At 61.2% G+C, this 55,699-nt stretch carries 55 protein-coding genes and 1 pseudogene (2 of these 56 only partly in view); 33 read left to right on the top strand and 23 right to left on the bottom strand.

The window, feature by feature from the left end:
* Positions 1–1,672, top strand: the 3' portion of a protein-coding gene (locus ACZ5YV_RS05105) for a TonB-dependent receptor (protein ID WP_464788854.1). It extends 758 nt beyond the left edge of the window; only the last 1,672 of its 2,430 coding nucleotides appear in the window; its start codon lies beyond the left edge, outside the window; the stop codon is at positions 1,670–1,672.
* 160 nt (positions 1,673–1,832) lie between these two features.
* Here ACZ5YV_RS05105 and ACZ5YV_RS05110 read toward each other — a convergent pair whose 3' ends face one another.
* From ACZ5YV_RS05110 to gatC, 4 genes are all read right to left on the bottom strand, one after another.
* Positions 1,833–2,705, bottom strand: coding sequence for a hypothetical protein (locus tag ACZ5YV_RS05110; protein WP_464788855.1), 873 nt, complete (start codon positions 2,703–2,705; stop codon positions 1,833–1,835).
* A gap of 72 nt (positions 2,706–2,777) precedes the next feature.
* The gene (gatB, locus tag ACZ5YV_RS05115; protein WP_464788856.1) at positions 2,778–4,280 is read right to left on the bottom strand and encodes an Asp-tRNA(Asn)/Glu-tRNA(Gln) amidotransferase subunit GatB; all 1,503 of its coding nucleotides are present in this window, start codon (positions 4,278–4,280) and stop codon (positions 2,778–2,780) included.
* 95 nt (positions 4,281–4,375) lie between these two features.
* On the bottom strand, positions 4,376–5,860 hold the full coding sequence (gene gatA / locus ACZ5YV_RS05120; RefSeq protein ID WP_464788857.1) for an Asp-tRNA(Asn)/Glu-tRNA(Gln) amidotransferase subunit GatA: 1,485 nt from the start codon (positions 5,858–5,860) through the stop codon (positions 4,376–4,378).
* A 98-nt stretch (positions 5,861–5,958) separates the two neighbouring features.
* Positions 5,959–6,246, bottom strand: a complete 288-nt coding sequence (gatC, locus tag ACZ5YV_RS05125) for an Asp-tRNA(Asn)/Glu-tRNA(Gln) amidotransferase subunit GatC (protein ID WP_196226230.1) — start codon at positions 6,244–6,246, stop codon at positions 5,959–5,961.
* Between the two features lie 126 nt (positions 6,247–6,372).
* Between gatC and ACZ5YV_RS05130 the strand changes: the two genes are divergently transcribed.
* Together ACZ5YV_RS05130 and ruvX are read left to right on the top strand one after the other, a co-directional pair.
* Positions 6,373–7,491, top strand: a complete 1,119-nt coding sequence (locus tag ACZ5YV_RS05130) for a DUF3089 domain-containing protein (protein ID WP_464788858.1) — start codon at positions 6,373–6,375, stop codon at positions 7,489–7,491.
* Complete coding sequence (ruvX, locus tag ACZ5YV_RS05135) at positions 7,488–7,961, top strand: Holliday junction resolvase RuvX (RefSeq protein WP_464788859.1); 474 nt, start codon at positions 7,488–7,490, stop codon at positions 7,959–7,961. Before ACZ5YV_RS05130 ends, ruvX begins: the two co-directional genes overlap by 4 nt.
* A gap of 19 nt (positions 7,962–7,980) precedes the next feature.
* Here the strand turns inward: ruvX and ACZ5YV_RS05140 are convergent, their stop codons facing one another.
* Entirely contained in the window at positions 7,981–8,379 is a 399-nt protein-coding gene (locus tag ACZ5YV_RS05140; protein ID WP_464788860.1) for a MerR family transcriptional regulator, read from the bottom strand.
* Positions 8,380–8,450: 71 nt separating this feature from the next.
* Here ACZ5YV_RS05140 and ACZ5YV_RS05145 point away from each other — a divergent pair, with 71 nt between their 5' ends.
* The gene (locus ACZ5YV_RS05145; protein ID WP_464788861.1) at positions 8,451–9,212 is read left to right on the top strand and encodes a MauE/DoxX family redox-associated membrane protein; all 762 of its coding nucleotides are present in this window, start codon (positions 8,451–8,453) and stop codon (positions 9,210–9,212) included.
* A 35-nt stretch (positions 9,213–9,247) separates the two neighbouring features.
* On the opposite strand, the gene serB is transcribed toward ACZ5YV_RS05145, so the two are convergent.
* The gene (serB, locus tag ACZ5YV_RS05150; protein WP_464788862.1) at positions 9,248–10,126 is read right to left on the bottom strand and encodes a phosphoserine phosphatase SerB; all 879 of its coding nucleotides are present in this window, start codon (positions 10,124–10,126) and stop codon (positions 9,248–9,250) included.
* Here serB and miaA point away from each other — a divergent pair.
* The 7 genes from miaA to ACZ5YV_RS05185 all read left to right on the top strand — a co-directional run bounded on the left by miaA (position 10,125) and on the right by ACZ5YV_RS05185 (position 16,766).
* The gene (gene miaA, locus ACZ5YV_RS05155) at positions 10,125–11,069 is read left to right on the top strand and encodes a tRNA (adenosine(37)-N6)-dimethylallyltransferase MiaA (protein WP_464788863.1); all 945 of its coding nucleotides are present in this window, start codon (positions 10,125–10,127) and stop codon (positions 11,067–11,069) included. The two genes, serB and miaA, sit on opposite strands and share 2 nt — an antisense overlap.
* A gap of 101 nt (positions 11,070–11,170) precedes the next feature.
* Positions 11,171–12,919, top strand: a complete 1,749-nt coding sequence (locus ACZ5YV_RS05160; RefSeq protein WP_464788864.1) for an acetolactate synthase 3 large subunit — start codon at positions 11,171–11,173, stop codon at positions 12,917–12,919.
* 10 nt (positions 12,920–12,929) lie between these two features.
* Positions 12,930–13,280, top strand: a complete 351-nt coding sequence (locus ACZ5YV_RS05165; RefSeq protein WP_464779638.1) for a hypothetical protein — start codon at positions 12,930–12,932, stop codon at positions 13,278–13,280.
* Positions 13,280–13,795 carry an acetolactate synthase small subunit gene (gene ilvN, locus ACZ5YV_RS05170; protein WP_464779639.1) on the top strand — a complete coding sequence of 172 codons (516 nt, stop codon included), beginning with the start codon at positions 13,280–13,282 and terminating at the stop codon, positions 13,793–13,795. Before ACZ5YV_RS05165 ends, ilvN begins: the two co-directional genes overlap by 1 nt.
* A 209-nt stretch (positions 13,796–14,004) precedes the next feature.
* Positions 14,005–15,024 carry a ketol-acid reductoisomerase gene (ilvC, locus tag ACZ5YV_RS05175; RefSeq protein ID WP_066523990.1) on the top strand — a complete coding sequence of 340 codons (1,020 nt, stop codon included), beginning with the start codon at positions 14,005–14,007 and terminating at the stop codon, positions 15,022–15,024.
* A gap of 10 nt (positions 15,025–15,034) precedes the next feature.
* A complete protein-coding gene (locus tag ACZ5YV_RS05180; RefSeq protein WP_464789153.1) occupies positions 15,035–16,039 on the top strand; it encodes a glycosyltransferase in 1,005 nt (334 codons plus the stop codon).
* Between the two features lie 103 nt (positions 16,040–16,142).
* Positions 16,143–16,766: a YceI family protein gene (locus tag ACZ5YV_RS05185; protein WP_464788865.1), complete on the top strand. Its 624-nt coding sequence runs from the start codon at positions 16,143–16,145 to the stop codon at positions 16,764–16,766.
* Positions 16,767–16,866: 100 nt separating this feature from the next.
* Here ACZ5YV_RS05185 and ACZ5YV_RS05190 read toward each other — a convergent pair whose 3' ends face one another.
* Positions 16,867–17,433 carry a DUF1993 domain-containing protein gene (locus ACZ5YV_RS05190; RefSeq protein ID WP_464788866.1) on the bottom strand — a complete coding sequence of 189 codons (567 nt, stop codon included), beginning with the start codon at positions 17,431–17,433 and terminating at the stop codon, positions 16,867–16,869.
* Positions 17,434–17,734: 301 nt separating this feature from the next.
* Here ACZ5YV_RS05190 and leuA point away from each other — a divergent pair, with 301 nt between their 5' ends.
* Positions 17,735–19,405 (top strand): 2-isopropylmalate synthase, encoded by a 1,671-nt coding sequence (gene leuA, locus ACZ5YV_RS05195; RefSeq protein WP_464788867.1) that lies wholly within the window; start codon positions 17,735–17,737, stop codon positions 19,403–19,405.
* A 53-nt stretch (positions 19,406–19,458) separates the two neighbouring features.
* Here leuA and ACZ5YV_RS05200 read toward each other — a convergent pair whose 3' ends face one another.
* On the bottom strand, positions 19,459–19,875 hold the full coding sequence (locus tag ACZ5YV_RS05200; protein WP_464788868.1) for a VOC family protein: 417 nt from the start codon (positions 19,873–19,875) through the stop codon (positions 19,459–19,461).
* Positions 19,876–19,937: 62 nt separating this feature from the next.
* Here ACZ5YV_RS05200 and trmFO point away from each other — a divergent pair, with 62 nt between their 5' ends.
* Positions 19,938–21,290 (top strand): methylenetetrahydrofolate--tRNA-(uracil(54)-C(5))-methyltransferase (FADH(2)-oxidizing) TrmFO, encoded by a 1,353-nt coding sequence (gene trmFO / locus ACZ5YV_RS05205; RefSeq protein ID WP_464788869.1) that lies wholly within the window; start codon positions 19,938–19,940, stop codon positions 21,288–21,290.
* A gap of 12 nt (positions 21,291–21,302) precedes the next feature.
* On the opposite strand, the gene ACZ5YV_RS05210 is transcribed toward trmFO, so the two are convergent.
* Positions 21,303–21,767 (bottom strand): EF-hand domain-containing protein, encoded by a 465-nt coding sequence (locus tag ACZ5YV_RS05210; protein WP_464788870.1) that lies wholly within the window; start codon positions 21,765–21,767, stop codon positions 21,303–21,305.
* 11 nt (positions 21,768–21,778) lie between these two features.
* Positions 21,779–22,423: a hypothetical protein gene (locus tag ACZ5YV_RS05215; RefSeq protein WP_464788871.1), complete on the bottom strand. Its 645-nt coding sequence runs from the start codon at positions 22,421–22,423 to the stop codon at positions 21,779–21,781.
* Positions 22,424–22,545: 122 nt separating this feature from the next.
* On the opposite strand from ACZ5YV_RS05215, the gene ACZ5YV_RS05220 reads away from it, so the two are divergent.
* Positions 22,546–22,692, top strand: a complete 147-nt coding sequence (locus tag ACZ5YV_RS05220; protein ID WP_460987977.1) for a hypothetical protein — start codon at positions 22,546–22,548, stop codon at positions 22,690–22,692.
* A gap of 99 nt (positions 22,693–22,791) precedes the next feature.
* On the opposite strand, the gene ACZ5YV_RS05225 is transcribed toward ACZ5YV_RS05220, so the two are convergent.
* The 4 genes from ACZ5YV_RS05225 to eno all read right to left on the bottom strand — a co-directional run bounded on the left by ACZ5YV_RS05225 (position 22,792) and on the right by eno (position 27,016).
* Positions 22,792–24,171, bottom strand: a complete 1,380-nt coding sequence (locus ACZ5YV_RS05225) for a pyruvate dehydrogenase complex E1 component subunit beta (protein WP_464788872.1) — start codon at positions 24,169–24,171, stop codon at positions 22,792–22,794.
* Positions 24,171–25,244 (bottom strand): pyruvate dehydrogenase (acetyl-transferring) E1 component subunit alpha, encoded by a 1,074-nt coding sequence (pdhA, locus tag ACZ5YV_RS05230; protein WP_464788873.1) that lies wholly within the window; start codon positions 25,242–25,244, stop codon positions 24,171–24,173. The genes ACZ5YV_RS05225 and pdhA overlap by 1 nt, the downstream gene beginning before the upstream one ends.
* Before the next feature lie 110 nt (positions 25,245–25,354).
* Positions 25,355–25,666: an FtsB family cell division protein gene (locus ACZ5YV_RS05235; protein ID WP_464788874.1), complete on the bottom strand. Its 312-nt coding sequence runs from the start codon at positions 25,664–25,666 to the stop codon at positions 25,355–25,357.
* A gap of 75 nt (positions 25,667–25,741) precedes the next feature.
* Entirely contained in the window at positions 25,742–27,016 is a 1,275-nt protein-coding gene (gene eno / locus ACZ5YV_RS05240) for a phosphopyruvate hydratase (protein WP_464788875.1), read from the bottom strand.
* A 210-nt stretch (positions 27,017–27,226) separates the two neighbouring features.
* Here eno and ACZ5YV_RS05245 point away from each other — a divergent pair, with 210 nt between their 5' ends.
* The 5 genes from ACZ5YV_RS05245 to ACZ5YV_RS05265 all read left to right on the top strand — a co-directional run bounded on the left by ACZ5YV_RS05245 (position 27,227) and on the right by ACZ5YV_RS05265 (position 29,496).
* Positions 27,227–27,841 (top strand): hypothetical protein, encoded by a 615-nt coding sequence (locus tag ACZ5YV_RS05245; RefSeq protein ID WP_464788876.1) that lies wholly within the window; start codon positions 27,227–27,229, stop codon positions 27,839–27,841.
* 53 nt (positions 27,842–27,894) lie between these two features.
* Positions 27,895–28,272, top strand: coding sequence for a phage holin family protein (locus ACZ5YV_RS05250; RefSeq protein ID WP_464788877.1), 378 nt, complete (start codon positions 27,895–27,897; stop codon positions 28,270–28,272).
* Positions 28,269–28,592 carry a hypothetical protein gene (locus tag ACZ5YV_RS05255; RefSeq protein WP_464788878.1) on the top strand — a complete coding sequence of 108 codons (324 nt, stop codon included), beginning with the start codon at positions 28,269–28,271 and terminating at the stop codon, positions 28,590–28,592. The genes ACZ5YV_RS05250 and ACZ5YV_RS05255 overlap by 4 nt, the downstream gene beginning before the upstream one ends.
* Entirely contained in the window at positions 28,585–29,172 is a 588-nt protein-coding gene (locus tag ACZ5YV_RS05260) for a hypothetical protein (RefSeq protein ID WP_464788879.1), read from the top strand. Before ACZ5YV_RS05255 ends, ACZ5YV_RS05260 begins: the two co-directional genes overlap by 8 nt.
* A gap of 102 nt (positions 29,173–29,274) precedes the next feature.
* Positions 29,275–29,496 carry a DUF4170 domain-containing protein gene (locus tag ACZ5YV_RS05265; RefSeq protein ID WP_449472159.1) on the top strand — a complete coding sequence of 74 codons (222 nt, stop codon included), beginning with the start codon at positions 29,275–29,277 and terminating at the stop codon, positions 29,494–29,496.
* Positions 29,497–29,500: 4 nt separating this feature from the next.
* Here ACZ5YV_RS05265 and ACZ5YV_RS05270 read toward each other — a convergent pair whose 3' ends face one another.
* From ACZ5YV_RS05270 to carA, 6 genes are all read right to left on the bottom strand, one after another.
* A complete protein-coding gene (locus ACZ5YV_RS05270) occupies positions 29,501–30,142 on the bottom strand; it encodes a rhomboid family intramembrane serine protease (RefSeq protein ID WP_464788880.1) in 642 nt (213 codons plus the stop codon).
* A 25-nt stretch (positions 30,143–30,167) separates the two neighbouring features.
* Entirely contained in the window at positions 30,168–30,644 is a 477-nt protein-coding gene (gene greA, locus ACZ5YV_RS05275) for a transcription elongation factor GreA (RefSeq protein ID WP_449472156.1), read from the bottom strand.
* 80 nt (positions 30,645–30,724) lie between these two features.
* On the bottom strand, positions 30,725–34,060 hold the full coding sequence (carB, locus tag ACZ5YV_RS05280) for a carbamoyl-phosphate synthase large subunit (protein ID WP_464788881.1): 3,336 nt from the start codon (positions 34,058–34,060) through the stop codon (positions 30,725–30,727).
* A 30-nt stretch (positions 34,061–34,090) separates the two neighbouring features.
* On the bottom strand, positions 34,091–34,318 hold the full coding sequence (locus ACZ5YV_RS05285; RefSeq protein ID WP_464788882.1) for a hypothetical protein: 228 nt from the start codon (positions 34,316–34,318) through the stop codon (positions 34,091–34,093).
* A gap of 12 nt (positions 34,319–34,330) precedes the next feature.
* A complete protein-coding gene (locus tag ACZ5YV_RS05290; protein WP_464788883.1) occupies positions 34,331–34,699 on the bottom strand; it encodes a ribonuclease E inhibitor RraB in 369 nt (122 codons plus the stop codon).
* Complete coding sequence (gene carA, locus ACZ5YV_RS05295; RefSeq protein WP_464788884.1) at positions 34,696–35,922, bottom strand: glutamine-hydrolyzing carbamoyl-phosphate synthase small subunit; 1,227 nt, start codon at positions 35,920–35,922, stop codon at positions 34,696–34,698. Before carA ends, ACZ5YV_RS05290 begins: the two co-directional genes overlap by 4 nt.
* 155 nt (positions 35,923–36,077) lie before the next feature.
* Here carA and ACZ5YV_RS05300 point away from each other — a divergent pair, with 155 nt between their 5' ends.
* The 9 genes from ACZ5YV_RS05300 to ACZ5YV_RS05340 all read left to right on the top strand — a co-directional run bounded on the left by ACZ5YV_RS05300 (position 36,078) and on the right by ACZ5YV_RS05340 (position 44,277).
* Positions 36,078–36,530 (top strand): GatB/YqeY domain-containing protein, encoded by a 453-nt coding sequence (locus tag ACZ5YV_RS05300; protein WP_464788885.1) that lies wholly within the window; start codon positions 36,078–36,080, stop codon positions 36,528–36,530.
* A gap of 44 nt (positions 36,531–36,574) precedes the next feature.
* Positions 36,575–36,985 carry an endonuclease domain-containing protein gene (locus tag ACZ5YV_RS05305; RefSeq protein ID WP_464788886.1) on the top strand — a complete coding sequence of 137 codons (411 nt, stop codon included), beginning with the start codon at positions 36,575–36,577 and terminating at the stop codon, positions 36,983–36,985.
* Positions 36,982–38,886 (top strand): DNA primase, encoded by a 1,905-nt coding sequence (gene dnaG, locus ACZ5YV_RS05310; protein WP_464788887.1) that lies wholly within the window; start codon positions 36,982–36,984, stop codon positions 38,884–38,886. Before ACZ5YV_RS05305 ends, dnaG begins: the two co-directional genes overlap by 4 nt.
* A 41-nt stretch (positions 38,887–38,927) precedes the next feature.
* Positions 38,928–40,976, top strand: coding sequence for an RNA polymerase sigma factor RpoD (gene rpoD / locus ACZ5YV_RS05315; RefSeq protein WP_449472144.1), 2,049 nt, complete (start codon positions 38,928–38,930; stop codon positions 40,974–40,976).
* 137 nt (positions 40,977–41,113) lie between these two features.
* A complete protein-coding gene (locus ACZ5YV_RS05320; protein ID WP_464788888.1) occupies positions 41,114–41,794 on the top strand; it encodes a DUF6975 family protein in 681 nt (226 codons plus the stop codon).
* 66 nt (positions 41,795–41,860) lie between these two features.
* Positions 41,861–42,706, top strand: coding sequence for an AAA family ATPase (locus ACZ5YV_RS05325; protein WP_449472141.1), 846 nt, complete (start codon positions 41,861–41,863; stop codon positions 42,704–42,706).
* A gap of 41 nt (positions 42,707–42,747) precedes the next feature.
* Positions 42,748–42,942 carry a GFA family protein gene (locus ACZ5YV_RS05330; protein ID WP_464788889.1) on the top strand — a complete coding sequence of 65 codons (195 nt, stop codon included), beginning with the start codon at positions 42,748–42,750 and terminating at the stop codon, positions 42,940–42,942.
* Positions 42,872–43,162 carry a GFA family protein gene (locus tag ACZ5YV_RS05335; RefSeq protein ID WP_464788890.1) on the top strand — a complete coding sequence of 97 codons (291 nt, stop codon included), beginning with the start codon at positions 42,872–42,874 and terminating at the stop codon, positions 43,160–43,162. The genes ACZ5YV_RS05330 and ACZ5YV_RS05335 overlap by 71 nt, the downstream gene beginning before the upstream one ends.
* 92 nt (positions 43,163–43,254) lie before the next feature.
* Positions 43,255–44,277 (top strand): hypothetical protein, encoded by a 1,023-nt coding sequence (locus ACZ5YV_RS05340; protein ID WP_464788891.1) that lies wholly within the window; start codon positions 43,255–43,257, stop codon positions 44,275–44,277.
* 5 nt (positions 44,278–44,282) lie between these two features.
* Here the strand turns inward: ACZ5YV_RS05340 and ACZ5YV_RS05345 are convergent, their stop codons facing one another.
* Positions 44,283–45,662 (bottom strand): methyl-accepting chemotaxis protein, encoded by a 1,380-nt coding sequence (locus ACZ5YV_RS05345; RefSeq protein ID WP_464788892.1) that lies wholly within the window; start codon positions 45,660–45,662, stop codon positions 44,283–44,285.
* Between the two features lie 128 nt (positions 45,663–45,790).
* Here ACZ5YV_RS05345 and ACZ5YV_RS05350 point away from each other — a divergent pair.
* A pseudogene (locus ACZ5YV_RS05350) lies at positions 45,791–46,964 on the top strand (vWA domain-containing protein).
* Between the two features lie 6 nt (positions 46,965–46,970).
* Here the strand turns inward: ACZ5YV_RS05350 and ACZ5YV_RS05355 are convergent.
* Complete coding sequence (locus tag ACZ5YV_RS05355) at positions 46,971–48,059, bottom strand: anhydro-N-acetylmuramic acid kinase (protein ID WP_464789154.1); 1,089 nt, start codon at positions 48,057–48,059, stop codon at positions 46,971–46,973.
* 130 nt (positions 48,060–48,189) lie between these two features.
* Between ACZ5YV_RS05355 and tyrS the strand changes: the two genes are divergently transcribed.
* Complete coding sequence (gene tyrS / locus ACZ5YV_RS05360) at positions 48,190–49,407, top strand: tyrosine--tRNA ligase (protein ID WP_464788893.1); 1,218 nt, start codon at positions 48,190–48,192, stop codon at positions 49,405–49,407.
* 75 nt (positions 49,408–49,482) lie between these two features.
* Entirely contained in the window at positions 49,483–49,836 is a 354-nt protein-coding gene (locus tag ACZ5YV_RS05365; RefSeq protein ID WP_464788894.1) for a PilZ domain-containing protein, read from the top strand.
* A gap of 156 nt (positions 49,837–49,992) precedes the next feature.
* On the opposite strand, the gene recG is transcribed toward ACZ5YV_RS05365, so the two are convergent.
* Positions 49,993–52,056 carry an ATP-dependent DNA helicase RecG gene (gene recG / locus ACZ5YV_RS05370; RefSeq protein WP_464788895.1) on the bottom strand — a complete coding sequence of 688 codons (2,064 nt, stop codon included), beginning with the start codon at positions 52,054–52,056 and terminating at the stop codon, positions 49,993–49,995.
* 85 nt (positions 52,057–52,141) lie between these two features.
* On the opposite strand from recG, the gene ACZ5YV_RS05375 reads away from it, so the two are divergent.
* Positions 52,142–52,411, top strand: a complete 270-nt coding sequence (locus tag ACZ5YV_RS05375; protein WP_464779671.1) for an FAD assembly factor SdhE — start codon at positions 52,142–52,144, stop codon at positions 52,409–52,411.
* A 111-nt stretch (positions 52,412–52,522) separates the two neighbouring features.
* A protein-coding gene (gene mfd / locus ACZ5YV_RS05380; RefSeq protein WP_464788896.1) for a transcription-repair coupling factor crosses the window boundary here: on the top strand, positions 52,523–55,699 show its 5' portion. Its footprint extends 381 nt past the window's final position; the window shows 3,177 of its 3,558 coding nt (coding positions 1–3,177); it begins with the start codon at positions 52,523–52,525; its stop codon lies beyond the right edge, outside the window.

Below are 55,699 nucleotides of genomic sequence, written 5' to 3' on the forward strand. Positions count from 1 at the left end.
CAATCTGGCGCAGATCGGCGGGCAGATGTCCACCGGACTAAGCTTCACCCATCATGGCGATCCCGGTGGAGATGTTTCCGCGACGTTGAACGTCCCGATCGTCCCTGAACGGCTGGCGCTGCGCCTTGTCGGCTACGGCGTTCGGGAGGGCGGCTATATCGATGACCTCCAGCGCCAACGCAATGACGTCAACCGAACGGGTATATATGGTGGCCGCACCGCCCTGCGTTATGCGCCCAATGAGGATTGGGTGATCGACCTCACGGGACTGTACCAGCGGATCAACGGGGATGATGCGCAATATGCGGATCGGACGGCGGGTCCCCTCGACCGGAGGTCCAGTTTGGCGCAACCCTCGTCCTCCGACTATGCGCTCGGCAATGTGCGTATCGAGAGGCAATGGGATGACCTGCGCTTCGTGTCATCGACCGGCTATGTCCGTAACAGTCTGACCGAAAGCTATGACGCGACGCAGCCCTACACGCCGCCTGCGCTCTTCACCCAGCATAATCGGGTTTCCATCTTTTCGACAGAGAACCGCCTGACGCGGGACAGGGAAAATGGTCTCGGCTGGATTGTCGGCCTCTCCTATCTGGAAAGCATATCGCGGCTGAGCCGGTCGTTGGCTTCCTTCGGCCCCGGCTTCGTGGAGGATGAAATCATTCCCGGCGTCCCGCTATACGGCAGCGGCACTCCGGCAGTCGCGACGGGCGTGCGCAATCGCATCCGGGAAGCGACGATATTTGGCGAAACGTCCTTTGAACCCGTGGCCGGACTGGTCGCCACTCTGGGCGGTCGGTTGACGAACAGCAGCCTGTCAGGCGAGGCGGTCGATCCGGTCGCCCTGCTGGCGAGGGCCGAGATCGCGCGAGCAGAAGCGGAGGCCAAGCGCCATGAGACGATCGTCCTTCCGTCCATTTCCCTGCTGAGCGACGCAATTTCGGGCCTGACGCTCTATGCCCGCTATCAGCAAGGGTTTCGGCCGGGCGGTCTGGCGGTGGATGACCAGCATGTGAGGCGGTTCAGCAATGATCGGGCATCGACGCTGGAGTTCGGCTTTCGTAAGGGCGTTTCCGGCGGCGATCTGGTCGCGATCAGCGGGAATTTCGCCTATACGGACTGGCGCGATATTCAGGCGGATGTGATCGACAGGATCGGTCTGCCAGCTACGGCCAATATCGGTGACGGGCGTATCTTCACCGTCGAGGGCCGCATCGTTGTGCGGCCGCTCCCGACGCTGAGCATTGATGGCAGTTTCATTTATAATGACAGTCGGCTCAAAAGGGCCGCGCCTTATGTGCAAGCGCTGGTGGCCGCAGACAAGTCAATGACTTTGCCCAATGTCGCCAGCCTCGGCGCCCGGATCGCGATCGATTATCGCGCCCGGTTGAGCGGCGACATGACCCTGCACCTGAACGGATCCGCCAGATATGTCGGCAAATCGCGGCTGGGCGTTGGCCCTGTCCTTGGGCGCGACCAGGGCGATTATGTCGATACGGCGATGAGCGCGAGCGTTTCGCGGGGGCCGCTGCAACTCTCACTGTCGCTCAACAATCTGTTGGACAGCCGAGGCAATCGCTTTTCGCTGGGCACGCCATTCAATCTGCGCGGCGATTATGTGACGCCGATGCGTCCACGCACGCTGAGGATTGAAATGGACTTCGCTTTTTGACGCCAGCGGTTACGGCAAAGATCCTATGGTGACGTTATGCCAATGAACGCTGGCGGGCGCGCCCCTCCTTGCCCGCCAGACCTGCCATGAGGCCGTCCTGCCCCCCGGGACAGCCTTGTGGACGGGACGCCGCTTGCTCCTCAGGCGGCGTCCCATTTGTTCACGGGTGGACGGCGAAATCGAAAATCCGTGCCGAGCCGGTGCCGTTGCCCCACATGCCGGGGCCAGCGCCCGCGCTGACCGAATAGAGGAAGCCATATTCGCCCGTCGGCAGGTCCGATGACGGCGTCACCTTGAACACTCCGGGCGTTACCTGTTCATAGTCGAAGGGGATGCGGTCCTTGTCCATCACCCCTGCCTTCGCGCCTGCCAGATTCATGCTGCCCACGCGTGTTTCGCGACGATCTTTCTTCACCTCGAACCGGATGAGGCTGAATTCATTGGGAGAGGTGATGGCGCTTGCCGGACCCGACAGCCACAATGAACCGCCGCCGGATTGGGAAAGGCCGCGCGTTGCCTCATCGAAGTAGAAATAGAATGTCGGGCGCGATCGGCCGGTGCGCACCCGCGCGGTGATGTTCGGGATGACCGCCTTGATGCTGAGCGAAGCGATGCCGCCGGTAAAGGCATAGCCCAATATGCCTCCAGTCTTGCTCTGGTTCGACGTCGTGGGATCGATCCGCGCCATGCGCGCGTCGGTGGCCAAGTAGACGCCGGATGGATGCGGGACCAGTGGGTCAGGCGAGTCAGCGGAGAAAACGGCCTTGGACGAAACCGCGCCTTCAGCGCCGGATTGGATCATGGCGGCAATGACCGGGCCGGGCACGCCGCGCTTTTTCAGGGCGATCAGATCGTCGGTCGACAGAGCGTAATGACCGGCGGACGCCCTGATCTTGGCGATCACGGCGTCATCGCCCAACCCCGCCTGAACAAGTGAAACGACCATGTCGTTGGTCAGCGTTTCGGCCTGCACACTCAGCGGCGCGCAGGCCGCCAACAGCGCAAGTCCCGCGATCAGCCCGCGTAGCTTCATGTCGTACCCCCTGTGGACGGAAGCGCCCCCGCTTCCGCTTTCCATTCAGGGGTTTAGACAGCGGACTTCGATTTACGCAAGCGCCTTGCGGACGAGGTCATTGACGACCTGGGGATTGGCCTTGCCCTGCATGGCCTTCATCGTCTGGCCGACGAAGAAGCCGAACAAGGCTTCCTTGCCCGCCCTATATTGTTCAACCTTGTCGCCATTGTCGGCAAGGACCTTGGCCACCGCAGCTTCGATCGCGCCCGTGTCGCTGGTCTGCTTCAGCCCCTTTTCCTCAACGATCTTCGGCGCGCGATCGCCGGTTTCGAGCATGATCTCGAACACCTGCTTGGCGATGGTGCCGCTGATCGTGCCATCGGCGACCAGTGCGAGCAGTTCCGCACCCTCTTCGGGGCCGACCGGACTGTCCTCAAGGCTCTTCCCGAGGCGGTTGAGAGCGCCGTACAGTTCGGACAGCAGCCAGTTGGCCGAAGCCTTGGCGACCTCGCCCTCGCTCTTCTTCTGGATGCGCGCAGCTTCGGCCAGCAGCGCTTCGAACCAGCGCGCCGTGTCGGCGTCGGCGGTCAGCGTGGCGGCATTGTAAGCCGAAAGGCCCAGTTGCTCCTCATACCGACGGCGCTTGGCGTCCGGCAGTTCGGGCAAGGACTGGCGGCATTCCTCCAGGAAGGAATCTTCCAGTTCCAGCGGCAGAAGGTCCGGATCGGGGAAGTAGCGATAGTCGTGCGCATCTTCCTTGGACCGCATGGACCGCGTTTCATTCTTGTCCGGATCGTAGAGGCGCGTTTCCTGAACGACCTTGCCGCCTGCTTCCAGCACATCGACCTGACGGCTGGCCTCATATTCCACCACTGCCATGACGAAGCGGACGGAGTTGACGTTCTTCGTTTCGGTTCGCGTGCCGAACTCATGGCCCGGCTTACGCACCGACACGTTCACGTCGGCACGCATCGAACCCTGATCCATATTGCCGTCGCATGAGCCGACATAGCGCAGGATCGTGCGGAGCTTAGACAAATAGGCGCCAGCTTCGGCGGGTGATCGCATGTCGGGCTTCGACACGATCTCCATCAGCGCGACGCCCGAGCGGTTGAGGTCGACATAGGAACGCGTCGGGTGCTGGTCGTGCATCAGCTTACCCGCATCCTGCTCGACATGGATGCGTTCGATCCCGATCCGCTTGGTCGCGGCGTCGGGGTTCTTCTCATCGAGATTGATCTCAATTTCGCCTTCGCCGACCAGCGGGTGGTAGAGCTGGCTGATCTGATAGCCCTGCGGCAAGTCGGCGTAGAAATAATTCTTGCGATCGAAGCGCGACCATTTGTTGATCTTTGCATTGATCGCCATGCCGGTGCGCACCGCCTGACGGATGCACTCGCGGTTGGGCACGGGCAGCATGCCGGGCATGGCTGCGTCAACCAGCGACACCTGCGTGTTCGGTTCGGCACCAAATGCCGTCGCCGCGCCGGAAAAGAGCTTCGCCTGGCTAGTCACCTGCGCATGGACTTCGAGGCCGATCACGACCTCCCACTCGCCGGTTGCGCCCTGAATGCGGTATGCTGTCTCGGTCATCTTCTACACCGTCATCCCAGCGGAAGCTGGGATCTTTCTCGTATGTTGTTCAACGTCGCCTGAGATGCCAGCCTGCGCTGGCATGACGGGACTGTTTACCACCACTTCTCCGGCTGCGCAGTGAACCCAGCCCGCTCTTCGATCGCCAAGCCTGCGTTCAGCACGGTTTGCTCGTCCAGCGCCTTGCCGATGATCTGGAGCCCCAGTGGCAAACCCTGCGAGTCCAGACCACCCGGCACAGCCATCGCGGGCAAGCCAGCGAGCGAGGCAGGCACGGTGAAGACGTCGTTCAGATACATGGCCAGCGGATCGGCCTGCTTCTCCCCCAGCGCGAAGGAGGCGCTCGGCGCGGTCGGCGTCAGCAGCAGGTCGCACTTCTCGAAAGCCTGTTCGAAGTCGCGCGCGATCAGCGCCCGCACCTTCTGCGCTTGCGTATAATATGCGTCGTAGAAGCCCGCCGAGAGCACATAGGTGCCGATCATGATGCGGCGCTTGACCTCCGGCCCGAACCCCAAGGCGCGGGTGGCGGCATACATGTCCTGGAGGCCCGCTCCATCGGGAAGGTCGCGTTGGCCGTAGCGCACGCCGTCATAGCGGGCGAGGTTCGAGGAAGCCTCGGCAGGCGCGATGATATAATAGGTTGGCAGCGCATATTTGGTGTGGGGAAGCGATACCTCCACGACCTCTGCGCCCGCGTCCTTCAGCCATTCGATGCCGCGATCCCACATGGCGGAGATTTCCGCGTTCAGGCCATCGGGTCGATATTCCTTAGGGATACCGACCTTCTTGCCCTTGAGGCTGCTCGTCAGGTTGGCTTCCCACTGCGGCACTTCCAGATCAAGCGAGGTCGAATCCTTGGGATCGAAGCCCGCCATCGTTTCCAGCAGGATCGCATTGTCGCGCACCGTCCGCGCCATCGGCCCGGCCTGGTCGAGCGAGCTTGCGAAGGCCACGATGCCCCAGCGCGAACAACGGCCATAGGTCGGCTTGATACCGCTGATGCCGGTAAAGGCGGCAGGCTGACGGATGGAACCGCCGGTATCGGTGCCGGTCGCTGCCGGGCAGAGCCGCGCGGAGATCGCCGCCGAGGAACCGCCTGAGGAACCACCCGGCGCCAGCGCAGCATTATCGCCACCGCCCCGCCGCCAAGGCGAAATCACGTTGCCGAAATAGCTGGTCTCGTTGGATGAACCCATGGCAAACTGGTCGAGGTTGAGCTTGCCCAGCATCCCCGCCCCCGCGTCCCACAGTTTTTTGGAGACAGTTGATTCATAGGTCGGCGTGAAGCCTTCCAGCATGTGGCTGGCGGCGGTCGTCTGCACGCCTTCGGTGCAGAACAGGTCCTTCATGCCGATCGGCACGCCCGACAGCGGCTTGAGCGCTTCGCCCGCAGCCTTTGCCTTGTCGGCGGCATCGGCGGATGCCAGCGCCTTTTCCGGCGTTTCCACGATGAAGGCGTTCAGTGCCTTGGCCGCAGCGACATTAGCGTTGAACGCTTCGGCCACTTCGCGCGCGGAAAAGTCGCCCGCGCGGAAACCGTCGCGGATTTCGGCTACTGTAAGATCGGTAAGATCAGTCAAACTCTTTCCCCGGTCGGACTGAGCCGTTCGAAGCCCAGCCCTTTCTTGAAGAGAAGTAGAGCCCTTCGACAAGCTCAGGGCGAACGGAATAACAGATGTTATTCAATGACTTTAGGGACCGCGAAAAAGCCATGTTCGGCCTGCGGGGCATTCGCCAGCACCTTGTCCCGAACATTGCCGTCGGTCACGGCGTCCTCGCGCAGGCGCAGCTTGTTGGGGATGACGGCCGTCATCGGCTCTACGCCGGTCACATCCACCTCGCCCAACTGCTCCACCCAGCCGAGGATGTTGTTGAGTTCAGGCACCATCGCCTCGGCTTCGGCTTCGGTCACCGAAATGCGCGAAAGGCTGGCGATCTTCTTTACGGTCTGAAGGTCTATCGACATGGGCCGCCGCTACCACCCGCTCACGTCCGCTTCAAGTCCGCACTTGCGCATGAGGGGTGCCTGCGCCAGACAGGCGCCGTTCGACGCAGGCCATGGGGGTCCTGGCGATCGGCGGAGAGCAAAGCATTGGCCCGCAAGTTCCTCTATGTCGTCGCCAGCCTTATCGTGCTGGTCCTTGCGGCATTGCTGGTTTACCGCACCTGGGGGATGCAGCTGATCCGCGCGGTCATGGTGCCCCGAGAAGCCTTCACCCCGATCGCACCACTTCCGGCCAACGCCTATGATGATCCCAGGATGTGGATCGCCCGGCCAGACATCGCGCAAGGCAATCCGGCTCTGTGGAAACCCGCCGGACAGAAGGATGAAGCGGTCACCCAGAAGGCGGCTGTCTTCTTCATCCATCCGACTTCCTACATCACCGCTTTCGGCGGCGCGCATTGGAACATGCGGCTGGACGACAAGGATGCGCTGACGACTGCGCGACGCTTCGTTCAGGGGCAGGCGAGCGCTTTCAACGCGGTCGGCGATGTCTGGGTGCCCCGCTATCGGCAGGCCAATTATGGCGCATTCCTCACCGACAAGCCTGCTGGCGAACAGGCTCTGGCGGCGGCCTATCGCGATGTGGGCCAGGCCTTTGCGGCGTTTCTGAAGGCGAACCCGACCGGCCCGCTGATCCTTGCAGGGCATAGCCAAGGGTCGCGGCACCTGCTCCAGTTGCTGCGCGATCAGGTTGCGGGGACGCCTGTCGCTTCCCGCGTCGTGGCCGTTTATGCCGTTGGCTGGCCGGTCTCCGTGGAGGCGGATTTGCCCGCCCTCGGCCTGCCCGCCTGCGCCCGGCGCGATCAGCCGCGGTGCATTGTCAGCTGGCAAAGCTATGCCGAGCCTGCTGATCCGGCTCCGATGGTGGAAAGCTTTGAGCGCAAGCCGGGATTTACGGGTCGCCCTCGCAAGGGCACGCACATGCTCTGCACCAATCCCATCACCGGCACCTTCAACGGGGCCGCTCCGGCAAGCGCCAATCTCGGCACGATCGACAGCCGGGATGAAGGCAAAGCGTCGCGCCTGCTGAAGGGCGTAGTTCCAGCCCGGTGTGATAGCAGAGGCATATTGATGATCGGGGAGCCGGTGGACATGGGGCCATTCACGCTGCCGGGCAATAATTATCACGTCTATGACTATGGCCTGTTCTGGGGTGACGTTCGGGAAGATGCGCGCCAGCGGCTGGCGAGTTTCCTGAAGAAATGAGCACGCTGCTCACCACCGACCGCGCGGCCTTCCGTGAGGCGCTGCCCTATGGTGGCCGCCTGCTCGGCATGGATGTTGGTACGAAAACAATCGGGCTGGCTTTGTGCGACGCCGGCTGGTCCATCGCGAGCCCGGCGCACACCGTATCGCGCGGGAAGTTCAGCAAGGACAAGATCGCGCTCGCCGCTTTCATGGAGCAGCAGCAGGTGAAGGGCGTCGTCATCGGCCTACCGCTCAATCTCGATGGTAGCGAGAGTCCACGCAGCCAGGCAAGCCGTGCCTTTGCCCGCAATATCGCGGATCTTGGCCTGCCGATCCTGTTGTGGGACGAACGCTGGTCGACGCAGGCGGTGACGCGCACCTTGCTGGAGGCAGATGCCAGTCGTGCGCGCCGAGGCGAGTTGGTCGACAAGCTGGCGGCGAGCTATATTCTGCAAGGGGCGATTGACGGGTTGATGGCCGGGTTTTGATCGCCGTTCGAAGGAGCAACTATCCCTCGAAAGCCGAGATGATGGGACAAGGCCCCTCATCGGATGCGTGACATGCACTGGCGAGCCGTCTCAACGAATCGCGCGCCGCCTGGAGTTCGGCGATCTTCATGTCCAGCGCAGCCAATTGCCCAGCCGCCAGTTCCCTGGCACGCGCCCTGTCCTGTCCGGCGTCCAGCCGTAAAAGCTCGCCTATCTGGTCCAGTGTGAACCCCGCCGCCTGCGCCGAGCGGACGAACTTCAAACGTCGAACATCCTGATCATCATAATGACGGACGCCCCGCGTCAGCCCGCTGCTGCCTCGATCCGGCGTCTCCAGTAATCCGCGCCGCTGATAGAAGCGAACGGTCTCCACGCCCACGCCACCAGCGCGCGCCAGACCAGAAATCGTCATCGTCATGCTTGACTCCGGACCATGGTACGGAACCCATATGGGGGCCAGAGCGATATTGTCCAAGAGAAAGCGATGACATGACGAGCGCAACAGCAGCAACCGCCCGGCCACGAAAGGCTGTCCTCTATCGGATGGTGATGCCCGGCCATATCTGTCCCTATGGCCTCAAGGCGCGCTGGCTATTGCGGCACAAGGGTTATGATGTGGAGGATCACTGGCTCACGAGCCGCGAGGAAACGGACGCGTTCAAACAGGCACACGACGTCAGGACGACGCCGCAAATCTTCATCGATGGCCAACGGATCGGCGGCCATGACGATCTGCTCCGCTTCTTCGGCCTGACAGTCGCTGATCCGTCAGCCACCAGCTATATCCCGGTCCTCGCTGTCTTTGGGGTGGGCGCGCTGTTGGCATTTGCGATCAGTTGGCTGACCGCGATGCCGCTGATAAGTGTCATGACCGTCGAAAGTTTCATCGCTGTCACCATGATGCTGCTCGCGATGCTGAAGCTGCAGGATGTGGACCGGTTCGCCACCATGTTCCTGAACTACGACCTGCTCGCCCGCCGGTATGTGCCTTATGGAAAGGCGTATCCGTTTCTGGAGCTTGGCGCGGGCGTGCTGATGTTGACCGGTCTTCTGCCTTGGCTTTCCATCCCCGTGGCGCTGTTCATCGGCGGCATTGGTGGGATTTCCGTGTTCAAGGCCGTCTATATCGACAAGCGGGAACTGAAATGCGCGTGCGTCGGCGGCGGCAGTAACGTGCCGTTGGGGTTCGTCTCCCTGACGGAAAATATCATGATGGTCGCGATGGCGTTGTGGATGCTTGTTCGTATCTGACCGCAGATGCCATCCCGATCGCTGTCGGAAAGCGACTACGCCTGGACCCATTCTGACGAAGAGATGCCCTGCGCATACAGAAGTACCGAGAGGTCGCCATGTACGATCTCCGCAGCGGCTGCCTCCCGCGTCTTGGGTTTGGCATGATAGGCAACGCCAAGCCCCGCGCCCTGGATCATAGGTATGTCGTTGGCGCCGTCACCTACTGCAAGCGTCAATGCGCGATCAATGCCTGACTCGATTGCGGCTTCCAGTTCCGCACGCTTGCGGGACGCGTCGACGATCGGCAGCGTTACCGTGCCCACCAGCGCTCCGTTAGCAATCTCCAGAACATTCGCCACCGCACGATCAAACCCGATTTCCTCCGCCACGGGTCCGGTGAAGCGGGTGAAGCCGCCGGACACGAGGAGGGTTTCGGCTCCCCTCGCCTTCATTGTACGGACAAGTGCTCCCGCGCCCGGCATGATCTTCACGCGCTCTGTCCGGCACCGGTCAATGGCTTCATCGGCGAGGCCCTTGAGCAAAGCGACGCGCTCATGCAGCGCGCCTGCAAAGTCGAGCTCACCACGCATGGCGCGTTCGGTGATGTCGGCGATCTGCGGCTTGATGCCCGCATAATCGGCGAGTTCGTCGATGCACTCGACCGTGATCATCGTGGAGTCCATGTCGGCTATCAGCAGCTTCTTCTCGCGACCCTCGGCAAGCTGAACGATGACATCGATCCTGTCGCCGATCCCGGTTAGCGCCGCGCGTGCCAACAAGGGATCACCGCCGAAGAAAATATCGGCAGCCTTGCCCTCATCCAACCACTTGCTATCCACCGGCGCGCAGCCAGCCGTCGCCAGCCGAGCCACGGCCTCTTCAATATCCCGCTGACTCAAGGCCGCACTTGCCACTAAGGTTGCGACGAACATGGACACTCCTGAAACATCTATGGGCGAATCCCGCCCCAGCGTCGCGCTTATTGCCGGGCCTACCGCCAGCGGCAAGAGTGCGCTGGCACTCCGGCTGGCTCAAGCGGCCAACGGAACGGTCATCAATGCAGACGCCAGCCAGGTATATGCCGATCTCCAGATCCTTTCCGCGCGCCCGAGCCGTGAGGAGATGGGTGACATCCCGCACCGCCTTTTCGGCCATATCGACGGGGCGGAAGCCTGTACGGCTGCGCGCTGGGCGGCAGAAGCGCGCGAGGAGATCGGTCAGGCGCATGAGGAAGGACGCTTGCCCATTCTGGTCGGTGGCACGGGGCTTTACCTGCGCACACTGCTTGATGGAATCGCTCCGGTGCCTGACATCGATCCCGCGATCCGTTCCGCTGTCCGTGCCATGCCCGTCGCGGACGCCCATGCCGCTTTGTTGAGCGAGGACCCGGCAGCTGCCGCGCGGCTGGCGCCTGCCGATAGCACAAGGGTAGCTCGTGCATTGGAAGTGGTGCGTTCGACAAGCCAGCCGCTCGCCTATTGGCAACGGCAAAAGGTGGGAGGCATCAGCGAACATATCCGCCTTTCACCACTTATCCTGCTGCCCCCGCGCGATTGGTTGATCGCACGTTGCGACCAACGCTTCGAGCAGATGGTCGAGTGTGGCGCCGTGACCGAAGTGGAAGCGCTCCTCTCGCGCAATCTCTCGTCCGATCTTCCCGTCATGCGCGCGATCGGCGTGCCTGAAATTGCGGGCTGGCTTGCCGGTGATATTGACCGGGAGACGATGATGGATCGCGGCCGGATTGCGACCCGGCAATATGCGAAACGCCAATATACATGGTTTTCGCGCCAGCCACCGGCCAGCTGGCCCAGGGAAACGCACCACTTTCATGACAATTTTGCGTCTGAAATCGTAATTAAATTACGTCAATAGCTATTGACTGGCCATTTTATGTCTAATAGAGGCGTCCACCTTGCCTTCGCTCCTTATCTGGAGCAGAGGGCGCAACCTGCATCCAGTGGAAGGATTTCATCGTGGCCGAAAAGAGCGGCGCGGACATTTTGGTTGAGTGCCTGATCGACCTCGGGGTTGAAGTCGTGTTTGGTTATCCGGGCGGCGCGGTGCTGCCCATTTATGACGCACTTTTCGATCATCCGAAGATCCGCCACGTCCTTGTCCGCCACGAACAGGGCGCGACCCATATGGCGGAAGGCTATGCCCGATCGACCGGCAAGCCCGGCGTCGTTCTCGTCACGTCCGGCCCCGGCGCGACCAATGCGGTCACCGGCATTACCGATGCGCTGATGGATTCCATCCCGATGGTCGTCATCACCGGGCAGGTCGGCACGCCACTGATCGGCACTGACGCCTTCCAGGAAGCTGACACGGTCGGCATCACGCGCCATTGTTCAAAGCATAATTATCTGGTGAAGAAGCCCGCCAAGCTGGCGAGCGTCATCCACGAAGCCTTTCATATCGCCACCACCGGGCGCCCCGGTCCGGTCGTCGTCGATATTCCCAAGGACGTGCAGGTCGCCACCGCGCCCTATGCCCGTCCGCTTGGCTTTGAGCATGCCAGTTATAAGCCGCAAACGAAGGCGGATGCGTCTGCGATCGCTCAGGCCGTCGAAATGCTGGCCAAGGCAGAGCGACCGGTCTTCTACACTGGCGGCGGAGTCATCAATTCGGGTCCCAAGGCTTCGATCCTGCTGCGTGAGCTGGCGGAGCTGACTGGTGCGCCTGTCACCTCGACCCTGATGGGTCTGGGCGCCTTCCCTGCATCTTCGCCGCAATGGCTGGGCATGTTGGGCATGCATGGCACGTATGAAGCCAATTGGGCGATGAACAAGGCGGACCTGATCGTCTGCATCGGTGCGCGATTTGACGATCGCGTCACCGGCCGCCTCGACGCGTTCGCGCCGAACAGCAAGAAAATCCACATCGACATCGACCGCAGCTCGATCAACAAGACGGTGGAGATCGACCTTCCGGTCATTGCTGACGTTGGCAACGCACTGACTGACATGATCGCGGTGTGGAAAACGCAGGGGCACAAGGCTGCGGACCTCAGCGAATGGTGGGCCAGGATCGAAGGTTGGCGCGCGCGTAACAGCCTTGCCTATCCGGAGAGCCGAGAAGAGATCATGCCGCAGGAGGCGATCGCGGAGCTCTATCGGGCTTCGAAGTCGGCCGATGACGTCATCATCACGACCGAAGTGGGGCAGCACCAGATGTGGGCTGCGCAGCATTTCGGTTTTGAAGAGCCGAACAAGTGGCTGACTTCAGGCGGTCTCGGCACCATGGGCTATGGCTTCCCTGCCGCGATCGGCGCGCAGGTCGGCAATCCCGACAGCCTGGTCGTCTGCGTCGCGGGTGACGCGTCTATCCAGATGAACATTCAGGAGATGGGAACCGCCAGCCAATACCGGCTGCCGGTGAAGGTGCTGATCCTCAATAACGAATATATGGGTATGGTCCGCCAGTGGCAGGAACTGACCTATGAAAGCCGTTATTCCAACAGCTATTCGGACAGCCTGCCCGATTTCGTGAAGCTGGCCGAAGCTTATGGCTGGACCGGCATCCGCATCGAAGGGCCGCAGGAACTGGCGGCGGGCATTCGTCAGATGATCGACACATCCGGCCCTGTCATCGTGGACTGCCGCGTGGCGAAGCTTTCCAACTGCTTCCCGATGATCCCGTCGGGCGCGGCGCATACCGACATGCTGCTCGATCCCAACCAGATCGCTGGCATCATGTCGGACGAGGCAAAGGCATTGGTGTGAGGGCTATGGCGTGACTGGGCATCTGAAGCTCCGCATCCATGTGAGCGAACCCTTTGACTTCGAACGGATGAGCGGCACGGCCGAGCTGAAAGGCTGGACCGTGGACCATAGCGACCCGGAGAATGAAGATTGGGAAGTTCACCTGGATGAGGGCTTCGATTTTCACGAACGCCGGATCGGCCGCCTGCTGATCAGCCCGCGTTATGTGGGCGAACATCTGAGCCGCATGTTCGATGCGATCGCGGGGTTTCCCGTTCGCATTGCTCATCGCGACGATGGCAGCTGGCACTACGCCTTTACGGGCATGATCTCCGAGCGCCATGAGCGCGAAAAAGAACCGGACAACGGAACGAACATCTGATGCACATTCAGGAAGAATATAGCGAGCGGCACGTCCTGTCGCTGACGGTCACCAACGAGGCGGGTATCCTTGCTCGCATCGCCGGGCTTTTCACTGCGCGCGGATATAATATCGACAGCTTGACGGTGGCGGACATCACGCATGATCATGCGATCAGCCGCATCACCATCGTCACCAACGGCCCGCCCAAGGTGATCGACCAGATCATCGCCCAGCTCGATCGCTTGGTGCCCGTTCACAAGGTGACGGACCTGACCGCCAACGGCCCCTTCGTCGAGCGCGAACTGGCGCTGGTCAAGGTTTCGGGCACTGGTGAGGATCGGATCGAGGCGCTACGCCTTGCCGACGTGTTCCGCGCCAAGGTGGTGGACACGACGATCGAAAGCTTCATCTTCGAGATCACCGGCACGACAGACAAGATCGACAATTTCGTCGGCCTGATGCGCCAGATAGGGCTGGTCGAAGTAGGCCGCACCGGGGTCGTCGGCCTGATCCGCGGCAAGGAGCCGAACTGATAGACTTTCCCTCTCCCCTGCAGGGGAGAGGGCAGCGAGACTTGGCGGCTCGCCGCCTAGTCGCAGCGGGAGAGGGGCCAGCGCCCTCACGGGAGCAAAGCCCCCTCTCCAACTTCATCTAGGTCCGGCTTCCGCCGAACCGAGATTTCGTATCCTCTCCCCGTGCCGGAGAGAGGAAAAGTGGCGACGGTATTGAGGGAATTGGAAACATGAAGGTTTATTACGATCGCGACGCCGACATCGGCCTCATCAAGGGCAAGAAGGTCGCCATTCTCGGCTACGGCTCGCAGGGCCACGCCCACGCCCAGAACCTGCGCGACAGCGGCGTTGCCGAAGTCGCCATTGCGCTCCGCCCCGGCTCTGCCAGCGCCAAGAAGGCGGAAGGCGCAGGTTTCAAGGTGCTGCCGAACGCCGAAGCCGCCGCATGGGCCGACGTCCTCATGATCCTCGCCCCCGACGAGCATCAGGCCGCCATCTATGCTGACGACATTCACGCGAACCTGAAGCCCGGCGCGGCGCTCGCCTTCGCCCATGGCCTCAACGTTCATTTCGGCCTGATCGAACCCCGCAAGGACGTGGACGTGATCATGATCGCGCCCAAAGGCCCCGGCCACACCGTTCGCAGCGAATATCAGCGCGGCGGCGGCGTGCCCTGCCTGATCGCCATCGCGCAGGACGCGACCGGTAACGCCCATGACATCGCTCTGTCCTATGCTTCGGGCGTCGGCGGCGGCCGCAGCGGCATCATCGAAACCAACTTCCGCGAGGAATGCGAAACCGACCTGTTCGGCGAGCAGGCCGTGCTGTGCGGCGGCGCGACCGCGCTGGTCCAGGCGGGCTTCGAAACGCTGGTGGAAGCTGGTTACGCGCCCGAAATGGCCTATTTCGAGTGCCTCCACGAACTGAAGCTAATCGTCGATCTGATGTATGAAGGCGGCATCGCCAACATGCGCTATTCGATCTCGAACACCGCCGAATATGGCGATATCAAGACCGGCCCGCGCATCATCACCGAAGAAACGAAGAAGGAAATGAAGCGCGTCCTCGCCGACATCCAGTCGGGCCGCTTCGTGAAGGACTTCGTGCTCGACAACCGCGCCGGCCAGCCCGAGCTCAAGGCCAGCCGCCTCGCCGCCCAGCGTCACCCGATCGAGGAAACCGGCGCCAAGCTGCGCGCCATGATGCCCTGGATCGGCGCGAACAAGCTGGTGGACAAGGAAAAGAACTGATTTGACGGACATGCCCGCTTTTCTCGTAACGAGTACGGTCATAATGTTTGCGGCGCTGATCCTTGGGATCGGCGCCGCATTCCTTTATTTCAGCCGCGTAAACCGGCGGATGATCGAATATGTCGCCAATCTGACAATTAATCAGGACGCGCGGCAGGCAGCATGGCTACTCGACGGACGCCCCTTGCCCGGTACTGTTCGGCCCGGTTTAATCGGCAGCGTCACGACGACGCGCGACCGTCTGCCCGCGGTCGGTCTCGCCATTCAATCCATGCTGCTCCAAACCGTGCGGCCGGAACGCATCGAACTTTGGCTTTCGGACGAACTGTCATCCGATGACATGCCAGAATCGCTGCGTCGCTTGGAACGCTACGGCCTGCGCATCAATTTCGTGCCGGACGTGGGACCGCATACCAAGCTGCTCTATGCCTTGCGCGAATTTCCGCAGAATTTCATCACCACTTTCGACGATGATTTCTACTACCCGCCTCATTCGGTCGAAACCCTACTTCGGACCTCGGACAAGGTGCCGGGCGCCATCATTGGCAATTGGGTTCGTCAGCTTCGCTTCGGCGTTACCGGCAAGGTCATGAAAGCCAAGGCAGGAAAGCTGCTGACGCCCAAGATCATGGAACGGGAAATCGAAATTTCCGCCGGGGTCAGCAATGTTGGATATGACCTGTTCGCCTATGGCACCAGCGGCATTCTTTATCCTCCCGGCTGCATGGACGACCGGGTGTTCGACATTGACCTCTTCCGCACACTTTGCCCGACCGAGGATGATGTGTGGTTCAAGGCGATGGCGCTGCTGAAAGGCGTGCCGGTCGCCACGACCAGCCTGGGACTAACCCCGCGCCATCATTGCCTCCACGGTAGCCAGTCGGTCGCACTCAGGCACAAAAACCACGCTGGATCGGGAAAAACGACCAGAAATCAGATCCGCGCGGTGTTCGAGCATTTCGATTTATATGGTCGAATGAAGGAACTGAGGACCTCCTGTCCTCCCTGCCCCTGACCTCATAAGAAGCGCGAACGAAGCGTTTCCATTATTAGGCATTGGACCGTTCCGGCATATCAACTACCTTCCGCCCGCACGCCGGAATATTGGAGATAATTCAATGCGGAAATTGATATTGCCCCTAGCCGCCCTTGCCGCCCTGACCGGCGGCGCCGTCATCGCCCAGCAGATGCCCGCCGCGCCCGGCGCAAAGGACCCGTCCCGCGTGACCGGCGGCACCTATCAGGTTGATCCGGGGCACACCCAGGTCGCATTCGCCTATGACCATATGGGCTTCTCCAATAATTTCGGCATCATTTCCGGCCCGGTCGGCACACTGTCTCTGGACCCCAAAAATGTGGCCGCTGCGAAGGTATCGATCGAAGTCCCCATTGCCAATGTCCGCACCGGCATTCCTGCGCTTGACGAACATCTGATGAAGTCGGACTTTTTCGACAGCGCCAAATTTCCAAAGGCGACATTCGTCTCCACAAGCGTGAAGCCCGATGGTGCCACCGGCGCAGAGATCACCGGAAACCTCACGATCAAGGGTGTCACCAAGCCGGTGACGCTCGATGCGGATTTCTACGGCGCGGGCAAGGCTCCGGCCATGGCAGGCGGCAAGGAAAATGTCGGGTTCGTCGCGACCACAACGGTCAAGCGGAGCGACTTCAATATGGGTTACGGCGTCCCGATGGTCGGCGATAATGTAGAACTGAAGATCGTCGCCGCTTTTCAGAAGTAAGCTGTCAGGTCCGGGTGATGAGCCGTCATCACCCGGGCCGTTCCCGGAATAGATCGTATCCGACCTGGGACCGGCGTAGCCGCCCGGCGTGGCCATGGGCTTAGCCGGTCGGCATTGTGCCCGGACGCAAATATGGGAACATGTGCGCGATGTAATCCGCTTTGCCCAACTCCACCCCCTGGTTGCGCAAGATTGCGTAGGCGGTCATGACGTGGAAGTAGAATTGGGGCAACGTCCAGTCGCGAGCATATTGCTCGGCCGTGAGATCGAAAATGATACCCATCGGCAATGCGTGTTCGATCGGGCTTTGCGGGTCGGCGTCAAGCGCATCCGGAGCAAGATCGTCCAGCAGAGCAAGCGTCTCATCAATTCTGGCCTTTGCGCTGGCGATCGAGCCGGGATTTTCCTCCGCGTTCCGGCCCTCATCCAGAAGAGCCTGGATCGATATGGGAAACTCCTCTCCCTTTAGCCGAAACACGCCTTCCCAAGCCTGCGCACAAGCGAACCGGATCTGGGTGGACAGCGGAAACATGTCGGGAGCAAGGCACGCGGACAGAAGCGCGTTGGCCGCATCGCCACCCATTTGCCCTTCAGCCTTGTCGAGCCAGCCAGAGAGGGTTTTCAGCATCTGGCTGTAGGTCGGTATAAGGAGGTTGGTCAGGGACATACGGGCCTCGCGATGGGATGGATCATTGTGATGACGAGGTAAATGAACCTTCTTCCAAACGCCTTCCACAACAAAAGCTGGACGCGGAGCCACGAAAACGGTTAAGGCAGGCACATCATGCAGCGCGCGCTTCTTCCCCTGCTACGACTTACACGCCCTTAGGCGTGGCATTTCTGCTGCTCTTCGCTTGAATGACGCAGCAATCCGCCTAAGGGCATACCCAAGCAGATAGTCGTTCCACCGGGCAGGCCGCGCCTTTGTTTCAAATAGGGGCCGCCCGTTTGCAAAGAAGTAGCTTCCCATGATGCTGACCGACCCTTCGCAGAAATACCGTCCCTTCCCGCAAGTGGACCTGCCCAACCGCCAGTGGCCGAGCGCCGTCATAACCTCGCCGCCGCGTTGGCTGTCGACCGACATGCGCGACGGCAATCAGTCGCTGATCGACCCGATGAACGCGGAAAAGAAGCGCCGCTTCTTCGACCTGCTGGTCCGGGTCGGCGTCAAGGAGATCGAGGTCGGCTTCCCCAGCGCGGGCGCGACCGAGTTCGACTTCATCTCCGGTCTGGTCCGCGACGGCGCGATCCCTGACGATGTATTCCCGCAGGTGCTGACGCAAGCCCGCGATGACCTGATCGCCACTACCTTCGAAAGCCTGCGTGGCGCGAAGCAGGCGATCGTCCATGTCTATAACGCCGTGTCGCCCGCATGGCGCAACATCGTGTTCCAGATGGACCGGCCCCAGATCAAGGAAATCGCGATCAACGCGGCCAAGCTGCTGCGCGACAATGCGGCGGCTCAGCCGGATACCGACTGGCATTTCGAATATTCGCCGGAAACCTTCTCCACCGCCGAGCTGGATTTCAGCCTGGAATGCTGTGAAGCCGTGATGGAAATTCTCCAGCCCACGGCGGAACGCCCTCTGATCCTGAACCTGCCCGCCACGGTAGAAGCTGCGACGCCGAACATCTATGCCGACCAGATCGAATGGATGTGCCGCAACATTTCCAAGCGCGACAGCGTCGTCATCTCTCTGCACACGCATAATGACCGCGGCACAGGCGTCGCTGCGGCCGAGTTGGGCCTGATGGCGGGCGCGGATCGTGTCGAAGGCTGCCTGTTCGGCAATGGCGAGCGCACGGGCAACTGCGATCTGGTGACCGTCGCGCTCAACATGTACACGCAGGGTGTCAATCCGGGGCTGGATTTTTCCGACATCGACGAGGTCATTCAGACCGTCGAATATTGCAACCAATTGCCGGTGCATCCGCGTCATCCCTATGCGGGCGAACTGGTGTTCACCGCCTTCTCCGGCTCGCATCAGGACGCGATCAAGAAGGGTTTCGCCGTTCAGGAAACCCGCAATGACCAGATTTGGGACGTGCCCTATCTGCCGATCGATCCCAAGGATTTGGGCCGCGACTATGAAGCCGTGATCCGCGTGAACAGCCAGTCGGGCAAGGGCGGCGTTGCTTGGGTGTTGCAGCAGGACAAGGGGCTGAAGCTGCCCAAGCGCATGCAGGCCGACTTCTCCCGCGTCGTGCAGGCGCTGGCCGACCAGACGAGCCGCGAACTGAACGCCGCCGATATCTGGACCGCGTTCGAGGATCATTACCGCCTCTCCGGCGATCAGCCCTACACGCTGATCGATTATAATGAGACCGGCCATGCGGGCGACCGCATCTTCACGGGCAAGATTGCGCATAAGGGCGGCGAACGGTCCATCTCCGGGCGCGGCAACGGCCTCATCTCCTCGGTTCTGGCCGCGCTACGCGACGATCTGGGCGTCGATCTGGAGGTTGCGGACTATAGCGAACATGCGATCGGGGCCGGGACTGACGTCGCCGCTGCCGCCTATGTCGAATGCCGCACGCCCGACGGCCGCACGGTCTTCGGCATCGGCACCGATACGGACATCGCGACCGCCTCGGTGCAGGCCGTGTTGTCCGCCGCCAACAGTGTTGCAGCCAGCTGATCGATAGAATGCAGACAGCGGCTCACCACCGCGAGCGCTGCCTGCAACAGGGTTTAAGAGATATTCTCTGCCGCGCTTAAATCGACCTCTGCATGACAAACGGCTTCCACGTTGATGCCATCCGGGTCCAGAATGAAGGCGGCATAGTAGCTTGGCCCGTAATGCGGCCTGAGGCCCGGCGCGCCATGGTCGCGCCCACCAGCGCGCAGGCCCGCTGCGTGGAAGGCGTGAACCTGCGCCCGGTTTTCGACGCGAAAGGCGACGTGAGTGCCCTCACCCACCCTTTCATTGTCGCCGATCCAGAAGAAGGCGTCGTCGTCCCGGCCATAGCCGTGCGTCTCACCACCGCGCTCATTGTCCGCCGCCGGGATGGTCACCAAACGCCGCAGCCCAATCGCGCCAAGCAGTTCGTCGTAAAAGTCGCGCGACCGTCCCGCGTCACTTACGGCGATGCCGATATGGTCGATCATTTTGCGCTCTCCTTTTGCCGCCAATTGACCTAAACGCCAGCCACCAACGCATGGACAGACAAATGGGCGAAACGACAGAACATCAGGTGCATATTATCGGTGGAGGGCTGGCGGGGTCGGAAGCCGCCTGGCAACTGGCGCAGGCTGGCGTGAAAGTGCGCCTGTCGGAAATGCGGGGTGGTGGCGACATGACCCCGGCGCACCAGACGGACGGCCTTGCCGAACTCGTCTGCTCCAACAGTTTCCGGTCGGACGATGCGGACAAAAATGCCGTTGGCCTGCTGCATCAGGAAATGCGACGACTGGATTCGCTCATCATGGCGCAGGCTGAACCCGCCAAGGTCCCTGCCGGATCGGCCTTGGCCGTCGATCGGAATGTGTTTTCCGATGGCGTCACCCGCGCCCTGTCTGATCATCCCAATGTTGAGATTGTGCGGGAGCGTATCGATCAGTTGCCGCGCGAAGGGATGACCATCGTCGCCACCGGGCCGCTGACCGCACCAGCGCTCGCGGAGAGTATCGGCGCTGCGGCGGGCATGGATCACTTAGCCTTTTTCGACGCGATCGCGCCCGTTGTGCACTTCGACAGCATCGATATGGACAAATGCTGGATGGCCAATCGCTGGGACAAAATCGGCCCCGGCGGTGGCGAGGGCAAGGATTATATCAACTGCCCGATGACGAAGGACCAATATCAGGCATTTGTGCAGGGGCTGCTCGACGGCGAAAAAACTGAGTTCAAGGAGTGGGAAACGAACACGCCTTATTTCGAAGGCTGCATGCCAATTGAGGTGATGGCGTCCCGAGGCCCCGAAACGTTGCGGCACGGCCCGATGAAGCCAATGGGACTCGACGATCCGCGCACCGGCCGCTGGCCCTATGCCGTCGTCCAACTGAGGCAGGACAATGCGTCGGGCACGCTGTGGAACATGGTTGGGTTCCAGACAAAGCTCAAGCATGGCGCGCAGGTCGAACTGTTCCGCACTATTCCCGGACTGGAGAAAGCCGAGTTTGCGCGGTTGGGTGGGCTACACCGCAACACCTTCATCCAGAGCCCCAAACTGCTGGACGCGACCCTGCGCCTGAAAAACGCGCCGCACATCCGCTTCGCAGGCCAGATGACCGGGTGCGAAGGATATGTCGAAAGTGCAGCCATTGGCCTGCTGGCCGGGCGTTTTGCCGCCGCCGAACTGCTTGGCCAGCACATGCCTCCCCCGCCGGGCGACACGGCGCTTGGCGCATTGCTGGGTCATGTCACGGGCAATATTGCGACGGCTGACTATCAGCCGATGAACGTGAATTTCGGGCTTTTCCCGCCACTAGATGACGTGAAGAAGAAGCAGCGCAAGGAGGCTTATACTACTCGCGCCCGCGCTTCCTTGTCGCAGTGGTTTAGTCAGTTTGAAATGAGCTGATCGCCCTCTAGCTCAGCAACGGCATTTCGGTTTCGCCGTTCGCTTGGGCGCGGTCGTTGCAAATTCAACAGGGGTCAGCTTGCCGTCCGCATTAGCATCCGCGTCGGAAAACCGATCCGATGTGGCGACCGCCCATTCCTCAAAGGAAAGGAGGTTGTCCTTGTCCTTGTCGAGCGCCTTGAACGCCTTGACCCGGCTGCCCAGCATCTCGACCCGGGTGATAAAGCCGTCACGGTTCCGGTCATAGCGGCCGAAGCGCTTTTGCTCGCGGCTTTGCGGACTAGCCTCCCCGGGTGAGGGAGGTGCTTTGCCAACGGCGTCGGGATTTCCCTCTGGCCATGCTTCTATTGCAGGCGGCGGCGGTGGAGCGACTATGGCCTCAGGCACCGCGCTGCTGGCCGCGCGTCCTTGCCACCAGAAAAGCCCCGCCGCCACAAGAAGCAGCGCAGCCCCCGCGCCAGCCATGATACGTCCCACGAAATTCCCCCTCAACGCGCACTGAGCGCGACGCGCAATAGCCGAAGATATAGGCCGGGAGTCAACCGGTTAGGAGCAGCCTTAGCCCATCTGATGTCCTCTTGCGCCAGGCCATAGGCAATCCGCATTGGCCGCCATGATCCGGGCCAGACCGGATCGCATGAAAAAAGCTTGTGCCGGGCAAGATCAATCGCCTTGGCGGCGAGATCAGGGCTGCTGACATGACCTGAAAAATCCCAAAGCGCCCATGCGGCCCCTGCCTGGATCAGCCAATCCGGGACTTCTGCTTCACCCGCCAGCGATTGGAACAACCCTCCCCCTCTTCCGATTGCATAAGCATCCAGATCATCGTCGGCGATGAGCGCTTCCCAGCCATCAAGCCATGCTGTCAGGCCCGCTGGTGGAGCTTCGCCAGCCGCACGTAACGCATCGACCAGCGGATCACCCCTGCCCTTCACGCCCACTGCATCGGTCAACGCTTCCTGCCACCATGCGAGCCGTAGCTGACCGATCATCGGTTCTGTCGTGGTAGCGACGACACGACCAAGACGCACGTCCAACGTCCACAGCAAGCGGTGGCGCGAAATGTCACGCCCCGCATAAGAGCTAAGTAACGTCGCTAATATCGAGGGCCGATCTTCCACCTGGTCATTCATGAAGCATATACCGGCCGCTAGAGTTTATCGGCATTTTAATCAGTTCTCGGATATTGATACTTCATCATTTCAAGCAGCACGTACCCGGTTGGGTGGGGCGATGAAGATGGGTGAGAGCCAATATGAGAGACAGGATCAAGCGCGCGCTGTTCATTTTAATGCGGCTCTATCACAACCAGGCAGGTAACGCGCTGCCGATTGTGGCTGCTGCAACGATACCGTTTGCAGCGATCACCGGCGTGCTGCTGATCTCAGCCGGGAGCATCTAGGCAATCATGTGCGACTGACTATCGGCCTAATCAATATTCGTAAGGGATCGATTTTCTGGAGAAAGGAGAGGAGCGGCTCGACGCCGCTCCTCTCGCCCTTCATCGATAACATACCTTCTTGACCGTAGCGACCACCCGAGCCGCGTCGATGAGCGCCGCCTTCTCAAGGTTCGCGGCGTAGGGCAGCGGCACGTCTTCGTTCGTTACGCGTAGTACCGGGGCATCCAGGTCGTCGAAGCCCTGTTCCATCACGACCGCCGCAATTTCGGAGGCGATGGAGCAGACAGGCCAGCCTTCCTCGACCACCACGATGCGGTTGGTCTTTTTTAGGCTTTCCAGCACAGTTGCCGTATCGAGCGGGCGTAGGGTGCGCAGGTCGATGACTTCGGCATCAACACCTTCTGCCGCCAGTTGTTCGGCAGCTTCCAGCGCGACGCCCACGCCGATCGAGTAGCTGACCAACGTCACGTCCTTGCCAGCGCGCATGATGCGGGCCTTGCCGATCGGCAGAACATAATCGTCGACCTTGGGCACATCGAAGCTGCGGCCGTAGACAAGCTCATTTTCAAGGAAGACCACCGGATCTTCTGACCGGATCGCTGCTTTCAGCAAGCCCTTGGCATCGGCAGCGTCATAGGGAGCAATGACGATCAGCCCAGGGACAGCCGCATACCAGGGAGCATAATTCTGGCTATGCTGGGCGCCTACACGGCTCGCGGCGCCATTGGGGCCACGGAACACGATCGGACAGCGCATCTGGCCGCCGGACATATAATTGGTCTTGGCCGCCGAGTTGATGATGTGGTCGATCGCCTGCATGGCGAAGTTGAACGTCATGAACTCGACCACGGGACGCAGACCGCCCATCGCTGCGCCAGCACCAATGCCTGCAAAACCATATTCGGTGATCGGGGTATCGATAACCCGTCGGTCGCCAAATTCTTCGAGAAGGCCCTGCGTGACCTTATAGGCGCCCTGATATTCGGCGACTTCTTCGCCCATCACGAAAACGCGCTCATCGGCACGCATTTCTTCGGCCATGGCGTCGCGGAGTGCTTCGCGGACAGTCGTCTTCACATATTCGGTGCCTTCGGGAAGAGCAGGGTCAGCAACACTGGCCTTCGCTTCCGACGCGAGTTTGGCTGTACCGCTCTCCGCCTTCTTGGGTGCTTCGGGAGCAGCTTCGGACTTTGCCGGGGGCGCACTCGCCTCAGCCTTGGGAGCAGCAACTTCACCGCCCTCACCCGCCATCGTGGCGATGACAGTGCCCACCTTCACCCCTTCGGTGCCTTCAGGAATGACGATCGCGCCGATCTTTCCTTCATCGACCGCTTCAAATTCCATGGTCGCCTTGTCTGTTTCGATTTCGGCAAGAATGTCGCCAGAACGGACTTCGTCGCCTTCCTTCACAAGCCACTTGGCCAGCGTGCCTTCCTCCATCGTGGGAGAGAGCGCCGGCATCTTGATTTCGATACCCATTAATATTGCTCCACCAGCACGTCGGTATAGAGTTCGGACACGTCCGGTTCGGGCGAGGTTTCGGCGAAGTCCGCCGCATCGCTCACGACCTTGCGAATGTCCTGATCGATCTTCTTGAGTTCGTCTTCACTCACCCCGGCGTCGGTCAGATATTTCTTTGCGCCCTCGATCGGGTCAGATTTGTCCCGCATCGCCTGCACTTCCTCGCGCGAGCGATATTTGGCAGGGTCGGACATGGAGTGGCCGCGATAGCGATAGGTCTTCATCTCCAGCAGGATCGGGCCATTACCCCCTTGCACCCATTTGAGAGCTTCTTCCGTGGCACCGCGCACAGCGAGCACATCCATACCGTTGACCTGGATGCCGGGAATGCGGAAGCTTTCGCCGCGACGATAAAGCTGATCTTCCGCCGAGGAGCGATTGACGCTCGTGCCCATGGCGTACTGGTTATTCTCAATCACGAAGATGATCGGCAGCTTCCACAGCTCGGCCATGTTGAAGCTTTCGTACACCTGCCCCTGGTTGGCAGCCCCGTCGCCGAAATAGGCAACGCAGACACCGCCGTCACCATTATATTTATGCGCGAAACCGAGGCCCGCACCCAGCGACACCTGAGCGCCCACAATGCCATGTCCGCCGAAAAATTTATGCTCGACGCTGAACATGTGCATCGAACCGCCCTTGCCACGCGAAATGCCAGCTTCACGGCCCGTCAGTTCAGCCATGATGACATTGGGATCAATCCCGTAGGCGAGCATATGGCCGTGGTCGCGATAACCGGTGATAACGCTGTCTTTACCAGGCTTGAGCGCGGATTGGATGCCGACGGCTACAGCTTCCTGGCCTATGTAAAGGTGACAAAAGCCGCCGATCAGGCCGAGGCCGTAAAGCTGGCCCGCCTTTTCCTCGAAGCGGCGGATGAGGACCATCTGCCGATAGAATTCCAGCAACTCTTCCTTCGTGGCCTTGTAATCCGAAGGAGTTTCGGGGCGAGGCCGGTTGTGATCCGCGCTGGCAGGGCTTTGTGCCTTTGCCTTTGCACGCGAAGGACGCGGCGTCGTTGGTTTCGCCAAGGCTCTTATCCTTTTGCCTGGTGATGGATGGAAGGAAGCCCGATATAGCGGCAGACCGGCCCGGATTGCAACGCCACAGCCCGCCTAATAGTGCCATGCGACGTTGCGGCTCAGTTGAGCGGCACGATTACTTCGTCATGGTGGATCACACCGAGTTGCCGACGGATCAATTCGTCGCTCAAGTCGGGATCGACGCGGCGCGGGTTGAGCAGGTCAACGCGGTTGCGAAGCTCATTCCGTTGCGCTTCAACCGACTTAAGTTCGGCCTGCGAACGGTTTAGCTGGCGAGTATAATCCCCCCACGCAAGAACCCCGTTCGAACCAAGCACGACATATCCGGCAAAGAACAGCAACAGCAGAACCGCAATAGCAGGCCCGAACGCCGAAAATAACAACATGCGGAGCTTCGCGATGTGCGCCATGGAACAGTTGAATCACAGGCCGGAGCCGGCCGCAAGCAAAAACTGGTTAACTTGCGGCCGGTTGTTGAAATGAATTTAGCGGAAGATGGAACGGCCGGCGTAGACTGCGACGTCACCCAGTTCCTCTTCGATGCGGATCAACTGATTATATTTGGCAAGCCGATCCGACCGCGCCAGCGATCCTGTCTTGATCTGACCGCAATTGGTAGCCACCGCGAGGTCGGCGATAGTTGCGTCCTCGGTTTCGCCGGAACGGTGCGACATGACAGCAGTGTAGCGCGCGCGGTGAGCCATATCGACTGCCGCCAGCGTCTCGGTCAGCGAACCGATCTGGTTCACCTTCACCAGCAGCGAGTTGGCAAGACCCTTGCCGATCCCCATCTCCAGACGCTTGGGATTGGTCACGAACAAATCGTCGCCAACCAGCTGCACCTTGCCGCCGATCTTGTCGGTCAGCGCCTTCCAGCCTTCGAAATCATCCTCGCTCATGCCGTCTTCGATCGACTTGATCGGATAGTCGGCACAGAGCGCAGCCAGATAATCGGCCATTTCGACCGGGTTCAGCGACAAGCCCTCGCCGGAGATTTCATATTTGCCGTTCTTGAAGAACTCCGTTGCGGCGCAGTCCAGCGCCAACACCACGTCATCGCCGGGCTTGTACCCTGCCTTTTCCACGGACAGCATGATGAAGTCGAGCGCGTCACGCGTGGAGGCGATGTTGGGTGCAAAGCCGCCTTCGTCACCGACCGAAGTGGCGAGCCCCTTGTCATGAAGCCCCTTCTTGAGCGTGTGGAAGATTTCCGCACCAATGCGAACCGCATCGGCGATGCTTTCCGCGCCGACGGGCATAATCATGAATTCCTGGAAGTCGATCGGATTATCGGCATGTTCGCCGCCGTTGATGATGTTCATCATCGGCACCGGGAGGACATGAGCCGAGACGCCGCCGACATAACGATAGAGCGGCAGACCCCGAGCATCGGCAGCGGCCTTCGCTGTGGCCAAGCTGACACCCAGAATGGCGTTCGCGCCCAGACGCCCTTTATTTTCCGTACCGTCGAGCGCGATCATCGTCGCATCGACCTCTGCCTGATCTTCCGCATCAAGGCCGATCAGTTGTTCGGCAATCTCATCATTGACGGCCGCCACTGCTGCCAGCACGCCCTTGCCGAGATATTTGCTCTTGTCGCCGTCCCGCTTTTCGACCGCCTCATAGGCGCCAGTCGAAGCGCCGGAGGGAACCGCCGCGCGACCAAAGCTGCCATCTTCCAGCATGACATCGACTTCGACAGTGGGATTGCCCCGGCTATCGAGGATCTGACGAGCGTGGATGTCGAGAATGGCGGTCATGGTCGCTCCCTGAATGCTGCAATGCGCCTTGAAATCGCGCCCCGCTTAGACAGCGCCTTCAGGATTAGCAATGCAGGGCTTGCATGGACTCGAAAAATGCCGATGCTCAAATTAGTAACGGCAACGGAACTGTGGCCCGCCGCGAGCATTGAGGACGGATATCCATTCGCCCGCATCGCGACCCCACAAAATCTGAGGAGACATAGGACGATGGCCGACACCCCGGAAACCCCGCCCGTCAAGCGCGCCAAGAAGGCTACACCGGCGAAGCCCGCCAAGGGAAAGCCCATTGAGACCCGCGAAGCGACACCCACCGCGCCCGCTCCGGTCAAGACGGCGGCGACGCGGCCCGCACCGACCGCCAAGCCAGGCAATGGTGCTGCTTCGCATGGCTGGGCAGCACAGATCGCACCGTTGAAGGCACAGGCGGAAAAGGCCGCCCGGACGGCAGCTGATAAGTTCAACACCGTCGATTGGAAGACGCATATTGACCCGTTGAAAGATCAGGCAACCAAGACCGCCATGTCCGCAGCGGTCGTTGCCAAGGACAAGACTGGCACCGCGATGCAGAGCCTTGCCAAGCTGATTACGGACACGGCCGGAACTGTCGATGCGAAGCTGGGTCCGCAATATGGAGACTATGCACGGCAGGCGGCCGAAGCGGTAGCCGGAGCCGCCGACACGTTGGACAGCAAGGACGTCGATCAACTGATGACCGAAGCGCGCGATTTCGTGCGCAAAAGCCCTGCTGTGGCAATCGGCGCGGCAGCGGTTGTCGGTTTCGTTCTGATGCGGTTGGCCAAGGGTTCAGACGACAAGGCTTGAACCCGACGTACCATCAATCACGCAAAAGCCCCGACGCTGGGGCGGAGGGGTTTTTGACCGACGAACCTAGTCTGATCGCAGAGCCGCCCGAGGCCGGGCATGAGCAGGAGGACGGCGTCCGCGCAACGTTCGCCAAGCTATATACGGACGGTCGGGCCTATGCCGATGCGGAGATTGAGCGGCAGAAGCTGCGCGTCGGCATAGCCGGTGCGGGCGTTCGAGATGCTGCGATTTTCGCAACTGTTGGCTTCATGCTCAGCTTCGCGGGTCTGATCGCATTTCTGGTGGGGCTCGTAATGGCGCTTAGCCCCCATCTGGGAGCAGGCTGGTCGGCGCTGGCGGTGTTTGGCGCGGCGTTGCTGGTTGCCGCCATATTGCTGTTACTCGCAAAGGCCAGGATCTCGCGTATGCGGAGGGCCATCAAGGCATGAGTCAAACCGAAAAATATCAGCAAGCCGCGATTGATGCCGAGCAGAGGAAGGCGCGTTTCCTCTCAAGTCTGTCTGCGGCGAAGGCTCGCATAGCGCCGGGACGGCTGAAGCAGGACCTCAAGGAGAAGGCGGCAAGAGGGATCACCAATGGTCGCACCTATGTATCGACCAAGGTTCAAGAACAGCCGGTTGCTGTTGGAGCGACAGCGGCGGCTCTGCTGATCTATCTTTTCCGCAATCCAATTTCGGCACTTTTCAAACGGACATACGTTCGGATTACTAACCGTAACCCGGAAAGAGCGGAGACTGACCATGGCTGATATTCATGCCCAGATCACTCGCGTGCGCGACGCAGCGAACGACATTGCCGGAACTGCTACAGGCAAGTTCCGGGATTCTACCGAAAAGGCTCGGGAAAATGCCGCTGAGCTGATCCAGACCGGCCGTGAACGGGCCGGTGATGCCTATAGCGACGTGCGCGATCGCACTCAGCGGGTTGCGGCTCGGGCCAATGAGATCGTTCAGGAGCATCCTGTCGCCGCCGTCGCTGGCGCAGTGGCTGCTGGAGCCGTCGTTGCCTGGCTGTTTCCCAAGAGCCGCAGGGCGATGAAGGCTCTTCCCGCTATTGCCATGACTGCGGGGAGCCGTGTCGTGGAAGCGGCCATGGCAGCGAGCGCGGCCGCCGCCCAGGGCGCGGAGAATATCAAGGCCGGAGCAACTGACGCCCTGCACAACGCGCAGGATAGCGCGACCAAGACCGCTGCTTCCGCTCGCGATGCCGCCGCTTCTGCCGATATCACGGGAACCGCCTCGCGCATGGCTGATGACCTTGTGTCGCTCGTCACCACCAAAATCGACGCTGTCAGCGAGGCGCTCAAGGCCCGGTTGCCGAAACGCTGACCGCCGGAACGTTCGAAAGCTGTAGCTTTCGTGACGAAGCCTTGGACAGGAGTGGAGCCGTTGCTAAGGTGACCACTCCTTCCAAGGGAGACAGATTACATTATGAGCAAACTCCACCTCGTTATGGGCGGACGCGTCAAGGATCCTCAGACGCTCGAATTTGAAGATTTGAACTCAATTGATGTGGTCGGCGTCTTTCCTGACTATGCATCCGCTGAGAATGCATGGCGAGGGGCTGCACAGCGAACCGTTGATGACGCCGAAATGCGTTATGTGATCGTGCACCTGCATCGCCTGCTGGAACCGGATTTGCCACCAGCCTGAACAATCAGACGATTGGCCGGGGTCCTTTGCGAAATCGCCAGAGCAGCAAGGGACGGGTCAGCACCAAGCCTACAAGGAAGCCCCCGATGTGAGCGGCTATGGCGATTTGACCAAGATCGCCAAAGCCGCCACGCGACGACGCGACCCCGATCATGAGTTGAAGGATGATCCAGCCAGCGGCCAGCCAGATTACGCGCAGAAAATTGGCGGAAAATGGGCCGATCCGTCGTACCGCCCGCTGGCCATAGAGTAGAGCATAGGTCGCAAGAACGGCCGATATGGCGCCGCTCGCGCCAACCATGGGGCTAGGCGAAGCGGGTCCTGCCGCCCATTGCAATAAAGCCGCGCCATAGGCACCGGCGATATAGAGGATCAGGACCGCACGCATTTGCAGCACCTGCTCTACCTGCCGCCCGCAAAAGACCAGCATCAGCAGGTTGAAACCAATATGCAGCCAGCCCGCATGGATCAGCGTGCAACTGAATGGCGTCAGCCACACAGGTACAGCAACTACGCCTGCAAAAAGCTGAGGATCGTCAATCCGGGCCGGAATAAAGCCACCGAGGATGGCAGCGGTGTCCACCTGGCCAGTCAGATACAATATTAGGAAGGCGGCGAAAGTGATCACCGCGATCCCATTTGTCATACGGCCCGATGGCAGTTTCACCGGCTTAGATGAACTCGATCTTGTCGATCAGGTAGAATTTGTCGCCTGCCGGAACCGACACCTCAATTTCTTCCCCGACCTGACGGCTGATAAGGGCGCGCCCCAGCGGGCTGTTGTAGCTGATCATGCCAAGCTTCGCGTCGGCTTCCGCCTGCCCCACGATCTGGTAACGAACCGGCTTTTCATCTTCATCCAGCAAGGTAACGGTCGCACCAAACACGACCTTATCACCTGACAGTGATTTGGGATCGATGATCTGGGCGCGTGAGAGCTTGTCCTCGAGATCGGCTATGGTGGCTTCAACCTGCCCCTGCCGTTCCTTAGCTGCGTGATATTCCGCGTTTTCGGACAAGTCACCGTGGGCACGAGCTTCCTCGATGGCGTCCACGATCAAAGGCCGTTCGGCCTTCAATTCGCGGAGCTGCGTATTGAGCTTGTCATAGCCCATTTGCAGCATCGGCATCTTTTCGACGGTCGCCATTATTGCAAATCCTTCGTCAAAACTTCCCTTTGGCGGCTCCAACTCGGAGCCACCCGCAGCGTGCTTCCTTGTGCAGGGGATCAGGCTTGCGACAGGGGATAATAGGACTGGAGCGATCGCACTTCAAGGGCATGGCCCCGCAAAGCCTCGATCGCATCGGCCGCAGCGACTGATGCCGCCGCCGTGGTGAAGCTGGCGACCTTGGCGCGCAGCGCGCTGGTGCGGATCGCCTTGCTGTCCTTCAGCGACTGCCAGCCTTCGGTGGTGTTGAAGATCAGGTCGATATCGCCATCGGTGATCTTGTCAACGATGTGGGGACGTCCTTCAGCTACCTTGTTTACTGGCTGAACGGCGATGCCCTGCTCTTCCAGATAGCGGGCCGTGCCGCCGGTTGCGACGATGGTGAAGCCCAATCCTGCCAGCTTCTGGACCGCAGGCAGGACCACCGGCTTATCGCTGTCTTTGACGGACACGAAGGCGGTGCCGCTCTTGGGGAGAACGGTGCCCGCGCCGAGCTGCGCCTTGGCAAAGGCGGTCGCGAAATTGCTGTCGATGCCCATGACTTCGCCGGTGCTTTTCATTTCTGGCGAGAGGACCGGATCAACGCCGGGGAAGCGGGCGAAGGGGAAGACGGCTTCCTTAACTGCAATATGAGTTATAGAATTGCGGTCGATTTTTGGGAGGTCGCGAAGCATCTCTCCGGCCATGACCCGGCTGGCGATCTTGGCGATGGGGGTGCCGATTGCCTTGGCGACGAAGGGCACGGTGCGGCTGGCGCGGGGGTTTACCTCAATCAGGTAAACAATGTTGTCCTTTACCGCGAACTGGATGTTCATGAGGCCGCGGACGGACAAGGCGCGGGCGAGGACGTCGGTTTGGCGCTCAATTTCAGCGATAACGTCGCTGGAAAGGCTGTAGGGCGGCAAGGAACAGGCGGAATCGCCCGAATGGACCCCCGCTTCCTCGATATGTTGGAGGACGCCTGCGACGACCACATCTTCGCCATCGCAGAGCGCATCCACGTCGACTTCGGTCGCGTCGCGCAGATACTGATCGATCAGCACCGGGGAGTCGCCCGACACCTGAACGGCGGTGGCGATATATTCCTCAAGCTGCGCCTGACCATCGACGATCTCCATGGCGCGGCCGCCAAGGACGTAGGACGGGCGCATCAGGACCGGATAGCCGATGCGGTTGGCAACCGCGATCGCCTCCTCCCGGCTGCGGGCGATGCCGTTGGCGGGCTGCTTCAGTTTCAGCTTGTCGATGAGCGCCGCGAAACGCTCGCGGTCTTCGGCGAGGTCGATGGCGTCAGGCGATGTGCCGAGGATGGGGATACCCGCGTCCTCAAGCGGCTGGGCGAGCTTCAGCGGCGTCTGGCCGCCGAACTGGACGATGACCCCGGCCAGCGTGCCATTCGACATTTCGACGCTGAGGATTTCCAGCACGTCCTCGGCGGTCAGCGGCTCGAAATAGAGGCGATCGGAGGTGTCATAATCGGTCGACACGGTTTCCGGGTTACAGTTGACCATGATCGTCTCATAGCCAGCATCCGACAGCGCGAAGCAGGCGTGGACGCAGCAATAGTCGAATTCGATCCCCTGCCCGATCCGGTTGGGGCCACCACCAAGGATCACGACCTTCTTACGGTCGCTGGGCTGCGCCTCATTCTCAGCCTCGCCGAAGAGCGGGGCTTCGTAGGTGGAATACATGTAGGGCGTCTTCGCCTCGAACTCGGCGGCGCAGGTGTCGATACGCTTGAAGACCGGACGGACGCCGAGCTTGTGACGCAGGCTGCGTACTTCCGCTTCGGTGACGCCACCGGTCATGGCCTTGACCGCTTCGTGGATCAGGCCCGAGCCTCGCGCGATGCCGCGCTCCATGCCGCGCAGATTGGCGGACTTGAGCGCCAGATGGGCGAGACGCTGATCGGAGAAGCCCATCGCCTTCAAGCGGCGCATGCCGTCTGCGTCCTGCGGCAGGCCGTTCGCCAGCACTTGCGCTTCCGCGTCGATGATTTCCTTGATCCGCTCCAGGAACCACGGATCGAACTTCGCGATGTTGTGGATTTCGGCGACGGTCAGCCCTTCGCGCAGGGCTTGCGCGGCGACGAGCAGACGGTCAGGCGTCGGTGAGGCAAGCGCCGCAACGATGTCGTCCTTGGGCGCGCCTACCAGATGCGCCACTTCGTCGAAGCCGCAAAGGCCGGTTTCGAGGCCGCGTAGCGCCTTCTGCATCGATTCATGGATGTTGCGGCCGATCGCCATCACCTCACCCACCGACTTCATGGCGGTGCCGAGCAGTGGCTCGCTGCCCTTGAACTTTTCAAAGGCGAAGCGGGGGATCTTGGTCACGACATAGTCGATGGTCGGTTCGAACGAGGCCGGGGTCGCGCGGGTAATATCGTTCTCGATCTCATCGAGCGTGTAGCCGACAGCGAGCTTCGCCGCGACCTTGGCGATCGGGAAGCCGGTCGCCTTTGACGCCAGCGCCGAGGACCGCGAGACACGCGGGTTCATTTCGATCACGATCAGGCGGCCGTCCTTCGGATTGACCGCGAACTGCACGTTGGAACCGCCTGTTTCCACGCCGATTTCACGCAGCACCGCGATGCTCGCGTTGCGCATGATCTGATATTCCTTGTCGGTCAGCGTCAGCGCGGGCGCGACGGTGATGGAGTCGCCGGTATGGACGCCCATCGGATCGACATTTTCGATCGAGCAGATGATGATGGCATTGTCGTTGCGGTCGCGCACGACCTCCATCTCATATTCTTTCCAGCCGAGCAGCGATTCTTCGATCAGCACTTCGGTGGTGGGCGACGCGTCGAGACCGCCGCGCACGATATTGACGAACTCCTCGCGATTGTAGGCGATGCCGCCGCCGGTGCCGCCCATGGTGAAGCTGGGGCGGATGATCGAGGGCAGGCCGGTGAACTCCAGCGCCTCCAGCGCCTCTTCCATGGTGTGGGCTATGCGCGAGCGGGCGGATTCCAGCCCGATCTTGTCCATGGCGTCGCGAAACTTGATCCGGTCTTCCGCCTTGTCGATGGCTTCGGCGTCGGCGCCGATCATCTGGACGCCGAACTTTTCTAGCGTGCCGTCGTTGAACAGCGCGAGCGCGGTGTTGAGCGCCGTCTGGCCGCCCATGGTGGGCAGCACCGCGTCGGGGCGTTCCTTCTCGATGATCTTCGCCACGATTTCGGGCGTGATCGGTTCGACATAGGTGGCGTCGGCAAATTCCGGGTCGGTCATGATGGTGGCCGGGTTGGAATTCACCAGGATGATGCGATAGCCCTCTTCCTTGAGCGCCTTCACCGCCTGCGTGCCCGAATAGTCGAACTCGCAAGCCTGGCCGATGATGATCGGGCCAGCGCCGATGATGAGGATGGAGGAGATGTCGGTGCGTTTGGGCATAGGAGTTTCTGCGGCCTTCGCGAAAACAGATTAAGAGAAGTGTGAAGACCCTAGCTTCACTAATTGTTCGAACGCCTCTTCAGACAAACGGAGGCTCTGCGATCGCTTCCCCACAAACTTCCGCTCTTTAGATCCGTAGGTATCGATCTGAATGAATTTCTCGCCATCATGTTCAAGTAGAATGATCGACGCATCCACCTCGCCCTGAGCAGAAACACGATCAGGAACTTTCAAGGATAGCTTTTTAACTGTCGCCATATGAGTGCCCTTTCAATGCACGCCCCCCGTCCGGGCCTCGCAACCCCAGCCGTCATATTCGACGCCGCAGAGGATTTCGATCTGGAGGCATTTCTTGGTCAGGGCGCGGATCGAGTGTTCATCGACCGGCTGTTCGCATTCGAGGAACAGGAACAGGTCGCCATCCTCATCCTCTTCGCGGTCCAGTTCGACGAAGCCGAACTGGCTGGCTATGGTCAGGACGCGTTCGAAATCCTTTTCGCTGCCCTTGAAGCTGACATCGACCGGGCGCGACAAACGCGCCACGTCGCCATTGGCCGCGAGATTGGCGAGGACTTCCTTGTCCGCCTCCCACTCCTGCGCGAGGCGGGCTTCGTCAACCGGGGGGAGGTTTTGGCTCACTTAAGCCCCTTAACGAAGCGCTGGAACAGGTAGAAGCTGTCCTGCGGGCCGGGCGAAGCTTCGGGGTGGTACTGGACCGAAAAGGCCTTTTTGTCGGTCAGTTCGATGCCGCAATTGCTGCCGTCGAAGAGCGACACATGGGTCGGCTTCACGTTCGCGGGCAGCGTGTCGCTGTCCACCGCGAAACCGTGGTTCATCGAGGTGATCTCGACAAGGCCGTCCTCCAGACGCTTGACCGGGTGGTTCGCGCCGCGATGGCCCTGGTGCATCTTGACCGTCTTGGCACCGGCAGCGAGCGCCAGCATCTGGTGGCCGAGGCAGATGCCGAAGACGGGCTTGTCGGCTTCCAATACCTTTTTGATGACGGGCACGGCATATTCGCCGGTGGCGGCCGGATCGCCGGGGCCGTTGGAGAGGAACACGCCGTCGGGCTTCTGCTCCATCACCTGTTCATAGGTGGCGGTGGCGGGGAGAACGGTGACGCGGGCGCCGGCCTTTACGAGGTTGCGGAAGATGTTGTTCTTCGCGCCATAGTCGATGGCGACGACGTGGGGGCGGTTGTCGGCAGAAGAGGCGCTATCCGGCGAGTCCCCACCCCCGGCCCCTCCCCTGAAGGGGAGGGGTGAGTTTGCTTCATCCTTGGCGTAGCCGTGGCCTAGTTTCCATACGCCGTCTTTCCAGAGGCGGCTTTCCTTGGCCGTGACTTCAATGGCGAGGTCCATGCCTTCGAGGCCGGGCCAGTTGGCGGCCTTTTCCGCGAGAGCGGCGAGGTCGAAATTGCCTTCCGGATCATGGGCGATGACGACGTTGGGCGCGCCCTTCAGGCGGATCATGCGGGTGAGCGCGCGGGTGTCTACGCCGGAGAGGCCGATGCGGCCATTTTCGCGCATCCACTGGTCGAAGGGTTCGACGTTGCGGAAGTTGCTGGGCTCCGTCACGTCCTGTCGCACGACGCAGCCGAGGGCGAAGGGGTTGTCCGCTTCGACGTCATCCAGGTTGGTGCCGACATTGCCGATATGCGGGAAGGTGAAGGTGACGATCTGCCCGGCATAGCTGGGGTCGGTCATCACTTCCTGATAGCCGGTCATGGCGGTGTTGAAGCAGAGTTCGCCTACCGCTTCGCCCACTGCACCAAAGCCACGGCCGAACACTGCGCTGCCATCGGCGAAAACCAATACCCCTGTCGCTCCTTTGGGCACGGTGAGGGTCTTGGCATCAGCCATGGTCGTAGCGTCCTTTATGCTTTTAGCGGGAACCCGTCTGCAGCGGGTTAAACGGCCGGTCACCTATGCCTGTGAGGCCCCGCGGTCAACCACTGTAAAAAATCTCTTTTGGCGTTATATCTGGTCTTTTCCGGCAGAACAGGATTCGTATCGCCATGATTCGCGAGCAGGTTAAGAGCGCCCAGGTCGAAGCCATGAAGGCGGGGGACAAGGAACGCCTGGCCGCTGTGCGTTTGATCATGGCGAAGCTGAAAGATCGGGATATCGAATTGCGTACCGCTTCGAGCGTGCCCGATGACGATATGGTCGTTGTCGAGGTGCTGCAGAAGATGGTGAAGCAGCGGCGCGAATCGATCGAGATGTTCCGGAATGGCAGGCGCGAGGAGCTGGCTGCTAAGGAAGAGGCCGAGTTGCGCGTGATCGAGAGCTTCCTGCCGCAGCAGATGAGCGAGGATGAGACGCGCGCTGCGATCGAGGGGATCAAGGCGGAAGTGGGCGCGGCGAGCGTCAAGGATATGGGGAAGGTCATGGCCGTGCTGAAGGAACGGCATGGGTCGGTGATTGATATGAGCAAGGCCAGTGGGCTGGTGAAGGCGGCTTTGGGTTGACATGATAAAGCCCCTCCCTTCGAAGGGAGGGGTTGGGGTGGGTGATGGCGCTACGCATCAATGCAAGGCTAGGCCGATATGCGCGCGACATGCGGCGAGAACCTACCGACTATGAGCGGCGGCTGTGGGGGGCTCTCAGGGCGTCCCAGTTGGCTGGGTTAAAATTCCGGCGGCAAGCTGTCATCGAGCCATATATTTGCGATTTTCTTTGTCCCTCGATCGGTTTGATCGTTGAGGTAGATGATGATCTGCATGATGCAGGGAAAGATCGAGATCGGGATTTCGACCTCGCTCATCAAGGATATGTCGTGCTGCGTTTTTCCAACTGGGAGGTTCGGGATAATCTTGAAGGCGTATTGAGCGTCATTCTTGATCGGGCGCACGCGTTGCCGGAGAGGCAGAAGATCACCCACCCCAACCCCTCCCTTGGAAGGGAGGGGCTTTTAGAAACATGAGCCTCTCCCCTGCCTTTCTCGACGAACTGCGCATGCGGACGTCGCTGTCTACGCTGATCGGGCGGACGGTGAAGGTGCAGAAGGCTGGGCGCGAGTATAAGGCGTGCTGTCCTTTCCATAATGAGAAGACGCCGAGCTTCACCATCAATGATGAGAAGGGCTTCTACCACTGCTTTGGCTGTGGGGCGCATGGGGACGCGATCCGGTGGATGACGGACCAGCGCGGGCTCCCCTTCATGGAGGCGGTGAAGGAGTTGGCGGCGACGGCGGGCATGGATGTGCCTGCGCCCGACCCCCGCGCGGCGAAGCGGGCCGAGCAGGCGAAGGGTCTGCATGACGTCATGGCGGCGGCGCAGGCTTTGTTCGAGGAGCAGCTTGGCGGGATCGAGGGTGCGGAGGCGCGGGATTATCTTGTCCGGCGTGGGATCAGTGAGGCGACGCGGCGGGCGTTCGGCTTTGGCTTCTCGGCGGATTCCAAGGGCAAGCTGAAAGACGCGCTGGCGGAATTTGGTGATCCGATGCTGATCGAGGCGGGATTGCTGATCGATCCGGATGGCGCCGAGCCGGACGGCGGAAAAAGTAAGAAACGCGAGAGCTATGATCGCTTCCGGGGGCGGCTGATGCTGCCGATCCGGGACATTCGCGGGCGGGTGATCGCTTTTGGCGGGCGGATTCTTGGGGCTGGCGAGCCTAAATATCTGAACTCGCCGGACACGCCGCTCTTCGACAAGGGGCGGACTCTTTACAATATCGATCGCGCCTCCCCCGCTAGCCGCCAGAGCGGGCGGGTGATCGTGGTCGAAGGCTATATGGACGTGATCGCGCTGGCGCAGGCGGGCTTTGGCGAGGCGGTGGCGCCGCTCGGCACGGCGCTGACGGAGCATCAGATCGAGCGGCTGTGGAAGATGGTGGATGTGCCGGTCCTGTGCTTCGATGGCGATGCGGCGGGGCAGAAGGCGGCGATACGGGCTGCTATGCGGGCGCTGCCGCTGCTGCGGCCGGGGATGAGTTTGGCGTTTGCTACGCTGCCTGTGGGGCAGGATCCGGACGATCTGATCCGGGCCGAGGGGCCGGGCGCGATGGAACGGGTGCTGGATGCGGCGGAACCGCTCGTAGAGCGGTTGTGGGCTTATGAGCAGAAGGCGGCGCCATTGGATACGCCGGAGCAGCGGGCGGCGTTGAAGCAGCGGCTGCGCACGATCACCGACGCGATCGCGCATCCGGATGTGCGGGCGCATTATGTGCAGATTTTCCGGGAGCGTTATGATGCGCTGTTCTTTGCGCGACCCTCGCAGGCGAACGCGCCTCGCCATCAGCGTGGGACAGGGAATCGACAAGGGTGGCAGCGCGATCGGCGCGGAAACTGGAAGCCGCCCCTGCCCCCGGTTGGAAGCGAAGCGCGGGCGATCGGCGTCAGCGGCATGGAGCAGCGGCTGCTGCGCGCGGTTCTGGCGAGTTTGTTGCGGCATCCCGAGCAGATAATGATGCACCGGGAGATGCTTTCGGCACTGCATATCGGCGATTCGGCGCTGGGCGAACTGATGCGGGCGATGATTGCCGCATCGTTCCGACAAGAAACAGTTGAAACAGAGGGCCTCCTTACCATATTGGGCCAAGGTGAAGTGTATAATATGGCGAAGGGGATGCTCCGGGCCGACACGTTCACATTCACCCCCAGCAGGATGAAGACCGATCCCGGTCGCGTTCAGCGCGATCTGGAGGAGGCTATCCGGGTGATGGCACAAGGACCGGAGTTGGAGACGGCGCTGGCGGAGGCGACGAGGCGGGCGAGGGAAGACCTTAACGAGGAAACCTTTGCCGAGCAGCAGCGGATCCAGCGGTTAAAAATGGATCATGACCAGCGCCTGGCGGAACTGGCGCAGTCCGAAGATATTGTTTGATAGATCGTCCCCCGGCGGGATGATGGAGCTAAGGCGAATAAATGGCGAGCAAGGCGACAGGCAAGGGTGCGGGCGAGGATGTGGATAGCGGCGATGCACCGCTGCTCGATCTGAATGAGGCTTCGGTCAAGAAGCTGATCGCGCGCGCCAAGAAGCGCGGCTACATCACCTATGACGAGTTGAACGACGCCCTGCCGCAGGACCAGATGTCCTCCGAGCAGATCGAGGACATCATGGCCGCGCTCAACGAAATGGGCGTGAACATCGTCGAGAATGAAGAAGCCAGTGAGGACGGCGACGAGCAGCGCGAGCGCGAAGATGCCGAGGACGCCGAAGATGATTCGGGCGATGAAGAAGGCGCGCCCAAGCTGGTCACCGAAAAGAAGAAGGAAACGGTCGACCGCACCGACGACCCGGTGCGCATGTATCTGCGCGAAATGGGCGCGGTGGAACTGCTCAGCCGCGAGGGCGAAATCGCCATCGCCAAGCGTATCGAGGCTGGCCGCGACACGATGATCCTGGGGCTGTGCGAAAGCCCGACGACCTTCAACGCGATCATCGAATGGTCAACCGCCCTCAACAATGGCGAAATGCAGCTGCGCGAGATTCTTGACCTCGACGCGATGCTTTCAAAAGACCCTGCTCCGGAGAATCTGGAGGAAGGCGCCGAGGATGATGACGGCGAGATCAGCGAGAAAACCGCTGGCCCCAGCTTCAAGGAAGAAGAGGAGCCCGAGGAAGAAGCAGCCGATTCCGACGAGGATGAGGACGGCCTGACCGAACGCCGTGCCCGGCGCGTGGAAGAGGAAGAGGAGGAAGACAACACCCTTTCCCTCGCCCAGATGGAAGAGACGCTCAAGCCGATGGCGCTTGAGAAATTCGCCACCATCACGGAGATTTTCCGCGCCTTCTCGCGTGCGCAGGAATCACGCATGGCCGCGATGGCCAATGGCGAGACGCTGAGCCAGAAGGCCGAGGACGATTATCAGGAGCTGCGCGAGCGGCTGACCGCCGAGGTCGAAAGCGTCCAATTCCATCAGCAGAAGATCGAATATCTGGTCGATCAGCTTTATGCCTATAACCGGCGCCTGACCGCGCTGGGCGGGCAGATGCTGCGTTTGGCGGAACGGCATAAGGTCAGCCGCAAAGACTTTCTCGACCGCTATGTGAACCATGAACTGGACGACGCATGGCTCGACAAGGTTCAGGGCCTGGACAAGAAATGGGCCGCTTTTGCGGCAGCCGAAGCGCGCGCCGTCGAGCGCATCCGTACTGAAGTCAGCGAAATCGCGCAGGCGACCGGCATGTCGCTGGGCGAGTTCCGCCGTATCGTCAACATGGTGCAGAAGGGCGAACGCGAGGCGCGTATCGCCAAGAAGGAAATGGTCGAGGCGAACCTGCGCCTCGTCATCTCCATCGCTAAAAAATATACGAACCGTGGCCTGCAATTCCTTGATCTTATCCAGGAAGGTAATATCGGCCTGATGAAGGCGGTGGATAAGTTCGAATATCGCCGCGGCTACAAGTTCAGCACTTACGCGACCTGGTGGATCCGTCAGGCGATCACCCGGTCGATTGCGGATCAGGCGCGGACCATCCGTATTCCGGTCCACATGATCGAGACGATCAACAAGCTGGTGCGCACGTCCCGCCAGTTCCTGCACGAGCAGGGCCGCGAACCGACTCCGGAGGAAATGGCCGAGCGCCTTTCCATGCCGTTGGAGAAGGTGCGCAAGGTGATGAAGATCGCGAAGGAGCCGATCTCCCTCGAAACGCCGATCGGCGACGAGGAAGATTCGCACCTGGGCGATTTCATCGAAGACAAGAATGCGGTCATCCCGGTGGACGCGGCAATTCAGGCGAACCTGAAAGAAACGGTCACCCGCGTTCTGGCTTCACTGACGCCGCGTGAGGAACGCGTGCTGCGTATGCGTTTTGGCATCGGCATGAACACCGATCACACGCTGGAGGAAGTGGGCCAGCAGTTCAGCGTGACCCGCGAACGTATCCGCCAGATTGAGGCGAAGGCGCTCCGCAAGCTGAAGCATCCGAGCCGCAGCCGGAAAATGCGGAGCTTCCTCGATCAATAGGGTCTGGGACACGGTGAATTGATCCGAAAGGGCGGCTTCAGGGCCGCCCTTTTTTTCGTCTCATAAACCGCTCTTTTACCTCAACTTCCTATGGTCGTGGCAACAGACACACTGGCGCGGCGGCCGCAGGGGTTATCATGAACGAAGCAGCTACACGCTTGGCGACAGGCGATATATCTCAGGTGATCGAGGCGCTGGTCGCGGTTGATGGAACGGCCGCTCATGCTCATGCGAACAGCGCACGGACCATCATGAGCCGTGATGCTGTCCTGACATTGCCGGACCTCGCCGATGCCGCGCATTATCTATGCCTGCTGCACGGGCGTCACCCAGGCGTCATCGATCACGCGGCGAACCGATCGGCAGACAGTGCGGCTCGGGGCTGGCTAGTCCAGGCGGGGCAGGCGTTTGCGCGAGAGCGGGCCTATCTGACGCAAGTTGCGGTGGCGCTAGGCCCGATACCCAGCACGGCGGGGCAGAGCGACTGTGAGACGATCGTCAGCCAGCAACGTCATGCGCTGGATATGCTGGCTCAGTCGGACAGGCGCGGATGTGCCATGGGGGCAGCCATGGCGCTGGTGCTGGATTGGCAGGCGGTACGCGACGTGCTCGACATGGCGGCGATTCGCGTGGGGCTTGAACCCTATCCATCCGATCTTCCCGACCGGGCGCAGACCTTTGCCGTAGTGCGAGCAATCGGCAGCGACGGCGCGGCCGATCGGGCCATACAATTTGGCGCGCGGCAGTTGCTCAGCCAGCAGCGTGGCCTCTGGGACCTGCTGAAGGCGCGTGCCGAGGTTCGGCGGCAGAAGGTATAGGAATAACCGATTGCGGCGCCGTATCGCTTTCCCTACTCGGGTGGCAGTAGAGGAAAGCGAAGATTCATGCGGTTTGAAGGTACGGAAGATTATGTCGCAACCGACGACCTGAAGGTCGCGGTGAACGCAGCGGTGCTGCTGCGCCGCCCCCTGCTGGTGAAGGGTGAGCCGGGGACGGGCAAGACGGTGCTGGCGCAGGAAATCGCCAAGGCATTGGACGCGCCGCTGATCGAATGGAACGTCAAATCGACGACCAAGGCGCATCAAGGCCTGTATGAATATGACGCCGTGGCACGGCTGCGCGATGGCCAGCTGGGCGATCCGCGTGTTCATGACATCAGCAACTATATCCGCAAGGGCAAGCTTTGGGAGGCCTTCACCTCCCCTACCCTACCCGTGCTGCTGATCGACGAGATCGACAAGGCCGATATCGAGTTTCCCAACGACCTGTTGCAGGAACTCGATCGCATGGCGTTCCACGTCTACGAAACGGGCGAGACGGTCGCGGCGCAGGAACGGCCGGTGGTGGTCATCACATCCAACAATGAAAAGGAGCTGCCCGACGCTTTCCTGCGGCGCTGCTTCTTCCACTATATCAAGTTCCCCGACCGGGAGACGATGCAGGCCATCGTCGACGTTCATTTTCCCGGCATTCAGAAGATATTGGTCAGCCGCGCGCTCGACCTCTTCTACGAGATACGCGATGTGCCGGGCCTGAAGAAGAAGCCGTCGACCAGCGAGTTGCTCGACTGGTTGAAGCTGCTACTCAATGAAGACATGCCGCTGGAGGTGTTGCAGGATCGCGATCCGACCAAGGCCATTCCGCCGCTTCATGGCGCGCTGCTGAAGAATGAGCAGGATATCATGATGTTCGAACGTCTGGCATTCATGGCACGGCGGCAGGGGCGGTAAAGGCCGGGATTGCCCTGCCCGGCACAATGACGGAGGCGTGCATGACGCATGAAGCGGGATGTCTGTGCGGAGCGGTGCGCATCAAGATCGATGCGGAGCCGATGGCGGCGCGCATGTGCTGGTGCAGGCTGTGCCAATATCTCGGCGGAGGATCGGGCACGGTCAATGTCTGCTTTCCGACGGAGAAGGTGCAAAGCGAGGGCGAGGTCCGTTGGCATGGAAAGCATCGCGGATAGCGGAAACAGGATGCGTCGTGGCTTTTGTCCGCAGTGCGGCACTCCCCTGTTCAGCATTGCCGAGTCGCGGCCGCACCTGACTTTCATCAGGGCTGGCGCGCTGGATGATCCGGACCTGTTGGCACCGCAGGCGGTAATCTGGACGGAGGCGGCTCCGCATTGGGCGCATCTGGACCCGGAACTGCCGCATTATACAGCGCAGATTCCGCCAGTCGCGTAAAAGGCCGCTTGCCTTAGCCTTGCGGTTTCGCTCAACCTTCCCCAATAAATTTCAGAGCCGCGACAAGACGGCGTGAAATGGGAAGGATGCCTATGCCGAAACTCTCCTTGTCGCTGTTGCCACTCCTCCTGCTCCTGCCGGTGCCCGCATTGGCGCAGGGTGCCGATGTGCAGGAAGCGTGGGTGGCGAGCGATGGGAACCTTCGCGCCCGCGCTTCGGGCATCAGCCTGCCCCAGACGATCGCGGGGCTTTCCCTGTCCAAGAGTGGAGAGGTCACGAATGGCGGCAAGGGCATCGACAATTATGCCCAATATTTGTCGGAGGACGGGGCGGTGCAGGCGACCTTGTACGTCTATCTGCCCAGCTATGCGGACGCGTCGATCGCCGCTTACATGACCGACCGCGCGGTGACGGATCGTTTTGGACCGAAGACACGCCGCACCGCATATGAAAGCGTTCCGCTGCAAGGCAAAGGCGGCCGCGCGATCCGTGCGGTTTATGATGATGCGGCCGACGGGGCGCTGACCACGGCAGCAGCTTTTGCCCAGGCTGGGCGCTGGCTCGTGAAGCTGCGCGTCACAGGTCCCAGCGAACGGCGCAAGGAGGTATTGGCAGGGCTGGACGGCATGCTCGGCAGCTTGCATTTCGATGATGCGGCTGCGGTACGGCCAGTCTCTCCGGTGCGGTTCGCCGACTGCCCGGCGGGTGATGACCGGGATGCGCAACTTACCGCTTCCCTTCCTGTCGAAGCGGCTGATGTCAGGGCCGTTCGCGAGGTGGCCGGGTCCTTCTGCATCCGGGGACAGGTGCATACTAGCGAAGGTATCTATGATGTTCTGGCGCAGCAGGGTGCGTCTGGCGGATCGGTCATCGTGCCGATCGACGATGCGGGCACGGTGCTCGCCTTCGATCCAGCGGTTGACGGCAAGGGCTATCAGCTATCGATACATTCGGTCGGCGAGACGAAGCTCTATGGCGTTTATGACCGCGTGCCGAGTTTCGGGCAAATCGCGAAGATTCTCGATGGCAAGGACCCTCAGACGGCGCAGGCGCGGACGACTGCTGCCTATGCCGCCAATGGGGACGTCATAGTGCGTCAGGGCGCGGCGAACTGACGGGATCAGATGAGGTAGCCGACCTCATACAGACCCCAGCGGCGGCCTTCGAAGATCAGCGGAACGAATACGCTGCGAAGCGCGCGATAGCGACCCTCGCCAAGGTCCTGACGGTAGGTGAAGAGGAAAAAGTCTGCGCCGCCATCGAGTGCGCGGCGGGTCTGGCTGTCCATGAAAATCTGCCGGTTACGGGCATATTCCATGTTCCATTCCGGCATGCCCGGCCGCTGAGGCTGGCTTCGCGACGTGATATGCGTGGGCAGATAGCCGTTCATATCGATCAGGCAGCAACCGACGATGGCATTATCCTGTCCGGTCTGGCGATCCAGAATCGGGCGGATGAAGCGGTCGGCAAAGACCATGAAGCCATTTTCATATTGTGGCGGGTGGGAGCCTTGTATCAGGCGGTAATTGCTGTCGAATAGCGCCGATGGCGTCAGTTCACCCGCAGCCAGAGCGTCATTGATCAGGCGCGACACTTCTGCCGCACCATCTTCGGCATAGGCAATGTAGCGGCTGTTGCGGGTCTGATGCCCGCCATGGGCGGCGGTGTTGAGCATGTCGTTCGCCATGCCCTCAAGCTGCTCAAGCTGGGCCTTGGCCATTTCGACGCGCTGGGTGCTTTCGGCAGCAGAGTCGCTGAAGTTGGTAAGGCCCGCACGTAGCGCGCCTACGTCGGCATCGGCTTCGTCGGTGCAGGTGACGATGGCGTGGGAACGCTCGCCAAATTGCGTCACGAGCGAGGCGATTTCCGCCATGGTTACGCTTAATGTATCGATATGGGCGCTGACGTCCCGGCCTCGACCGATGTTGGCTTCGACGCCGCTGATCAGATGGCGCGCATCGCGGTCGAGCTGGCCGAGCTTGTCACCGACCGATGCGGCGGACTCGCCCGCTTGCCCGGCCAGGCGGCGGATTTCGTCGGCCACGACGGCAAAGCCCTGCGTCGCCTCTCCACCGCGTGCCGCCTCGATCGCGGCGTTTACGCCCAGCAGCCGCGTTTGGCGTGCGATCGCGCCGAGTTGATCGGATATGCCGCCGACTGCTTCGATAACTCCGAGGAACTGACGAAGCCTTCCCTCCAGCCCCGTGACATGGTCGACCAGCCCCGCAACCTGGGCGAGAGACTGGGTAATCGCTTCATGCCCTTCGGCAATGATGCGGGCAGCGCGCCGGGACGTGAGGCTGAGCTCCTGAGCCGCCACCACGCTTTCATTCTGGCTGACGGCCAGAGCCTCCATATTGGTTTGCAATTGTGAGAGGCGGAGCGAGTCGGATTGGATGCGCCGGGTAAGTTCCCCAAGGAAGCCCGCCGTCTCGCTGCATTGCAGCGCAACGTCGCCGGAACGTTCACCCAGATCCGTCAATAAATGCTCATTTTCCAAGGAGTGCCACCCCAAACCGCCCGCTTGTGAATAGTGCCTTATTAACGATGCGATGCAACACTTAACATTTGATCAACCATGCGCAGCCCCTTGCATCCATGGCAGGGCTGTCAGACAAGGCCGTCATCATGATGCTGAACTTTCTCGACGCGCTAAGGGCCGCTGGCATTCCCGCTGGCATCAAGGAGCATCTGCTTCTGCTGGAGGCGCTGGACCGTGACGTGATCGGTCAACGGCCTGAGGAATTCTATTATCTCGCGCGGGCGACCTATGTGAAGGACGAAGGGCTGATCGACCGGTTTGATCAGGTCTTCGCGAAAGTCTTCAAAGGCGTGCTGGACGCGAGCGGGGTCGAGGCGGACATTCCCGAGCAGTGGCTGCGCCTGGTCGCGGAGAAATATCTGAGCGCTGAAGAGATGGAGAAGATCAAGTCTCTAGGCAGCTGGGACGAGATCATGGAGACGCTGAAGAAGCGTCTGGAGGAGCAGAAGGGGCGCCATCAAGGCGGCAACAAGTGGATCGGCACGGGCGGAACTTCGCCCTTCGGCAATGGCGGCTATAACCCCGAAGGCGTGCGGATCGGCGGCGAGAGCAGGCACAAGCGCGCCATCAAGGTGTGGGAAAAGCGCGAGTTCCAGAACCTCGACAGCAGCAAGGAACTGGGCACGCGCAACATCAAGGTGGCACTGCGGCGACTGCGACGCTTTGCGCGCGAAGGCGCCGCGGATGAGCTGGACCTGGAAGGGACTATCCGGGGCACGGCACGGCAAGGTTGGCTCGACATCCGGATGCGGCCCGAGCGGCATAATGCGGTCAAGCTGCTGCTATTCCTGGACGTTGGCGGGTCAATGGACCCCTTCATCCGGCTTTGCGAGGAGCTGTTTTCCGCCGCGACAACCGAGTTCAAGAACATGGAGTTCTTCTACTTCCACAACTGCCTCTATGAAGGCGTGTGGAAGGACAATCGGCGCCGTTTTTCAGAGCGTATTCCGACATGGGATATCCTGCATAAATATGGGCATGACTATAAGGTCATCTTCGTCGGCGATGCGGCGATGCCCTTACGAAATCAGCTATCCGGGCGGATCGGTCGAGCATATGAACGAGGAACCCGGCGCGGTGTGGATGAGCCGATTGCTGCATACCTATCCGGCTGCCGTGTGGTTGAACCCCACGCCGCGCAACCATTGGGACTATAGTCAATCGACGCGGATGATCCGGGAGATCATGGGCCAGCGCATGTATCCGCTGACGCTTGAGGGCATTGATGACGGAATGCGGGAACTGACCCGAAAGCGGTAAGCTGCGTCAGGCAGGATCGAAGAGGACGCCGCCAGTCATTGGGGCGGGAACGCCGGTGGTGCCGGGAAAGCTGATGGGCAAGGATTTGAGGTGGCGCACCGCCATATAGGCGAAGCCCTGCGCCTCAAGAGCGTCGCCATCCCAGCCGAGATCATCGACCGGATGCACATCAGCGTTGGTGAAGGCAGCCAGCATCGTCATCAGTGTTGCATTATGACGGCCGCCTCCGCCGACGTAGATGGCGGAAGGGCGGGACGGGAGATGGTCAAGCGCGCGGGCAACCGCCCTGGCGGTGAACGCGGTCAACGTCGCTGCGCCATCCTCAAGCGACAAGCCATGCATCGCATCGAGGGTAAAGGCTTCACGGTCGATACTCTTGGGGGGCAGCGTATCGAACCAGGGGTCTGCCATCAAACTGTCGAGCCGCGCTTCATCGATCTGGCCGCGAGCAGCAGTGGCGCCATTTTCGTCGAACGGCCGATCGCTATGCGTCTGCATCCAATTGTCGATCAAACCGCTCGCCATGCCGGTGTCGAAGGCGAGGAGTTCGCCATCATTTCCGATGGCGGTGATGTTGGCCACGCCGCCCAGGTTCAATATGGCGGTCGGCTTACGCAAGTCATTCGCCAAGGCCCGGTGATAGATAGGCATTAGCGGCGCCCCCTGCCCCCCTGCGGCAACATCGGCGCTGCGCAGGTCGCCGACCACGGGAATTCCGAACGCCCCCGCCAATGCGGGGCCATCGCCGATCTGCCATGTCCAGCGCCATTCCGGCCGATGCGCGACCGTGTGGCCGTGGAAACCGATAACGGCGATATCCTGCGCTATATGCCCGCTGCGCGCGAGGAGATCGGTGACGGCCTCGACATGAAGCTCGGTGAGTTCTGCTTCCACGGATTGAATGAGAGGTTCGAAGCCCGGCTTGTCCATTGCCATGGCGCGCTGGCACGCTTCGGCCAAGCGAATGCGAAAGCCCTCCCGATAGGGCATGGCATGGAAGGTGACGGGATTGCTGACGCCCTCTCCGTCGGTTTCGATGAGCGCGGCGTCGATGCCGTCGCGCGACGTACCCGACATGAGGCCGATCGCCAGCATGGGTTGGCTGTGTGTCACCGCTTCGATCCTTTTACTCTCCTTCATTCTGTGTAGCGGAATGGGTTGAGACACAAGTTCAGGATGACGGGGAGTGACGTTGTTGTGTCGTGATGCTAGAGGGCGCCGCATTATGACCAGCTACTCGTCCGATCTGCTCCGCCTCCTGGAGGCACGTGGCTACATCCATCAGTTGACCGATGCGGAGGGGCTCGATGGCCTTGCCGCCAAGCAGATCGTGCCGGGCTATATCGGCTTTGATCCGACGGCTCCGTCCCTGCATGTCGGGCACCTCGTTTCCATCATGATGCTGCGGCAGTTGCAGAAGGCGGGGCACAAGCCGATCGTCCTGATGGGCGGCGGCACCGGGAAGATCGGCGATCCGAGCTTCAAGGACGAAGCGCGCAAGCTGCTTACCACCGAAACGATCGCGGAGAATGTCGCCAGCATCAAGCGCGTGTTCGAACGGTTCCTGACCTTCGGCGACGGGCCGACCGACGCGATCATGCTCGACAATGCCGAATGGCTCGACCGGCTGGAGTATATCCCGTTCCTGCGGGAAATCGGCCAGCATTTCTCGATCAATCGCATGTTGAGCTTTGATTCGGTGAAGCTGCGGCTGGATCGTGAGCAGTCGCTGTCCTTCCTTGAATTCAACTATATGATCCTTCAGGCCTATGACTTTCTGGAGCTGTCGCGGCGGTCGGGCTGCCGGTTGCAGATGGGCGGATCGGACCAGTGGGGGAATATCGTCAACGGCGTCGAACTCGCGCGTCGGGTGGATGGGATGCAGGTATTCGGGCTGACCACGCCGCTGCTCACAAATGCCGATGGCACGAAGATGGGCAAGACGGTGGGTGGTGCCGTGTGGCTGAACGAAGATCAGCTTTCCACCTATGATTATTGGCAGTTCTGGCGGAACACGGCGGACGCGGACGTCGCCAACCGGTTGCGGCTGTTCACCGACCTGCCGATGGACGAGGTCGCACGGCTCGCGGCTCTTCAGGGCGCTGAGATCAATGAGGCGAAGAAGGTTCTGGCCAATGAGGCGACGGCGCTGTGCCGGGGAACCGATGCTGCGCTCGCTGCCGCAGAAACGTCGCGCAAGACCTTTGAAGAGGGCGCTTCGGACGCCAATCTGCCGACGATCAGTGTGGGAGCCGAGGGGCTGACCATTGTTCAGGGCACCTCGGCACTTGGCTTTGCCAGCTCCAACAAGGAAGTCCGGCGCAAGCTGGCCGAAGGCGCCATTCGCGTCAATGGTGAGGTCGTGAGCGACCCCATGCTGGCACTGAAACCCGGAGACAAGGTGAGCTTCGGCGCTAAGAAACATGGCCTGGTAACTGCTTGAAACTTTAGAGAGTTAAAGGCAGATTAAGTAAAGCTGGTAAGGAAGGCGCCACCTTCCTCATCTTAAGCTCCGGTCATGTCTTCGGTGCTCGCAAGCCTCGCCCAGGTCGCCCGTTCACGGGACCCTTCCATCAATCAGCGCCGCACGCCCCGCGTGCTGGTGGATATGGTCAGCCATATCTCTGCCCGAGGCCGAACCCATGGCGTCCGGGTCATCAACATCTCTGAACTCGGCCTAATGTGCCGCACCGATGCGGAGATCACGATTGGGGAACGGATCGCGATCTGGCTACCCGTCGTCAAGGACGTTCAGGCCGACGTTCGATGGTCAGAGGATGGCCGGGTCGGGGTGGAGTTTTGCCAGCCCATTGATCCGCAAATCTATGAGGCCATGCTGTCGCTCATCCCGCCAAGGCAGACCGCCTGGTAAGGAGCTGGTCGAAGCTTGATCGGCTTCGATCCGTTGATGTGACCGGACAAGAGCGCGCTGCGTTTAATCGGACGCAGGTCGCGCGCTCCAGTTTTTTGTTATCGCATCCTTTTTTACGCACGATGGTTTCGCGCATGCAGAAATTCGTCGCACGGATTAGCCGCTTCGGAGCAATCCCACCGCCGCATCCCGTTCGAAGAGGTAAAGACAAGTTCTGGCCGCCTGGCCACGCGGTTCGTCTAGTCCTCCATCGCGATCGATCAGGAGGTGCGCGTCGTCTCGCGCGCTATCGAGCAGGGCAGACAGATGTTCCGGCGTCGCGATCTTCAACTGCGCCTCGCCCGACTGGCGCGTGCCAAGGATTTCGCCTGCGCCACGGAGGCGGAGGTCTTCTTCGGCAATGCGGAATCCGTCATTGGTTTCGCGCATGAGCGCCAGCCGGGCGCGGCTGGTTTCGCTCAGGGCGCCGCCGCGCAGCAGGATGCAGACGCTGTGGTTCTGGCCGCGTCCTACCCGGCCGCGCAGCTGGTGGAGCTGGGCGAGACCGAAGCGGTCGGCGCCTTCGATGATGATGAGATTGCTGTTAGGGACATCGACGCCGACCTCGATGACCGTGGTGGCGACGAGGATCTTTGTGCGGGCGGTGGAGAAGGCCTCCATCGCGGCGTCCTTTTCCGGACCTTTCATGCGGCCGTGGACAAGGCCGACGAGATCGCCAAAGCGTAACTTCAGCATTTCGGCGCGGGCTTCGGCGGCGGCCTGATCGCTGGTTTCGCTTTCCTCGACCAAGGGGCAGACCCAATAGGCCTGACCGCCGGTTTCGATGTGGCGGGCGAGTGCTTCGACCACTTCATCGAGGCGGTTCGCGGACATGACGACGGTCTGGATCGGCTGGCGGCCGGGCGGCATTTCGTCCAGCCGAGAGACGTCCATCTCGCCATAATAGGTGAGCGTCAGCGTGCGGGGGATCGGGGTGGCGGTCATCACCAACAGGTGCGGCGTGCGCTCGGCCTTGGCGGCCAGCATCATGCGCTGGGCAACGCCGAAGCGGTGTTGTTCATCGATCACCGCAAGGGCGAGGTTTTTGTAGCGGACGGCTTCCTGGAAAATGGCGTGAGTGCCGACGAGGATGTCGATGCTGCCATCGGCGAGGCCCATCAGGGTGGATTCGCGCACCCTCCCCTTTTCGCGGCCGGTGAGGATAGCGATGGTGACGGGCAGGCCCGACGCCATCTTGCGCAGCGTTTCATAATGTTGGCGCGCGAGAATTTCCGTCGGGGCAAGGAGTGCGCCCTGAGCACCTGCCTCAACCGTGTTGAGGAGGGCCATGAGCGCGACGAGCGTTTTACCCGAGCCGACGTCGCCTTGCAGGAGGCGGAGCATGGGGACGGGCTGCGCCATGTCCCCTTCAATTTCTCCGAAGGCGCGGCGTTGCGCCCCGGTCGGGGCGAAGGGGAGTTCGAGCATGGCGCGCAGGCGGCCGTCTCCCTCGATGGGGATGCCCCGGCGCTTGCGGGAGGATTGGCGCACCAGCATTAGCGCGAGTTGGCCTGCGAAGATTTCATCATAGGCTAGGCGTTCGCGCGCATTGGCATCGCTGGGATCGGCGTGGATGCGGGTGAGCGCCTCATGCCATGTCGGCCAGCCCTTTTGGGCGAGCAGGCTGGGTTCGATCCATTCCGGCAGGTCGGGCGCGCGGCTCAGCGCCTGGGCGACGAGGTCGCGTAGACGGTTATTGGTGAGACCTTCGGAAAGGCCGTAGACTGGCTCTCGCGCCGGAATGGTGGCGGCTTCCTCCGGCGGCAGGACATAGTCGGGGTGGACGATCTGGAGATTGTCGCCATAGGCCTCCAGCTTGCCGGAGATGAATTTGGGTTCGTTCAAGGGCAGCAGCTTGCGGGGCCAGGCGCTGTTGCGGCCGAAATAGACGAGCGCGACCGTATTGCCATGCCTGTCCTGCGCGATGACGCGGAACGGCGCGCGGGCACTGCCGGACGCGCGGTAGTCGGTAGGCGTGAGTTCTATGCCGATGACGCGGCCTGAGTCGGACAGGATCAACTCGTCCACCATGCGGCGATCGACAAAGCTGACCGGCAGGTGGAATAGGACATCGACGGCGCGGGCCAGCCCCAAGCGCTCCAGCGGCTTGGCAAGCGCGGGGCCGACGCCTTTCAAGGCTTCGATTTCAGTGAAGAGTGGGTTGAGGATATCGGGTCGCATGGCTATCTGACGCCATCTAGCCCAGCCGGGACGATGCGCAAACATCTGATCGGTTTATTCGGCATGTCCGCGCAAGGAACAAATTGTGAACGAAGATCCCCGCATCCGCCGCCTGCAATTTCGCGCGTGGCATCGAGGCATCAAGGAAGCGGACCTGGCGGTGGGTGGATTTTTCGATCGCTACCATGCCGAGTGGGGCGTGGAAGAAATCGACTGGTTCGAGCGGTTTATCGAGGAACAGGATGCCGACATCATGGCTTGGGCCTTAGGGACGTTACCGTTGCCCGAGCAATGGCGCGGGCCGATGTGGGACAAGTTCGTGAAGATGGATTTTGTGGAGATTGGGAAGAAATAGCCTCAACCTCCCCTCCCGTTGGCGGGAGGGCGCGGGGGTCGGCCTGTGCCGCCTCTGTGGGATTGCCCACCCCTGACCCCTCCCGCTTGCGGGAGGGGAACTGAGTAGCGAATGACCGACCTTCTGAAGATTCTGAAAACCTCCTCCCCCATGACCCTGTCCGGCGTTCCGGCGGGGTTTCAGCCGTGGCTGCTGGCGGACATTGCCCGGGCGGCGCCTTCGCGTGCGTTGTTCGTCGCGCCCGATGAGCAACTCATGCGGGCGGTGGCGGACACGGCGCATTATTTTGCGCCAGAGATCGAGATTGTCGAGATTCCCGCCTGGGACTGCCTTCCCTATGACCGGGCCAGTCCTTCGCTGCGCACGGCTTCGGCGCGGTTGGCCGGACTGCATGCCTTGCAGGTCAAGCCCAAGGGTCCGCAGCTTGTCCTGACGACGCTGAACGCCCTGACGCAGCGGACATTGACGCCGTTTCGTGTGCGGCAGCTGGTCGCTAAGCTGGCGCCCAAAGAGCGCATCGCGATTTCGCGGCTGGCCGAGATGTTGCAGGCCAATGGCTATGTCCGCACCGACACTGTGCATGATCGGGGCGAATTCGCCATTCGGGGGGGCATAGTCGATTTATTCCCCGGAGGCGAGGAACAGCCCCTGCGGCTCGATTTCTTCGGGGACGAGATCGAGACGGTGCGGCGTTTTGATCCCGCCGATCAGCGGACGAGCGGGAGCGTCGAAGGCTTCACCCTGCTGCCCGCGTCCGAAGCTCTGCTGGATGAAGAGACGATCAAGCGGTTTCGCGGGCGCTATCGCGAGACCTTCGGGGCGACGGCGACCGGCGATCCGCTCTATCAGGCGGTGAGTGACGGGCGGCGCTTGGCAGGGATGGAGCATTGGCTGCCGCTGTTCGAAGAACGGCTGGTGCCGATGACCGAGCATCTGGGCGACGATACGCTCGTCGTGCTGGATCATGGTGTGACGGGCGCCGCGGAGGCCCGGTTCGAGGCGATCCGGGACTATCACGCCAATCGGGTGCAGGCGAAGTCGTCCGATCCGGGAGCTTATCGGCCGCTGGAGCCGAAGGCGCTGTATCTGGAGCAGCAAGAATGGGACGGCATCGTGCGCGAATGGCCGATGCATGCGACCACGCCTTTCCATGAGCCGGAAAGCGCGACCGTTCTGGACTTTGCGGTTGATGGGCCGCGCGATTTTGCGCCGGAACGGGCGCAGAACGCCAATGCCTATGAGGCGGTGGGCAAGCATATCGCCTCGCTCCAGCGGGCGAAGAAGAAGGTTGTCATCGCCAGCTATTCCGTGGGGGCGCGGGAGCGGCTTTCGGGGTTGCTCGCAGATCACGGCGTCACAGGCTTAAGTGCGGCCGACGATTGGCAGGAAGCTTTGGGTCGAGCTGCTCCACTCCCCTTCAGGGGAGGGGCTGGGGGTGGGGGCTATCCGGATAGCTCCCCCGACCCGACAGCCCCCACCCCAACCCCTCCCCTGAAGGGGAGGGGCTATAATGTTTCTCTAATCGTCCTGCCGCTGGACCATGGCTTTACCGCGCCCGATGTGGCGGTGCTGACCGAGCAGGACATGCTGGGCGACCGGCTGGTGCGGCGGGCCAAGCGGAAGAAGAATGCCGACGCCTTCCTTCAGGAGTTGGCGACGCTCTCGCCGGGCGATCTGGTGGTGCATATGGACCATGGGATCGGGCGCTATGAGGGGCTGACGCAAATACCGGTCGCCAAGGCGGCGCATGACTGCGTGGCGATGGAATATGCGGGCGGCGACAAGCTGTATGTGCCGGTGGAGAATCTGGAGGTTCTCTCCCGCTACGGCTCCGACAGCGAGGGGGTGAGCCTCGACAGGTTGGGCGGCGAGGCGTGGCAGCGGCGCAAGGCCAAGATGAAGGAGCGCATCCGCGAGATTGCGGGTGAATTGCTCAAGACGGCGGCCGAACGGGCGCTCCGGGCGGCGACGGTGGCGGAGCCGGATAGCGCGGGCTATCCAGCCTTTGTCGATCGCTTCCCCTATCAGGAGACCGAGGATCAGGACCGGGCGATCATGGACGTGGTCGAGGATCTGGGCGCGGGGCGGCCGATGGACCGGCTGGTGTGCGGCGATGTCGGCTTCGGCAAGACGGAGGTGGCCTTGCGCGCCGCTTTCGTCGCCGCGATGGCGGGGATGCAGGTGGTGGTGATCTGCCCGACCACCCTGCTTGCCCGGCAGCATCATATGAATTTCGAGGAGCGGTTCCGTGGCTTCCCCGTCAACATCGGCCGCCTGTCGCGGCTGGTACCGGATAAGGAGGCCAAAGCCGTGAAGGCTGGGCTGGCCGACGGGACGATCGATATCGTGGTAGGCACCCATGCGCTGTTGGCGAAGGGGCTGGAGTTCAAGCGGCTTGGCCTCGTCATCGTGGACGAGGAACAGCGGTTTGGCGTCACGCACAAAGAGCGGCTGAAGTCGCTCAAGACCGATGTGCATGTGCTGACGCTGACGGCCACGCCGATCCCACGCACCTTACAGATGGCAATGTCGGGCTTGCGGGAACTGTCCGTGATCCAGACACCGCCGGTCGATCGTCTGGCGGTGCGGACCTACATCATGCCCTGGGATGGCGTCGTCATCCGCGAGGCCTTGCTGCGCGAACATTATCGCGGCGGGCAGAGCTTCTTCGTCGTGCCGCGCATTGCCGACCTGACCGAGGTGGAAGAGTTCCTGCGAACAGAAGTGTCGGAGGTGAAGCCAATCGTTGCCCATGGCCAAATGAGCGCTACCGAGGTTGAGGAGCGCATGTCGGCCTTCTACGACAAACGTTATGACGTGCTGCTGTCGACGACGATCGTCGAGAGTGGCCTTGATATTCCTTCGGCCAATACGTTGATCATCCATCGCGCGGATCGGTTTGGGCTGGCGCAGCTGTACCAGCTTCGCGGGCGCGTGGGGCGGTCGAAGGCGCGGGCCTATGCCTATTTCACCACGCCTGCGAACAAGGTGATTACCGAAACGGCGGAAAAGCGGCTGAAGGTTCTTTCCGATCTGGACACGCTGGGCGCCGGGTTCCAGCTGGCGAGCCATGACCTCGACATTCGCGGCGCGGGTAATCTGGTCGGTGACGAGCAGTCGGGGCATATCAAGGAAGTCGGCTTCGAGCTTTACCAATCGATGCTGGAAGACGCGATCCTGGAGGCCAAGGCAGGTGGCGCGGGGATCGAGAAGCGGGAGAGCTTCTCGCCGCAAATCACCGTCGATGCGCCCATCCTCATACCGGAGGATTATGTGCCCGATCTTGAC

Source organism: Sphingobium sp. TomTYG46, assembly GCF_055396345.1.

Excerpts from the sequence above, each read along its gene's own strand:
- ACZ5YV_RS05110 (WP_464788855.1), bottom strand. The coding sequence starts at position 2,705 with ATGAAGCTACGCGGGCTGATCGCGGGACTTGCGCTGTTGGCGGCCTGC.
- gatB (WP_464788856.1), bottom strand. The coding sequence starts at position 4,280 with ATGACCGAGACAGCATACCGCATTCAGGGCGCAACCGGCGAGTGGGAG.
- gatC (WP_196226230.1), bottom strand. The coding sequence starts at position 6,246 with ATGTCGATAGACCTTCAGACCGTAAAGAAGATCGCCAGCCTTTCGCGC.
- ruvX (WP_464788859.1), top strand. The coding sequence starts at position 7,488 with ATGAGCACGCTGCTCACCACCGACCGCGCGGCCTTCCGTGAGGCGCTG.
- ACZ5YV_RS05140 (WP_464788860.1), bottom strand. The coding sequence starts at position 8,379 with ATGACGATGACGATTTCTGGTCTGGCGCGCGCTGGTGGCGTGGGCGTG.
- ACZ5YV_RS05145 (WP_464788861.1), top strand. The coding sequence starts at position 8,451 with ATGACGAGCGCAACAGCAGCAACCGCCCGGCCACGAAAGGCTGTCCTC.
- miaA (WP_464788863.1), top strand. The coding sequence starts at position 10,125 with ATGGACACTCCTGAAACATCTATGGGCGAATCCCGCCCCAGCGTCGCG.
- serB (WP_464788862.1), bottom strand. The coding sequence starts at position 10,126 with ATGTTCGTCGCAACCTTAGTGGCAAGTGCGGCCTTGAGTCAGCGGGAT.
- ilvN (WP_464779639.1), top strand. The coding sequence starts at position 13,280 with ATGCACATTCAGGAAGAATATAGCGAGCGGCACGTCCTGTCGCTGACG.
- ilvC (WP_066523990.1), top strand. The coding sequence starts at position 14,005 with ATGAAGGTTTATTACGATCGCGACGCCGACATCGGCCTCATCAAGGGC.
- ACZ5YV_RS05180 (WP_464789153.1), top strand. The coding sequence starts at position 15,035 with ATGCCCGCTTTTCTCGTAACGAGTACGGTCATAATGTTTGCGGCGCTG.
- ACZ5YV_RS05185 (WP_464788865.1), top strand. The coding sequence starts at position 16,143 with ATGCGGAAATTGATATTGCCCCTAGCCGCCCTTGCCGCCCTGACCGGC.
- ACZ5YV_RS05190 (WP_464788866.1), bottom strand. The coding sequence starts at position 17,433 with ATGTCCCTGACCAACCTCCTTATACCGACCTACAGCCAGATGCTGAAA.
- leuA (WP_464788867.1), top strand. The coding sequence starts at position 17,735 with ATGATGCTGACCGACCCTTCGCAGAAATACCGTCCCTTCCCGCAAGTG.
- ACZ5YV_RS05200 (WP_464788868.1), bottom strand. The coding sequence starts at position 19,875 with ATGATCGACCATATCGGCATCGCCGTAAGTGACGCGGGACGGTCGCGC.
- trmFO (WP_464788869.1), top strand. The coding sequence starts at position 19,938 with ATGGGCGAAACGACAGAACATCAGGTGCATATTATCGGTGGAGGGCTG.
- ACZ5YV_RS05215 (WP_464788871.1), bottom strand. The coding sequence starts at position 22,423 with ATGAATGACCAGGTGGAAGATCGGCCCTCGATATTAGCGACGTTACTT.
- ACZ5YV_RS05220 (WP_460987977.1), top strand. The coding sequence starts at position 22,546 with ATGAGAGACAGGATCAAGCGCGCGCTGTTCATTTTAATGCGGCTCTAT.
- ACZ5YV_RS05225 (WP_464788872.1), bottom strand. The coding sequence starts at position 24,171 with ATGGGTATCGAAATCAAGATGCCGGCGCTCTCTCCCACGATGGAGGAA.
- ACZ5YV_RS05235 (WP_464788874.1), bottom strand. The coding sequence starts at position 25,666 with ATGGCGCACATCGCGAAGCTCCGCATGTTGTTATTTTCGGCGTTCGGG.
- eno (WP_464788875.1), bottom strand. The coding sequence starts at position 27,016 with ATGACCGCCATTCTCGACATCCACGCTCGTCAGATCCTCGATAGCCGG.
- ACZ5YV_RS05245 (WP_464788876.1), top strand. The coding sequence starts at position 27,227 with ATGGCCGACACCCCGGAAACCCCGCCCGTCAAGCGCGCCAAGAAGGCT.
- ACZ5YV_RS05255 (WP_464788878.1), top strand. The coding sequence starts at position 28,269 with ATGAGTCAAACCGAAAAATATCAGCAAGCCGCGATTGATGCCGAGCAG.
- ACZ5YV_RS05260 (WP_464788879.1), top strand. The coding sequence starts at position 28,585 with ATGGCTGATATTCATGCCCAGATCACTCGCGTGCGCGACGCAGCGAAC.
- ACZ5YV_RS05265 (WP_449472159.1), top strand. The coding sequence starts at position 29,275 with ATGAGCAAACTCCACCTCGTTATGGGCGGACGCGTCAAGGATCCTCAG.
- ACZ5YV_RS05270 (WP_464788880.1), bottom strand. The coding sequence starts at position 30,142 with ATGACAAATGGGATCGCGGTGATCACTTTCGCCGCCTTCCTAATATTG.
- greA (WP_449472156.1), bottom strand. The coding sequence starts at position 30,644 with ATGGCGACCGTCGAAAAGATGCCGATGCTGCAAATGGGCTATGACAAG.
- carB (WP_464788881.1), bottom strand. The coding sequence starts at position 34,060 with ATGCCCAAACGCACCGACATCTCCTCCATCCTCATCATCGGCGCTGGC.
- ACZ5YV_RS05285 (WP_464788882.1), bottom strand. The coding sequence starts at position 34,318 with ATGGCGACAGTTAAAAAGCTATCCTTGAAAGTTCCTGATCGTGTTTCT.
- carA (WP_464788884.1), bottom strand. The coding sequence starts at position 35,922 with ATGGCTGATGCCAAGACCCTCACCGTGCCCAAAGGAGCGACAGGGGTA.
- ACZ5YV_RS05300 (WP_464788885.1), top strand. The coding sequence starts at position 36,078 with ATGATTCGCGAGCAGGTTAAGAGCGCCCAGGTCGAAGCCATGAAGGCG.
- ACZ5YV_RS05305 (WP_464788886.1), top strand. The coding sequence starts at position 36,575 with ATGGCGCTACGCATCAATGCAAGGCTAGGCCGATATGCGCGCGACATG.
- dnaG (WP_464788887.1), top strand. The coding sequence starts at position 36,982 with ATGAGCCTCTCCCCTGCCTTTCTCGACGAACTGCGCATGCGGACGTCG.
- rpoD (WP_449472144.1), top strand. The coding sequence starts at position 38,928 with ATGGCGAGCAAGGCGACAGGCAAGGGTGCGGGCGAGGATGTGGATAGC.
- ACZ5YV_RS05320 (WP_464788888.1), top strand. The coding sequence starts at position 41,114 with ATGAACGAAGCAGCTACACGCTTGGCGACAGGCGATATATCTCAGGTG.
- ACZ5YV_RS05325 (WP_449472141.1), top strand. The coding sequence starts at position 41,861 with ATGCGGTTTGAAGGTACGGAAGATTATGTCGCAACCGACGACCTGAAG.
- ACZ5YV_RS05330 (WP_464788889.1), top strand. The coding sequence starts at position 42,748 with ATGACGCATGAAGCGGGATGTCTGTGCGGAGCGGTGCGCATCAAGATC.
- ACZ5YV_RS05335 (WP_464788890.1), top strand. The coding sequence starts at position 42,872 with ATGTCTGCTTTCCGACGGAGAAGGTGCAAAGCGAGGGCGAGGTCCGTT.
- ACZ5YV_RS05340 (WP_464788891.1), top strand. The coding sequence starts at position 43,255 with ATGCCGAAACTCTCCTTGTCGCTGTTGCCACTCCTCCTGCTCCTGCCG.
- ACZ5YV_RS05355 (WP_464789154.1), bottom strand. The coding sequence starts at position 48,059 with ATGCTGGCGATCGGCCTCATGTCGGGTACGTCGCGCGACGGCATCGAC.
- tyrS (WP_464788893.1), top strand. The coding sequence starts at position 48,190 with ATGACCAGCTACTCGTCCGATCTGCTCCGCCTCCTGGAGGCACGTGGC.
- ACZ5YV_RS05365 (WP_464788894.1), top strand. The coding sequence starts at position 49,483 with ATGTCTTCGGTGCTCGCAAGCCTCGCCCAGGTCGCCCGTTCACGGGAC.
- recG (WP_464788895.1), bottom strand. The coding sequence starts at position 52,056 with ATGCGACCCGATATCCTCAACCCACTCTTCACTGAAATCGAAGCCTTG.